Origin of the sequence: Bifidobacterium hapali (assembly GCF_002259755.1) — a bacterium.
Taxonomy (GTDB): domain Bacteria; phylum Actinomycetota; class Actinomycetes; order Actinomycetales; family Bifidobacteriaceae; genus Bifidobacterium; species Bifidobacterium hapali.
The window spans coordinates 1-57,671 of sequence record NZ_MWWY01000013.1 but is presented as its reverse complement, the minus strand read 5'-3'; the positions used below and the strand labels follow the sequence as shown (position 1 = coordinate 57,671).

General features: G+C 61.2%; 52 protein-coding genes (1 of these 52 running past the window's edge). 22 read left to right on the top strand and 30 right to left on the bottom strand.

All coding sequences use genetic code 11. From position 1 onward, the window contains the following. From BHAP_RS03040 to BHAP_RS03010, 6 genes are all read right to left on the bottom strand, one after another. Positions 1–1,480: the 5' portion of a beta-N-acetylhexosaminidase gene (locus tag BHAP_RS03040; RefSeq protein ID WP_094667169.1), read on the bottom strand. 542 nt of this gene lie to the left of the window's left edge; 1,480 of the gene's 2,022 nt are visible here — the first part of the coding sequence; the start codon lies at positions 1,478–1,480; its stop codon lies off the left edge, out of view. A gap of 132 nt (positions 1,481–1,612) precedes the next feature. Beyond that, positions 1,613–2,479, bottom strand: coding sequence for a carbohydrate ABC transporter permease (locus tag BHAP_RS03035; RefSeq protein ID WP_094667200.1), 867 nt, complete (start codon positions 2,477–2,479; stop codon positions 1,613–1,615). An 8-nt stretch (positions 2,480–2,487) separates the two neighbouring features. Then, positions 2,488–3,423, bottom strand: a complete 936-nt coding sequence (locus tag BHAP_RS03030) for a carbohydrate ABC transporter permease (RefSeq protein WP_169713154.1) — start codon at positions 3,421–3,423, stop codon at positions 2,488–2,490. Between the two features lie 10 nt (positions 3,424–3,433). Then, complete coding sequence (locus BHAP_RS03025) at positions 3,434–4,744, bottom strand: sugar ABC transporter substrate-binding protein (protein WP_206603768.1); 1,311 nt, start codon at positions 4,742–4,744, stop codon at positions 3,434–3,436. Positions 4,745–5,140: 396 nt separating this feature from the next. Beyond that, positions 5,141–6,070 carry an ROK family protein gene (locus BHAP_RS03015; protein ID WP_094667170.1) on the bottom strand — a complete coding sequence of 310 codons (930 nt, stop codon included), beginning with the start codon at positions 6,068–6,070 and terminating at the stop codon, positions 5,141–5,143. Positions 6,071–6,201: 131 nt separating this feature from the next. Next, positions 6,202–7,317 (bottom strand): ROK family protein, encoded by a 1,116-nt coding sequence (locus BHAP_RS03010; protein WP_094729296.1) that lies wholly within the window; start codon positions 7,315–7,317, stop codon positions 6,202–6,204. A gap of 233 nt (positions 7,318–7,550) precedes the next feature. Between BHAP_RS03010 and BHAP_RS03005 the strand changes: the two genes are divergently transcribed. Next, positions 7,551–8,876 (top strand): ABC transporter substrate-binding protein, encoded by a 1,326-nt coding sequence (locus tag BHAP_RS03005; protein WP_055427644.1) that lies wholly within the window; start codon positions 7,551–7,553, stop codon positions 8,874–8,876. Positions 8,877–8,969: 93 nt separating this feature from the next. Here the strand turns inward: BHAP_RS03005 and BHAP_RS03000 are convergent, their stop codons facing one another. The 10 genes from BHAP_RS03000 to BHAP_RS02960 all read right to left on the bottom strand — a co-directional run bounded on the left by BHAP_RS03000 (position 8,970) and on the right by BHAP_RS02960 (position 17,765). Then, positions 8,970–9,644, bottom strand: coding sequence for an ATP-binding cassette domain-containing protein (locus BHAP_RS03000; RefSeq protein WP_201780449.1), 675 nt, complete (start codon positions 9,642–9,644; stop codon positions 8,970–8,972). Between the two features lie 3 nt (positions 9,645–9,647). Then, on the bottom strand, positions 9,648–11,759 hold the full coding sequence (locus BHAP_RS02995; RefSeq protein ID WP_143248718.1) for a hypothetical protein: 2,112 nt from the start codon (positions 11,757–11,759) through the stop codon (positions 9,648–9,650). A gap of 15 nt (positions 11,760–11,774) precedes the next feature. Then, positions 11,775–12,092 (bottom strand): lactococcin 972 family bacteriocin, encoded by a 318-nt coding sequence (locus BHAP_RS02990; protein ID WP_082440437.1) that lies wholly within the window; start codon positions 12,090–12,092, stop codon positions 11,775–11,777. Positions 12,093–12,307: 215 nt separating this feature from the next. Beyond that, the gene (locus BHAP_RS12075; RefSeq protein ID WP_082440438.1) at positions 12,308–12,733 is read right to left on the bottom strand and encodes a lasso peptide biosynthesis B2 protein; all 426 of its coding nucleotides are present in this window, start codon (positions 12,731–12,733) and stop codon (positions 12,308–12,310) included. After that, positions 12,730–13,002: a PqqD family protein gene (locus BHAP_RS02980; RefSeq protein WP_055427646.1), complete on the bottom strand. Its 273-nt coding sequence runs from the start codon at positions 13,000–13,002 to the stop codon at positions 12,730–12,732. Before BHAP_RS02980 ends, BHAP_RS12075 begins: the two co-directional genes overlap by 4 nt. Beyond that, on the bottom strand, positions 12,989–14,038 hold the full coding sequence (locus BHAP_RS02975; RefSeq protein ID WP_244569277.1) for an asparagine synthase-related protein: 1,050 nt from the start codon (positions 14,036–14,038) through the stop codon (positions 12,989–12,991). The genes BHAP_RS02980 and BHAP_RS02975 overlap by 14 nt, the downstream gene beginning before the upstream one ends. Before the next feature lie 593 nt (positions 14,039–14,631). Continuing rightward, complete coding sequence (locus BHAP_RS11435) at positions 14,632–14,760, bottom strand: lasso RiPP family leader peptide-containing protein (RefSeq protein ID WP_014484606.1); 129 nt, start codon at positions 14,758–14,760, stop codon at positions 14,632–14,634. A gap of 172 nt (positions 14,761–14,932) precedes the next feature. After that, positions 14,933–15,616 carry an ATP-binding cassette domain-containing protein gene (locus BHAP_RS02970; RefSeq protein WP_055427647.1) on the bottom strand — a complete coding sequence of 228 codons (684 nt, stop codon included), beginning with the start codon at positions 15,614–15,616 and terminating at the stop codon, positions 14,933–14,935. Between the two features lie 243 nt (positions 15,617–15,859). Beyond that, positions 15,860–16,567 (bottom strand): response regulator transcription factor, encoded by a 708-nt coding sequence (locus BHAP_RS02965; RefSeq protein ID WP_055427648.1) that lies wholly within the window; start codon positions 16,565–16,567, stop codon positions 15,860–15,862. 16 nt (positions 16,568–16,583) lie between these two features. Beyond that, positions 16,584–17,765: a sensor histidine kinase gene (locus BHAP_RS02960; RefSeq protein ID WP_244569276.1), complete on the bottom strand. Its 1,182-nt coding sequence runs from the start codon at positions 17,763–17,765 to the stop codon at positions 16,584–16,586. 657 nt (positions 17,766–18,422) lie between these two features. Between BHAP_RS02960 and BHAP_RS02955 the strand changes: the two genes are divergently transcribed. Together BHAP_RS02955 and BHAP_RS02950 are read left to right on the top strand one after the other, a co-directional pair. Further along, a complete protein-coding gene (locus BHAP_RS02955) occupies positions 18,423–19,046 on the top strand; it encodes a DUF4192 family protein (protein ID WP_055427649.1) in 624 nt (207 codons plus the stop codon). 88 nt (positions 19,047–19,134) lie between these two features. After that, positions 19,135–20,694 carry a ParB/RepB/Spo0J family partition protein gene (locus BHAP_RS02950; protein WP_055427650.1) on the top strand — a complete coding sequence of 520 codons (1,560 nt, stop codon included), beginning with the start codon at positions 19,135–19,137 and terminating at the stop codon, positions 20,692–20,694. 116 nt (positions 20,695–20,810) lie between these two features. Here BHAP_RS02950 and BHAP_RS02945 read toward each other — a convergent pair whose 3' ends face one another. Both BHAP_RS02945 and BHAP_RS02940 read right to left on the bottom strand, forming a co-directional pair. Next, positions 20,811–21,143: a hypothetical protein gene (locus tag BHAP_RS02945; RefSeq protein ID WP_055427651.1), complete on the bottom strand. Its 333-nt coding sequence runs from the start codon at positions 21,141–21,143 to the stop codon at positions 20,811–20,813. A gap of 28 nt (positions 21,144–21,171) precedes the next feature. Continuing rightward, the gene (locus BHAP_RS02940; protein WP_055427652.1) at positions 21,172–21,678 is read right to left on the bottom strand and encodes a hypothetical protein; all 507 of its coding nucleotides are present in this window, start codon (positions 21,676–21,678) and stop codon (positions 21,172–21,174) included. Between the two features lie 288 nt (positions 21,679–21,966). On the opposite strand from BHAP_RS02940, the gene BHAP_RS02935 reads away from it, so the two are divergent. From BHAP_RS02935 to BHAP_RS02870, 14 genes are all read left to right on the top strand, one after another. Beyond that, positions 21,967–22,371 carry a MobC family plasmid mobilization relaxosome protein gene (locus tag BHAP_RS02935; protein WP_055427653.1) on the top strand — a complete coding sequence of 135 codons (405 nt, stop codon included), beginning with the start codon at positions 21,967–21,969 and terminating at the stop codon, positions 22,369–22,371. Beyond that, positions 22,362–23,813: a relaxase/mobilization nuclease domain-containing protein gene (locus BHAP_RS02930; protein WP_094667172.1), complete on the top strand. Its 1,452-nt coding sequence runs from the start codon at positions 22,362–22,364 to the stop codon at positions 23,811–23,813. The genes BHAP_RS02935 and BHAP_RS02930 overlap by 10 nt, the downstream gene beginning before the upstream one ends. A gap of 51 nt (positions 23,814–23,864) precedes the next feature. After that, positions 23,865–24,761 carry a PcfB family protein gene (locus tag BHAP_RS02925; protein WP_094667173.1) on the top strand — a complete coding sequence of 299 codons (897 nt, stop codon included), beginning with the start codon at positions 23,865–23,867 and terminating at the stop codon, positions 24,759–24,761. 39 nt (positions 24,762–24,800) lie between these two features. After that, positions 24,801–25,811, top strand: a complete 1,011-nt coding sequence (locus tag BHAP_RS11845; protein ID WP_244569275.1) for a hypothetical protein — start codon at positions 24,801–24,803, stop codon at positions 25,809–25,811. After that, a complete protein-coding gene (locus tag BHAP_RS02915; protein WP_211279674.1) occupies positions 25,811–27,268 on the top strand; it encodes an antirestriction protein ArdA in 1,458 nt (485 codons plus the stop codon). Before BHAP_RS11845 ends, BHAP_RS02915 begins: the two co-directional genes overlap by 1 nt. An 18-nt stretch (positions 27,269–27,286) precedes the next feature. Next, positions 27,287–28,000: a hypothetical protein gene (locus BHAP_RS02910; RefSeq protein WP_094729293.1), complete on the top strand. Its 714-nt coding sequence runs from the start codon at positions 27,287–27,289 to the stop codon at positions 27,998–28,000. Beyond that, positions 27,997–28,305: a hypothetical protein gene (locus tag BHAP_RS02905; protein ID WP_055427658.1), complete on the top strand. Its 309-nt coding sequence runs from the start codon at positions 27,997–27,999 to the stop codon at positions 28,303–28,305. The genes BHAP_RS02910 and BHAP_RS02905 overlap by 4 nt, the downstream gene beginning before the upstream one ends. Continuing rightward, entirely contained in the window at positions 28,302–28,736 is a 435-nt protein-coding gene (locus BHAP_RS02900; RefSeq protein ID WP_055427659.1) for a hypothetical protein, read from the top strand. Before BHAP_RS02905 ends, BHAP_RS02900 begins: the two co-directional genes overlap by 4 nt. Next, a complete protein-coding gene (locus BHAP_RS02895; protein WP_094667175.1) occupies positions 28,733–30,400 on the top strand; it encodes a VirD4-like conjugal transfer protein, CD1115 family in 1,668 nt (555 codons plus the stop codon). The genes BHAP_RS02900 and BHAP_RS02895 overlap by 4 nt, the downstream gene beginning before the upstream one ends. A 141-nt stretch (positions 30,401–30,541) precedes the next feature. Then, a complete protein-coding gene (locus BHAP_RS02890; protein ID WP_174514764.1) occupies positions 30,542–30,949 on the top strand; it encodes a hypothetical protein in 408 nt (135 codons plus the stop codon). An 86-nt stretch (positions 30,950–31,035) separates the two neighbouring features. Beyond that, on the top strand, positions 31,036–31,887 hold the full coding sequence (locus BHAP_RS02885) for a hypothetical protein (RefSeq protein ID WP_094667176.1): 852 nt from the start codon (positions 31,036–31,038) through the stop codon (positions 31,885–31,887). Beyond that, positions 31,877–32,575, top strand: a complete 699-nt coding sequence (locus tag BHAP_RS02880) for a hypothetical protein (protein ID WP_055427671.1) — start codon at positions 31,877–31,879, stop codon at positions 32,573–32,575. The genes BHAP_RS02885 and BHAP_RS02880 overlap by 11 nt, the downstream gene beginning before the upstream one ends. 19 nt (positions 32,576–32,594) lie before the next feature. Then, on the top strand, positions 32,595–33,263 hold the full coding sequence (locus tag BHAP_RS02875) for a hypothetical protein (protein ID WP_055427672.1): 669 nt from the start codon (positions 32,595–32,597) through the stop codon (positions 33,261–33,263). 65 nt (positions 33,264–33,328) lie between these two features. Next, positions 33,329–33,955, top strand: coding sequence for an ABC transporter ATP-binding protein (locus BHAP_RS02870; RefSeq protein ID WP_055427673.1), 627 nt, complete (start codon positions 33,329–33,331; stop codon positions 33,953–33,955). Positions 33,956–33,961: 6 nt separating this feature from the next. On the opposite strand, the gene BHAP_RS02865 is transcribed toward BHAP_RS02870, so the two are convergent. From BHAP_RS02865 to BHAP_RS02840, 6 genes are all read right to left on the bottom strand, one after another. After that, positions 33,962–35,206 (bottom strand): hypothetical protein, encoded by a 1,245-nt coding sequence (locus BHAP_RS02865; protein ID WP_223847559.1) that lies wholly within the window; start codon positions 35,204–35,206, stop codon positions 33,962–33,964. A gap of 21 nt (positions 35,207–35,227) precedes the next feature. After that, positions 35,228–36,292 carry a CHAP domain-containing protein gene (locus BHAP_RS02860; protein ID WP_241519550.1) on the bottom strand — a complete coding sequence of 355 codons (1,065 nt, stop codon included), beginning with the start codon at positions 36,290–36,292 and terminating at the stop codon, positions 35,228–35,230. Positions 36,293–36,816: 524 nt separating this feature from the next. After that, positions 36,817–39,213, bottom strand: a complete 2,397-nt coding sequence (locus tag BHAP_RS02855) for a VirB4-like conjugal transfer ATPase, CD1110 family (protein WP_055427676.1) — start codon at positions 39,211–39,213, stop codon at positions 36,817–36,819. Further along, complete coding sequence (locus BHAP_RS02850; RefSeq protein ID WP_055427677.1) at positions 39,206–39,586, bottom strand: PrgI family protein; 381 nt, start codon at positions 39,584–39,586, stop codon at positions 39,206–39,208. The genes BHAP_RS02855 and BHAP_RS02850 overlap by 8 nt, the downstream gene beginning before the upstream one ends. Positions 39,587–39,628: 42 nt before the next feature. Beyond that, positions 39,629–40,474 carry a VirB6/TrbL-like conjugal transfer protein, CD1112 family gene (locus BHAP_RS02845; RefSeq protein ID WP_055427678.1) on the bottom strand — a complete coding sequence of 282 codons (846 nt, stop codon included), beginning with the start codon at positions 40,472–40,474 and terminating at the stop codon, positions 39,629–39,631. 18 nt (positions 40,475–40,492) lie between these two features. Then, positions 40,493–40,699, bottom strand: a complete 207-nt coding sequence (locus BHAP_RS02840; protein ID WP_025263185.1) for a hypothetical protein — start codon at positions 40,697–40,699, stop codon at positions 40,493–40,495. A gap of 516 nt (positions 40,700–41,215) precedes the next feature. Here BHAP_RS02840 and BHAP_RS02835 point away from each other — a divergent pair. Beyond that, positions 41,216–42,217, top strand: a complete 1,002-nt coding sequence (locus BHAP_RS02835) for a LacI family DNA-binding transcriptional regulator (protein WP_055427679.1) — start codon at positions 41,216–41,218, stop codon at positions 42,215–42,217. Positions 42,218–42,268: 51 nt separating this feature from the next. On the opposite strand, the gene nagA is transcribed toward BHAP_RS02835, so the two are convergent. The 3 genes from nagA to lacZ all read right to left on the bottom strand — a co-directional run bounded on the left by nagA (position 42,269) and on the right by lacZ (position 47,713). After that, entirely contained in the window at positions 42,269–43,582 is a 1,314-nt protein-coding gene (nagA, locus tag BHAP_RS02830; RefSeq protein WP_055427680.1) for an N-acetylglucosamine-6-phosphate deacetylase, read from the bottom strand. A 71-nt stretch (positions 43,583–43,653) separates the two neighbouring features. Then, positions 43,654–44,466 (bottom strand): glucosamine-6-phosphate deaminase, encoded by an 813-nt coding sequence (gene nagB / locus BHAP_RS02825; RefSeq protein ID WP_055427681.1) that lies wholly within the window; start codon positions 44,464–44,466, stop codon positions 43,654–43,656. 85 nt (positions 44,467–44,551) lie between these two features. Then, positions 44,552–47,713, bottom strand: a complete 3,162-nt coding sequence (gene lacZ / locus BHAP_RS02820; RefSeq protein ID WP_094729291.1) for a beta-galactosidase, LacZ type — start codon at positions 47,711–47,713, stop codon at positions 44,552–44,554. Between the two features lie 362 nt (positions 47,714–48,075). Here lacZ and BHAP_RS02815 point away from each other — a divergent pair, with 362 nt between their 5' ends. Beyond that, a complete protein-coding gene (locus BHAP_RS02815) occupies positions 48,076–49,557 on the top strand; it encodes a glycoside-pentoside-hexuronide (GPH):cation symporter (RefSeq protein ID WP_043164844.1) in 1,482 nt (493 codons plus the stop codon). Positions 49,558–49,728: 171 nt separating this feature from the next. Here BHAP_RS02815 and BHAP_RS02810 read toward each other — a convergent pair whose 3' ends face one another. Beyond that, complete coding sequence (locus tag BHAP_RS02810) at positions 49,729–54,024, bottom strand: LPXTG cell wall anchor domain-containing protein (protein WP_094729290.1); 4,296 nt, start codon at positions 54,022–54,024, stop codon at positions 49,729–49,731. Positions 54,025–54,318: 294 nt separating this feature from the next. On the opposite strand from BHAP_RS02810, the gene BHAP_RS02805 reads away from it, so the two are divergent. Together BHAP_RS02805 and BHAP_RS02800 are read left to right on the top strand one after the other, a co-directional pair. Then, positions 54,319–55,089 carry a hypothetical protein gene (locus BHAP_RS02805; protein ID WP_060620641.1) on the top strand — a complete coding sequence of 257 codons (771 nt, stop codon included), beginning with the start codon at positions 54,319–54,321 and terminating at the stop codon, positions 55,087–55,089. Between the two features lie 45 nt (positions 55,090–55,134). After that, positions 55,135–56,340 carry an XRE family transcriptional regulator gene (locus BHAP_RS02800; protein ID WP_094729289.1) on the top strand — a complete coding sequence of 402 codons (1,206 nt, stop codon included), beginning with the start codon at positions 55,135–55,137 and terminating at the stop codon, positions 56,338–56,340. 333 nt (positions 56,341–56,673) lie between these two features. On the opposite strand, the gene BHAP_RS02795 is transcribed toward BHAP_RS02800, so the two are convergent. Together BHAP_RS02795 and BHAP_RS11840 are read right to left on the bottom strand one after the other, a co-directional pair. Next, positions 56,674–57,000, bottom strand: coding sequence for a hypothetical protein (locus BHAP_RS02795; protein WP_094729337.1), 327 nt, complete (start codon positions 56,998–57,000; stop codon positions 56,674–56,676). A gap of 65 nt (positions 57,001–57,065) precedes the next feature. Then, positions 57,066–57,263 carry a hypothetical protein gene (locus tag BHAP_RS11840; protein ID WP_244569274.1) on the bottom strand — a complete coding sequence of 66 codons (198 nt, stop codon included), beginning with the start codon at positions 57,261–57,263 and terminating at the stop codon, positions 57,066–57,068. Here BHAP_RS11840 and BHAP_RS02790 point away from each other — a divergent pair. Continuing rightward, a partial coding sequence (locus BHAP_RS02790; RefSeq protein WP_211279673.1) for a transposase occupies positions 57,262–57,671 on the top strand: 410 nt, incomplete at its 3' end. The genes BHAP_RS11840 and BHAP_RS02790 overlap by 2 nt on opposite strands.

The following is a 57,671-nucleotide window of genomic DNA, read 5'->3' as shown; positions in this document are numbered from 1 at the left end:
TGATCAGATGGTTCCATTCGAAGCTGGCCGCATGACTGGCATGGGTGAGGATATCAAGCAGTTCGCCGCTGGCGTCGCGGTATTCGAGTCGGGAGATGCGGCGGAGCATGTCGGCCTCGTCGGGGATGCGTCCGGGGTTCCATGCCTCCTGCGCGCCGATGATCATTCCGGGGATGGCCATGCGCGGGTCGTTGACGTGGCCGAGGTCGCCCCAGTCGGTGACGAGCATGCCCTGCGCGCCGTATTGCGTGCCGTAGCGGGCCATGCGGGTGATGTTGTTCCAGGCGTCGTCGATGCGCGGCAGGAGCGCGTTCCAGCACCATACGGCGGGGCATACGATCTGCGTGGCGCCGGATCGGGCGACGGTGCGGATCTTCTCGTCGGTGACTTGCGGGTCGTACTGCCAGTTGAGCAGGGTGACGGTTTCGGGGAGTCTTTTCAGGATTTCGGGGTGTTCGAGGGTGATGTCGCCCCACATCATCGGCTTTTTGCCCTGGGTTTCGAGGTGGCGGCACAGGCGGGTGACGTAGTCGGCGTACATGGCGGCGACGCCGACCTTCTCGGCGAGGGGTTTGGAGCGGCCTTTGCCGAGGTCGAAGGTCTCGTCGGCGCAGATGTTGAATTTGTCGGAGCGGAACAATTGCAGGTAGTCGTCGATGAGCTTCGTGGACAGGGTGAAGGCGCGGTCGTCGCTGATGTTCAACGTGTGGTGGCGCATGCGGTCGATGAACCCGAACGGCTCGTCGGCGCTCTCGGGGAATTCGCCGAGGTCGCGCAGGCTTTGCGTGCGCAGGGCCATGTAGAGGTGGCCGAACGTGGAGACGGACGGCACGAGCTCGATGCCTCGCTCGGTGCAGTAGTCGTCGAATTCGAGGATGTCGCGCGGGGTGAGCGGGCTGGAGCCGCGCCAGGTCTCGCTCATCCCGTCGAAGGCGAAGGTGTGTTCGACGTAGAGCTGGAGCTGGTTGTACTTGTAGAGGCAGAGTTTGTCGGCCCAGGTCTTGAGCCAGTCGAGGGTGGGGACGCGCCCGCGGGTGACGTCGAGGTAGTAGCCGCGCGTTTCGAAGGCGGGCTGGTCCTCGATGTGCAGGCAGGGCAGGGCGGCGCCGCATTGGCGGATGAGCTGGCGCAGGGTCTGCACGCCGTTGCGCACGCCCTCGAAGTCCGCACCCCTGACGGCCACGCCGTCCTTGGTGATGTCGAGCGTGTACGCGCCGGACGGACGCGCATGGAGATCGTCCAGTGTCGTCAATGTGATGAATCCAGGCCAACGGTCACCCGTGGCGATGTCCCATTCCAATCCCGTAACCGCACGGATGTCGTCGGCAAGTTGTGTTGCGAGTACCTGCCGTTCGTCTCCGAACGCACGTGGCTCGTTGACTCGGCCGCACATCGGCAGCAGTGAGACGCCCGCCTTGTGTTGTACGGTCTGCGGCGTGGGAATGATGGTCCATCCCTTCAGGGTTGCTTGATCGCTCATGGAAGTCCTTTCTCAGTGGTTCACCTTTGATTGCGGTATATTGCGTTTTGGGTTCCGAGATGACGCGCGGCGCCGGAACCACTCGCGGAAATGGTCCCGGCGCCGCACGCATTGTTCATCGCTCCGTTTGTGTTATTTGACGGCTCCAGTGGTGACGCCCTTCATGATGTTGCGTTGAATGATCATGAAGAAGATCACGACGGGCAGGGAGAAGATGACGGATGCGGCCATCTGTCCGCCGAAGTCGGTGCCCATGGTGGGCGTGGAGAACGAGGAGAGCCATACGGGCAGCGTGTACTTGGACTGGTCCTTCATGAACGTGTAGGCGGTCATGTAGTCGTTCCAGGCGTTGATGAACGCGAACACGGACGTGGACACGATGCCGGGCGCGGCCAGGGGGAAGGTGATCTTCCACAGGATCTGCCAGTCGTTGGCTCCCTCGACGGCCGCGGACTCGAAGATGTCCTTCGGGATGTTCAGGAAGAAGCCGCGCATGTTCCAGATCGCGAACGGCAGGACCATGGCGATGTACGCGAGGATCAGGCCGCTGTACTTGTTGAGCAGGCCGAACTGGTTGAAGATGATGAACTGCGGGATGATGCCGCCCGAGGTCATCTGGATGGCCAGCACGAACACCATGATCGCCTTGCGGCCGCGGAACCGGTAGAGGGTCAGGGCCGCGCACGCGAAGAACGCGAGGACGATCGACAGGACGATCGACACGGCGGTCACGATCACGCTGTTCTTCAGGTTCGTCAGAAACGAGGTCTGGGTGACGGCCACCATGAAGTTGTCGATCGACAGTTTCGTGGGCCAGAACACGGGCGTTGCGGTCATGATCTGGTTGCGCGGCTTGATCGACGTGACGAACATCCAGTAGACCGGGAAGATCCACACGATGCAGAACGCGACGGCCAATACGATCGTGCCGATGCGGCGCAGCTCGGCCGATGCGCTGCGCTTGGCGCGCGGCGCGATGCCGTGGTTTGCGGTTGCCATATTCATGGTCACAGGTCCTCCCCGGATTTGAGCAGGTATCGGATGTACACGCTCGTCAGGGCGAGCAGGATGAGCGTGACCAGCACGCTCGCGGCGGCGCCGGTGCCGATGTCGAAGGACACGAACGCTTTCTTGTAGGTGAAGATGCCGATCGTCGCGGTCGTCTCGCGGGGTCCTCCCTGGGAGACGAGCCAGATCTGGTTGAACACGTTGAAGTCCCAGATCACCGACAGCATCGTGATGACCATCAGGCTCGGTTTGATCAGCGGCACGGTGATCTGCCAGTAGCAGCGCAGCTTCGAGCAGCCGTCCAATTGGGCCGCCTCAAGGCAGGACTTGTCCACCTGCGTGGTCGCCGCGTACAGGTTGATCGCGATGTACGGGACGGCCTGCCAGACGACCAGCAGCCAGATCTCCAGGAACGCGAGCCACGTGTTGTCGGTCCACGACAGGTTCGTCACGTCGCCGAACAGGCGGGTCTGGGTCAGCAGCCAGTTGATCACGCCGTACCCCGGCTGGAACAGCCACTTCCACACCACCGACGAGGCGACGTTCGGCATGGCCCATGCGAAGATCAGCACGAATGTGACCAGCCAGCGCATCACCGGCCCCAGTTTGGTCATCAGCTGGGCCACGCCCATGCCGATCAGCACGCTGCCGGCCACGAGGGCGGCCGCGAACCCGAACGTGCGGGCCAGCGACTTGTAGAACTCCGGGTCGGCCAGCACGTTCTCGTACTGGTCGAACCCGACGATGTTGAACGAGCCTGTGAACAGGGTCTTCTGGTTGAAGTCCGTGAACGACGTGAAGACCAGGAAGACCAACGGCACCACGACCAGCGCGACGATGATCACGCCGGCGGGAGTCAGCAGCCACAGGGGCGTCAGATTGCGACGCCGTTTCACTACGGGGACGGCGGCAGCCGTCGATTGCGCATTGCTCATCACGCTTCCCCTACTTCTTCGCGTACAGGGAGTCCGCATGCTCGTCGAACGACTTGGCGGCGGCCTTGGCCGTGGTCGCTCCGGTGGCGATGTCGCCGAAGCAGTTCAGGGAGCTGTCGTTCTCGATGGTCAGCCATTGCGGGGACGCCGGTGTGGCTTTGGTGTCCTTCGCCGATTCGAAGAAGCCGGTCAGGTAGGACGGGAAGTCCGCGGACTTCATGACCTCGTCGAGGCCTTCGACGTAGTTGGGCATCCATCCGTCCTTGGCGAACACGTAGTCCTTCTGGATCTCGGGGCTCGCGGCGATCTTGATCCACTTGAGCGCCAGCTCCTGACGCTTGCTCTTCTGCGCAACGCCCCACACCGAACCGGCCATCATCGCCGGCTGGAGCTTGCCGCTGGCGCCGGGCATGGGGAACGATCCCAGATCGTCGGTCGTGAGGTCGGGGTTGTACTGCTGGATGGTGCGGATGCCGGCGCTGTTGTTCAGGATCGCACTGGTCTTGCCTTCGGCCAGCAGCTGGCTGAAGTCGGGGTTGCCGGTGTCCAGCGAGCGGGATGCCTCGGAGGACCACTTGTGCTGGAATTCCAGCCATTGGTCGATGCCCTTGAGTGACTTGTCGCTCGACAGGGTGCTCTTCCAGGTTCCGTCCGACTGCTGTTCGGCGAAGTCGCCGCCGGCATCCCAGATCCACCGTGCCGCCGACTTCCAGTCACGCCCCGGCATATAGAACGGGGAGAAGTCCTTGTCGGTGTTCGCGTCCCGGAGCTTCTGGAGATCGGTCTCAAGCTCCTCGTACGTGCTCGGAGGATTGTCGATTCCGGCCGCGGACCACATCTTCTTGTTGTAGATCACGGCGCCGGCGGCTCCCAGCGCGGGGATGCCGTACAGTCTGCCGTCGATGGTGGCGGGCTCCTCAAGGCCGGACAGCCAGGTGTGCCCCTGCCTCATGTCGTCGGCCTTGTCCGTCAGATCCAGAAGGCCGCCGCTCACGGCGAACCCTGCGACCTGCGTGTTGCCCAGATCGATCACGTCCGGCGGCGTGTCCGTGGACAGCGCGGTCGTCACCTTCGTGTTGATGTCGGCCCACACCTGGGTCTGCACATCGACCTTGACGCCCGTCTCCTTGGTGAACCGCTCGTTGATCGCCTTGATGGTGTCCTCGCTCTGGTCGCCCTGCATGATCCACACCGTCAGCTTGCCGCCTGCGGATGCATCCTGCTGTGAGCCGCCGGACGGGGCTCCCATCGAGCATCCCGACAGGGTGAGCGCCGACGCGGCCGCCAAGGCGATGGCCGCTGAAATCCTCTTCGTTCTCATGATGGTTTCCTTTTCCTGGAATGCCTGCCCGACGCCGTCGTTCGGAGGAATGGCGCGACGTGCCGCTGCGCACGACGGTCCCGGGTCCGTATCCGCCCGCGCTGCCGTGCGCGGGCGATGCCGCTACGGACGCCGTTGCCGACGTCCGTAGCGATACCGAGGAACATGACACCACACCACTTCTGGGCATCGCGCCGCAGCAAGACCGGATATTTTGTTAGCAAGCCTTGCGTAATTCCTGTAGTTGGTTTCAACCTCCTTGAGAGCCAAGGATATGACGCCTTAACCTTTTTTGCAAGTCAGTCGAACAAAATAATGGATGTGGTGCACCCCGTCTGTTGGAGATTGGGGAATCTGGTTTCGGCGCGCCGATGGTCCGTCGGCACCGGGGTCTGGTCAGCAGGCGATGAGGGACGCTCCGAGCGCGCCGATCGGAATCGACGCATCGGCGAGCCGCAGGCGTTCCGTCAGCCGCAGACCCGCGATGAATCCGCTGGAGGCCTCCCTGTTGCGCAGTTCCCCGCGCAGCGCATCAAGCAACGGGGACCCGGCGCGGGAAACACCGCCTCCGATGACGATGACCGAAGGATCCGCGGCCTGGGCGACGATCTGCACGACGTCGGCGAGGGCATGCAGCGCGATGCCAAGAACCCGTTCCGCTTCGCCATCGCCGCCGTCGGCCCTCGCGAGGATGTCGGGCAGCGGAGGATCCGCGACGGGCCACATGCGCCGCAGGCCCCCTCCCGAGCATGCGGTCTCCAGGCATCCGCGCTGACCGCATTTGCACGCCATGCGGTTGGGGTCCACCGGCAGGTGGCCGATCTCCCCGAGGGCGCCGGTGTCGCCGCGTTCGACGAGACCGGCGCGAACGAAGCCGGCCGCCAGCCCCGTCCCTAGGTTGACGAACGCCATCCTGCCGTGCTTGAGCCGGTCGGGTAGCGTTCCATAGGCTCCCAGCGCCGCGGCGTTCACATCGTTGTCCACCCACACGGGAAGGCCGAGCATGCCGGATGCGCGACCTCCCAGCTCCAGGTTCTCAATTCCGAGATTGACCACGTTCTCCACGCGCCCGGTGTCGCGGTGCACCAGCCCGGGGATGCCGATGCCCACCGATCTCACCTCATCGAACCGCATTCCGGCCACCTGCCGCACGATGGCTACCGCATCCTCCACGACCTCGTCACCGCCTTTCCGGGCTGCCTTGCGCGCGGATGCGAGAACCGTGCCGGCCGCATCGGTCAGCACCGCCTCGATCTTCGTTCCGCCGACATCCACGCCGACGCGCAGGTTCTCTGTTTCCGGCGTACCACTGGCATTCATCGTCATGACGATCTCCGTTCCCGAGGGCGGACTCCTGTTTCGTCCGCCCGCCATTATGTTCGGAATCCTTACATATTGGATTCGGGAAGCGATGATACACCACGCCACGCGCGCTTGGCGGCGGGACGCACGTGGCGTCAGGACGAGGCCGCCGCGGACAGCCCGCGCCTGCCCACGATCTCGCGCAGCACGGAGACCGCCTGCCCCCGCAGAGTGGCGTCGTCACCGAGCTCACACCGACGCACCCGCATACTGCTCTGGTAGTCGTTCCGCGACAAGGAGTTGACGGTCTCGTCGCATGCATTGAGCAGCGTCTCGCCGACGATGTCGGGAGGTCCGTAGACGGCGATGTCATGAAGATTCAACAGGCTCGCCGGCATGGCCAGAGCTCCGCCGAGCCTCGCACCAGCTTCGGCCAGGATGTCCGCGCGCCGATTCGGGTCCTGGCGAATGCGGTCGCGCAACGCGATGGCGGAGACGTAGGTCTCCAGGCAGCCGCGCTTGCCGCAGGTGCATGCCGGACCATTCGGGTCGATCACAACATGGCCGATCTCACCGGCCGCATGGTCGTCGCCATCCACGAACTCGTCGTTCAGCAGCACCGACGCACCGATGCCCCGGGTGATCTGCACGAGCAGGCAGTTGGGATTGCCGTGCCCGAGGAAGCGGTCGGCGAGCAGTGCGGCGTTCGCGTCGTTGTCCACTCGGACCGGCAACGAGAACTCGCCTTCGAGCATGTCGCGAAGCTCCACGTCGTCCCAGCCGAGATTGGAACTGGATATCACCCTCCCCGCACCGGAGACCACGCCGGGGACTGCGACGCCGATGCCGACAAGCCCCGAACCGGCAAGCCGGATCATCTGACCGACAAGCGAAAGCACGTCGTCGAGATCGACCCGATCGCCATCATCAAGCACACGTTCGCGACGCTCCACGATTCTGGCCCGCAGATCCATCACGGCGCCGGTCATCACATACGGGCGCGACAGATCGATGCACACCAGACGAAGCACGTCCGTATCGATGGCCAGCAAGGTGCCCGGCTTGCCGCGGCCATCCCGTTTCCCCGACCCCAGTTCACGTAGCAGGCCGTCGTCGATCATCTCGCCGGTCACATCCGTGGCGGTGGCGCGCGAGAGCCCCGTCTCCTTGCATAGGTCGGCGCGCGACAGTTGCCGGTCGGGGAACAGCAGCCGGAACAACAGTCTACGGTTGTTGGCCCTTGCGTCGCTGGGATTGGATTTAGCGTACATGGGAGCCCTCCTCGGGTGAGACGATTGCGGAAATGCGGAATCACATTATCGGGACGGACATCCCGGCGTCATCCTCGAACGGCTTTCAGAATAACACCCATCAGGGGACTGACAATATGAAAACCCCGGCACTTTGACAAGTTTCCCATCTCTGTACATAATCATGTTCGACATCCAAACAAAATAGTTGCGACATACGGCCAAAGACGGTCAAGCACGGAAAGAAGACCAACATGAACAACACCACACGCGCAGCCATAGCCACGGCCGCCATCGGAGCCCTGCTCATCCCGCTCGCGGGATGCGGCAACACGACCACAAGCTCGGGCAAGACCGAACTGACGGTATGGTCATGGGACGCCAGCATCGATCGCGCCGCCAAAAACTTCATGAAGGCCAACCCCGACATCACGGTGAAGGTGAGCAACGTCGGCAGCACCGAGGAGACCTACACCGCGCTCAACAACGCGGCCCAGGCCGGCAACGGCCTGCCCGACGTCACCCTGATCGAATACCTCGCCATCCCGCAGTTCGTGCACTCCGGCACGCTCATGGACCTGAGCAAGATCTACGACACCGTCAAGCTCAAGGACACGTTCACCCCCGGCACCTGGAGCTCCGTGAACATCAACGGCGGCCTGTACGCGATGCCCGCCGACTCGGGCCCGATGGCCTACTTCTACGACAAGGACGTGTTCGACAAGGCCGGCATCAGCGAACCGCCGACCACCTGGGACGAGTTCTACGAGGACGCGAAGAAGATCCGCGCCACCGGCTCCTACATCACCTCCGACTCCGGCGACGCGGGCCTGTTCAACGCGATGATGTGGGCCATGGGCGGCCACGCCTACAAACTCAACGACGAAAAACTGACCATCAATATCACCAAGGACAAGGGCGCCCAGCGGTTCATGGACCTCTGGCAGAAGATGCGTGACGAGGACCTGATCGACGTCCACACGAAGACCTGGACCGACGACTGGATGAAGTCACTGGGCGACAGCTCCATCGCCAGCCTCATCAGCGGCGCATGGATGGCCAACAACCTCCTGCAGGGCGTGCCCCAAGCCACCGGCAAATTCCGCGTAGCCCTCCTGCCCACCATCGACGGCACGCCCATCAACGGCGAATACGGCGGCAGCGGACTGGCCATCACCAAGAAGATCCCCGACGGCAAACTCGACGCCGCCAAAAAGTTCGTCGAATACGTCACCACCAACGACGAAGGCATCGACGCCCGCGTATCCAACGGCAGCTTCCCCGCCACCACCAAGACCCTCAACCAGAAGGACTTCCTCGCCAAGACCACGCTCAGAAACGCCGACGGCAGCGACAACGAGTTCTTCGGCGGCCAGAAATACAACGAGGTCTTCTCCCAGGCCGCCAAGGACGTCACCGGCAAATGGGAGTTCCTGCCCTTCGAACCCTATGCCCGCTCCATCTACAACGACAATATGGGATCATTCTTCTCCGGCAAGGAGACTTTCAAGGCTGCCGCTGACAAGTGGCAAAAGGCGCTGAAACTCTACGCCGAAGATCAAGGTTTCATCATCCATTGATTTGATTCCCTGATTTCAGGAGATAGCTATAGCGCTGGCTATGACTTATCTTGTTCGTTTAGTATTCCTCCCGTTATTATAACGGGAGGAATACTAAAGTTGGATGCTCCAGTCGCATGATTCGACTACGTGGTCGGAGTGGGTGGCGATGATGACGATGCCGCCGTTGCCGGCCATGTCGCGCAGGGTGTGGATGACCATGTCGGCGTTGTCGTGGTCGAGAGCACCGGTAGGTTCGTCGGCGAGAATGACTTCAGGTTGTTTGACGATGAGGCGCGCCAGTGCGACGCGTTGTTGTTCACCGCCGGAGAGCTGGTAGACCAGCTCCCTTTGGCGGTCGGCCAGACCGACCCGTTGCAGGGCGTGGGAGATGGTGGTCTTCCTTACCCGTGACGGGAGGTGTGGCAGGGCGACGTTCAGGTTTTCCTCGATGGTGGCGTTGTCGATGAGCGCGTAGTCCTGGAACAGATAGCCCAGGGTGTGTTTGCGGAACATTCGCGCGCCGTGCGCGTGGTATCGGGTGATGTCTCTCCCGTTCACTTCTATCGCGCCGCCGTCCGGCTTCTCCAAGAGGCCGATGCAGTTCAGCAGTGTGCTCTTGCCGGATCCGGATGGTCCGGTGAGAGCGATCATCTGTCCCGAATGGGCCGAGAATCCGAGGTCCTTCCACAGCAGGTGATCGCCGAAGGATTTGGACAGGCCCCGGACGTCAAGCCGTGTGCTCACCGGCGTGCGATCGGGCATGTGGCCGGATAATGCGGTGGTCATCGTTTACTCCTCCCTAGCATGGTTTCGGACGTTGCCGCGCACGTATGCGGCGGTGGACAGCAGGCAGACCGCGAGACTTGTCATGGCGATCAGGACGGCGATGAGCGGCTGATACCCGTCGAGCAGCAGCGGATTGTTCTGAGCGTACGAGACGGTGGACCGGCGCGCGGCCAGAACGGCCTGCGACACGAACCATATGGACGGAATGATCGCCAGTATCGATTCGACGATGACTAGGCTCAGATGGGTTCTCGCGAAGGACCATCCGTGGATGTACCGGGCGAAGATGGTCTGGGCTCGCTCGCGGACCCTGATTCGGGCGATGGCCACGGCCGAGGCGATGAGGACGACGGCCGACATCATGACGTTGTACCCGTGGACGACCAGATCCGATCTGAGCTGCGCGTAATGCGTCGCGGCATTCTGCCCGGCATCGCTTACGGCAAGGATGAAGTCCTCCAGACCCGCCTGCCTTGAGGACGTGATCGCGTACTGCGCGTCATCCAGCAGTGCATCGCCCTGGCTGGCATACGCCGCGTAATCGTCGAAGGACAACAGTCCGCTGCCGTTGTCGACCACAACAATCAGCGCGTCATCGAACAAGGTGGGCGTGTCGGGCAGGGCTGACCCGTAGCCGAATAGCCGCTGGCCCCGCTCGCCGCGCACATAGTCGATCTCGGGAACCGGAACGCCGTAGGCCGACGCATGGGATCGCGCCCAGCTGTCGATCGCTTTCTCGTACGCTTTCACGGCCGCCGCGTCCGCATCATACGGGATCACCACCTTCACCGCCTTGGAGCCGGATGTCAGGCGACGCCCCTTGTCATCCCTGACCGTCTGGTGTCGCAGATAGTTGCCATTGACCAGCAGCACCGTGCTGGACGCTGTCTCCCCGTCGCCCTCAGTGGGCGCCATGAACCGCAGGTCGTCCTCATGGGCCAGAATCATCCGCCCCTCGTCTTCGGCGTGTTCCAGCCATTCGCCGGTCCTGCGACTGTACGCGTCCTGCTCGTCCGTCGACATGTTCGGATTGAGATGCACCTGCGCCACATCGCCGGCGCCCCGCCACGCCTCCTGGGCCTGCCACTGGTTGCGCATATTCCCCACGGCGGTGAACAACAACGTCACCGACCATATGGTGATGAATATCGCCGGAATGCGCACGCAGTACACCGCGATGGAAGGCAGTCTGCGGGGTAGCCGCCCCTTGACCGCGGACAACAGGGGCTGCGCGGCCGCGATTATGAATCCCACTCCATAGGCGATTGCCAGACCCACGCATATGGTTAGGAAGATCGCGGCCGAGAGCATGCCGAACAGGCCCCACTGGGCCCCATGGTTGTGCGCTGCCACCAGAGAGCAAGCCACAATGCTGATAACGCATGCCCCCAACATGCAGGAAACCGCATTGGCCTTGACATCCCGGGCCACCATCATCAACGGGCCTGAACCTTGAAGCCGCTGCACCGCGTATCCCTTCGCGTTCATCAGGGAGAAACCGCCCGCCAACGTCGCACACAACAGCAGCACGACGACCAGTCCCACCCCGACGGGCCTCGACATGACCCATTGCGCATACGAACCGACGAAACTCGTCTTGACAAGGACCCGGTACCCCTGGGACTGCAGTTTCTGCTGCAGGTCGACGGCCGAAGCGGCGGGCCCGTCGAACACGTAATACGTTCCCCGCGGATCGGAAGTGGCCAACTCATCCATCCGGCCGACTACAGTCCGCATCGAGACGTTGAACGACGGATACCCGTGCCCGATCCACGAAGCGGCGTCACCGGCAGGATTGCCGACCGCGACATACAAGTGTCTAGCACCACCGGGATCCCGCACATCGGCGACGCTTTTGACGATATTGACCCTGTCCGCCAGCGCCACCTCGGATATCACACCGACCGTCGCCTCGCTCCTGACCTGCGGTGACGGCCCCGATACCTGCACAGTGGCCCGTACCATAAGAGGCCCCGACAGATCCAGCGCGTTCAACAGCAGAAACGAACCCAACATTGCGGCAAACGCCGCAATCCACACCGCCAGACGAATGGACCCGCTGCGCATGGCACCCTCCTCAAACTCATTAAAGGTGATGCCGTTTTGCGGCATCACCTAATCAATTCTCGATTAGCAATATCTCCAATATGCCTGATCGATTCGAAGGGGATTGCTGTCATAAGCAGTCGCGGTAGACCACTGCTTCTTCACTGCGCATTCTGACCGGACAAGTCCGACATCACCGGTTACACTGGAACCGTGAAGAGCAGATGGATGACGATAGTTTGACCAGTTATAGCCTTCACCGAAATCCATGATTCCGTAGTTCCAAGTTCCACCACCGGCAGGTACGACAGCCGCCATTGCTGTCCCGGTGGCTCCCAGAGATAGTCCTGCCGCTAGAACGATAGCAGCCATTGCTTTGACACGTCGATGTTTATCGGTCATCTTTGACCCTTTCTATAGTAGGCCGAATTCTTTTCGACTCCGTAAGAACTATTGTCCTAAGCGAGAATGCGACGGGCAATGACGAGCAAGCTCGTTGACATCTGGAGATGACATGAAGCCCCCAATCTCGCTATCTTGAGATGACAAATGGCAGCCACAACTTCATCTTGTGCATGGAAATTCTTTATGCGAGGGTCGGTGTCCTAGTTGTTGCGTCATTGATTCTTTCGTGCAGAGCTAGATCTGGTGATGATGTATTGTCCGATGGCATCAGGTTCGCCGATGGGTGTGCCGTTGACTTCGACCCAGGCGTGTGCGCGAAAGGGACGATCGGTGAATCCGGTGCACCATGTGACGGATCGGTGAGATATGCGGCATGCCGCCGCTGTGGAGAGAGACCGAAGCAGACAACCCTGCTGGCTGCGGCATCTGCGGCTTACCGCACATACGGCGTTGCGGTAACGCTTCGCCATGTCGGCATCGGCTGGCGGATACCGTTCGGACCACGTTTCAAGCTGACGGCAAAACTCTCCGATTCGTTGTCGTTCCATCTGTCTTCCGATAATGATGGCAATCAGCGCCACCAGGCGGTCGTGAAAGTTGACTCGTGTGATTGCTTCCGGCTGTAGAGGGATGCTCATAAACGCACGTGCTTCCCCATATCGGCGAGAAATCGTTCCGTATCCCGGACGATGATTTGTCTGTCAGCCCGATATTCTTCGGCGATTTCATTCGTGCAATCCTCGACGGTTTTGCCGTGCATCAGACCGTCGAGGATGATTCGGCCTATTTCGTTGATCTGCAGGTATTCGCCGGTGTCGTTGACGAATACGATTGCCCCTCCCTCTTTGGGATACAGAGATATCTGGTCCTTCAGGCTGGTGTTCGCCATCGTGTCATCGGTTTGCATGTCTTAGCCACCTTTCCACTGCCGCGACTCGTTGCATTTCGAACAGAAACGTGATGTCAGGCATCGGCATGGAAGCTCGACGCCGTATGGCTGGCATATCGATCAATCCTTCTTCGTCCAGCTCTCCACCGGTGATTGAGTTGAGCAGCGAGTCCTTCGAGCGTTGCCAGGCCAGATACAGTGAATATGAGTGATCGCCTTTGACGGGACGCCGGAATATCGTTTCGGGGACTATGCCTTTGAGTGCCCGGTACAATACGGCTTTGTGTAGATTTCCTTCGGTGCGTGCACTGATTGGGGCGCATAGCGCATAGTCCGCGATCCCATGGTCCAGGTAGGGGGAGCGGAACGTTATGTCGTCAGAGGCGAACGTCCGATTAACCTGATTGAGCATTCGTGCCTGCATTGACAGAGAATAGAGCGCCTGATGACGGCTTCGGTCGGGGCTCAATGGCCGAATGTCGGCGTGTTTGAATTGTGATTCAATAGCGCTATATAGGATATCCCTGGCTTTTGTGGTCAGGAATTCGGGAATGAGTATGACATCGTGCCATCCACAAGGCGAGGAGCGATGGTTATGACCTTGTTCCGCGTCCAGGAACGATGACCGTAATTCCTCATACAGATCGGTGTTATCGGTCAGATCGAGAATTGCCTGATGGGGTGGGATTCGGTAATCGGCGCTGTATTGTCTTCGGATGTCTCGTAGTCGCAGTGGGTGTTCCCGCAGGCAGCTCCAAGATGAGGATGGCATAGATGCGAACAGCTCGTCTCCTCCGAAACCTGTGACATGGATACGGCTTGTGCCTGCCTCCATTTCGGAGATTCGGCTGAGATAGCCTTCGATATCGCTCCAGTAGATCGGTTCTTCAGGTATCTCGTTGTTGGGGTATTCGGCTGCGGGTTCGAATGATCTGTTTCCATCCACGACTCGGCCGACTTTGATGAGTGGCATCCGAACGTCCTCGGAGATTCGCTCGGCCCATTGGGAATCCTGATTCATTGGATCGTCGGGTGTTTCATGATACAGGGGCATACGAACCCCTCGCTGGCGAAGATGTATGTGATGGCGGCGGAATCCACTCCTCCGGACACATCGGCGGATAGTAGTGCCTCATTGCGCCACTCATCCGCGATCGTCAGGAAACTGCTCCTTAGCGATGCCAGAATTGCGCCGTTTGAAACATGTTTTATGGGTGAAGGTTCCGCTCTCGTATATCGCGGCCTATTGGATTTGTCGAGGTGCAGTATGGTTGCGACAGGTATGGAATGTACGTTCCTCCATGGGGATTTGTCCCCTCGTAGGCTGTCAGGGAGCGAAGGCAGCAGATCCATGACAATGCGTTCTAGGTCAAGATCGGCGTTCGTGATGCTTGCAAGTCGGGAGGCGCTGTCCGACAGGAGCACTTCATCTTCGGAGACGATCCAGAACATGCGATCGCCACTCAGCAGAGGAACTTGGACGCATGTTCCCTCGTCATTGATGCTGATGGAGGCGGGAAGCTTCGAACAGTCCGTTGGCTTCCCGCCGCGGACAATCACGGTACGGTTTGGGTTCTTATACGTAAACGGCATCACGTTTCCCTATCCTGATACAGCTAGGGATCATCAATATATGCAGGGTTTCGGTCAGTTCGATCCCCAAGGGAACGGGGCCTTGGCGCCGCCAACATCGACATAGTTGCCGAACCATACGCCATTGGTTGCTTCCTTGAATGATGCGATGACCTCAACGGCAGGAGGCACATAATCCTTCATCTTCGTTCTCCTCGTGTTCTGGATATGGAACCGGATTGCATGTCGGTGCATGCCATTCCAGTTAACATGATTTGGATAGTACATCCAAGAATGTGTTTGGTGTTTGTCATCTTCGGATGACAAACACCAAACACATGGATCTATGGGGAATCGGACGATCTGCTGGCGTTTTTCAGTCTTCCTTCCAGAGTTGGCCGCGGGAACCCTCTTTTACCACGGTGCCTTTATCCAGTACCACAACATCATCGGTAATCGGCTTCAGCTTGCCGTCCGGTTCGGATGCGATGAGCACCGCAACGCCACGATTTGTCTGCTTCCGTATCTGCTCGCAGATCCAATTCGTGCCCGATTGATCGAGTGCCTGGAGCGGTTCATCTACGATCAGGGCTTTGGGATTGGGAAGCAGAGCTATGGCGAATCGCATTTTGAGGACATCGATTGGAGCGAGATCGTGGAGCTTGACGGTGAGAAGATTCTGCAGTTCGGTCATGTGAATAATCCCGTCAAGAAGCGAATCAGACGTTCCGGCCCAGAACGCCTTCCAACGAAGATAGGTTCCGACCGAGTAATACGGGGATAGTGAAATGGCTTCGGGCATTGCATTCACAACGTTTTTGGGTATACGGGATGTGCCACAGGGTTTGCCACAGGTGTATATGCATCCGGAATCCGGGATATCCAGTCCCAACAGCATCCGGAGAACAGTTGTTTTGCCGGCGTCATGTGGCCCCATCAGAACGGTGACTCGACCTGCATAGGCGGCAAATGTGATCCCATGCAATTCGCGACCGGCATGATTGAATGAGACGTTCTCAAACGCAATGATGGGTGAAGCCGAATCGGGCAGCTGGCACATCGTTTTCCTTTCTTCGATTGACCCGAGCCGCAATAATCGAAGTCCCCCCCCTAACGGTTTTTGGATACTGCCCTATCTTAGGGGATGGCAAAAGTGACGTGATATATGCTAGGTTTGTTCCGTTCGCTTGAGCGACGGACATAGACAGTTAACCAGTTTGCTCTATTCTCCAATAAAAGGATTGTGGTGTTTGTCATCTGAAGATGACAAACACCACAATCGTTGAGATGAATATCGTGATTTTTATGCTGGTTTGCTGCCTGTTATTTGGTCCAGCCCCGATTGATACCAAGCTATGGCGATTTGGACTCGGTCCCGCATGTGCATTCTGGCCAATATGCGGCTTACCGTGCGTCGTACCGATGTCGTTTCGATGAATAGGCGCTCCGCGATTTCCTGATTGGACAAGCCTGCCGCCACGAGTTCCGCGACTTCATGTTCCCGCTTGGAAAGTCCGTCGAATAGGCTTCGTAGCAGCTTGATGCGGGTGTTGTCCGATATGGGCCGAACCCCGCGATTGAGTACTTCACCGGTGATTCTCGGTGTCAATACCGCATCTCCGTTATGCACGGCGTGTACGGCGTCACGTAGCTGTTTGGGGGTCGCATCCTTGAGCAGGAATCCGGATGCCCCTCGCGCCAATCCGTCGAAGGCGTAATCGTCCTCATCGTATGTGGTCAGGATCAGTATCTGGATTTGGGGGAATTGCTCCTTGATGATGCCCGTCGCCTCTATGCCGTCCATGACGGGCATGCGCACGTCCATCAGAATCACGTCAGGCAGTTGCTGCGGTGATTGCCGTAGGAACTCGATTGCTTGGGCGCCGTCCACGGCCTGGGAGCTGACGATGATGTTCGGATCGTTGTTCAGCATCATCATGAAGCCGGTGCGCGCCCCTCGCATGTCATCGACCAGCATGACCTTGATGATGTCGTCTCTTGCATCCTTCATGGTTCTTCCGTTTCTTTCAGGGGATTAGTGCCTTGACCGCCCAGCCATTGCCGTATGGCCCATAGGACAGGGTGCCGCCCATTTTCGCAAGGCGTTGGGAGAGCCGTTGCAGTCCGGTTCCACCTGTCGGCTTCCTGCTTTGACCGGATGCCTCGCCGGTGGTGTCGTGTCCGGAGACGTGTCCATCGTTGCGGATCGTGATTGCTGTTCCGCCATCACGGTAATGATTCCAGGAGACGGCAATGCGGGTCAGTCCCGCGCCGTGCCGAAGGGCATTGGTCAGTGCCTCGCGAGTGACGGCGAAGCATAAATCCGAACGGCGGGGGTCCTCGACGCGTCTTCCCGTTTCGGTGAACACGACGATGATTCCGGTTGAGCGTATGTGTTCCAGTACGGGTCTGATATCGTCCCAATCCCGTAAACGCAGGATGTCATCCTGATTCACTGGGTCAAGACCGACCTGTTCCAAAGACGGCTGCGATTCCTCTTCATTGAAGACCTTTAGTATACGGCGCGTATCGGTCAGACTGTCCTTCGCAATCGATGTGATCTCTGCTAAGACATCAGCCAGTTGCGAAGCGGAATAGCCGCCATTCCTTATGCAGTCCTCACCTCCCTGCGATAACGCGATAATCGAGGTCAATCCATGACCGACACTGTCATGCAGCTCGTTGGCCATGCGAAGGCGCCGTTCCGTACGATTCTTTTCCTCCGCCAGCATTGCGGTCTTTCGCCGTGCCTCGGACAGCAGCCTATTCGACGTTCGCCGTTCCCACGCTATGGACAACAGTGAGGATGCGATGCCGACCAAAGCGACGGAGTACAGTAACGCCAAATATTGAGGCTGCAGATAGGAGGGATAGATGTATTGCATTGCGATCATGCAGATCATGGCCAGATCGCACATGGCCTGAACATACAAAGGAAGCCGAATGCACAGATAAAGCACCAAGATAAGCGCGACCTGCGTGTATGAGTGCAGACCAACGCCGAACAGGACGCCCAGAGAGAGCTCAATGAATTCCAAGGCCAGCAACGCCACGGGGCTTCTGGACCTTAACGTCACGTTTATGGCTCCCAAAACTAGCAGTATAAGGAAGTACCATATTCCCGCTCCCTCGTTGAGGAACCGGATAAACGAATATCCTGTGCCGATTGCCATCCGCTCTTTCACATAATCGCGGATCAGCACGCCCATCGTGCCAACGATGCAGATCAGAGTCGTCGTGAAACGAAGCAGGCGTTCCCCTTTGAGCTGACGAAGCCATAGGATCAATCGATCCCGCGGGGTGACGGCTAACGTTTGTCTCCCATCTGATGACTTACCCCGGCGTGAGCCCATAATGAGATGGTTCCTCGCAACCTGCACCTTACGCCTTCTTCGTTGTCCGAGAATACAGCTTTCCCATTATCTACGATTTGAGGCTCGCATGTCCATGACTGGGCTCCTGTTTGACATCTACGGATGACAGTAACTTATCGCGGACTTCCCTCTCCGCTTGCGGAGAGAATGCTCCAGGCGGGGCTGTTCGACATACTCTCCGCAATCGGCGCGGGAACGCGGCCCCGGTCCATGCGCTGCGCGCATGACCGTGCTGTCTGGCCGCTCGCATGCTCGCGGCGGTGGGCCGCGCGGAATCTGACGAGGGGTTTGCGGCCACCACCAGCATGCCATGCGCTCCGTCTGCGTTCCCTGCGCCGTGTCCCGCGCCGCTCCCGTGCCTGCGCTGCGACGGCGGACCAGCATGCCGTCTTCGCTACTGCCCGGATCGTCGCGGTCCACGCCTCCGGTCTCTCCGCCTGCGCGCATGGCAGGCGGGTGGTGTCCGAAATGGAAACCACACGGAAAGGACCGATGGACATGAACGACATGGTGGACACCCGCACGACGGGAACCGGACTGGCGAAGCGCGTACGCGACGGGTTCCTTCAGGACCGGCGTGAACTTGGGCCGGCGGAAGCGGCCGACAAGTGGTTCGCACCCCTGATGGACAGGTGGAACGGCCTGCTGTCGCGCGACGAGGGAGGCTTCTCCCATGAGGAGCGCGTCACGCTGGCGGTGCTGATGACCGAGTGCCTGAGCATGCGGGACGCGCTGATACTCGCATCTTTGCGCGAGATGGGCGGCGGCGAACTGCACATGCTGTACGCCCAGCCGCATTCGATGGAGTCGGCGGCCGTGGTCATGCGCGAACTGTCACGGGCGTTCAAGGACGCCGCCTACCAGCCGGACACGAGACGCGGGGAACGCGCGACGGCGTTGCTGGAATCGGTGACGGCCGACGCCCCGGACGGATACAAGGCACAGCCGATGGCGTCGTGCGCGTACCTGCTGTGGATGGCCGACCGTTCGACCGCCGCCGCGGTGCGCGCGCTCAAGGCCTTGGCCTTGGACGACGACTGCTCGTTGGCATCCCTCGTGCTCGCGGCCAGCGAACACGGCATCCGCCCCGCGTGGACGGAACGCCGCCGCCACTGAGCGTCGGCCGTGGATTCATCTGGCTGGGGCTTCCGATTCCGGAAGCCCCAGCCAATCCCCAATCATCTGTTTTTTCAAGGAGACAATCATGGAAACCGCAATCATCGAACGTCCCGTATCGGCCGACGAAGGCATGGAGGAATCGAACATCGTCATGCTGGACGTGGGACTTATCGATCCGAACCCCGCGAACCCGCGCCGCGACGTGGGCGATGTGTCGGAACTCGCGGATTCGATACGCGCGCAGGGCATCCGGCAAAACCTGCTCGTCACTCCCACGCCGCAGGGACGCTACCTGCTCGTCATCGGGCATCGCCGCCTCGCCGCCGCCAAACTCGCCGGATTGAGCCGGGTACCCGCCGTGGTGGCCGATTTGTCGGAACGGGAGCAACGCGAGCTCATGCTCGTGGAGAACAGCCAGCGCGCCGACCTGACCGTCATCGAGGAGGCCGACGGCTATCAGGGGCTTCTCGATTTGGGCGTGGGCGTGGACGAGGCAGCGCAACGCACCGGCCGTTCCACGTCATTGGTGCGCCGACGCCTGAAGATAGCCGCCATCGGCGAGAACGCGCGAAGCAAGGCCGGAACGGCCCAGCTGAGCATCGACGACTGGGAGACCATCGCCGACTTCGACCGGCATCCAGACCTTCAGGAACGGCTCGCCGAGGCGGCAGGCGGCAAGAACTGGAACATGGCCGTCAAGCACGCCCGGCAGGAGCGAACATGGCGCGAATGGCTCGACACGGCGCGAGCCGAATTGGAACGCATGGGCATCGACGCGGCCGACGAACAGCCGAACACGGACAACTGGTATGACTCGCCAAAGGGATTGCGTCGCACCACGATGCTGACCACGGGCGACATCGCCAAGGCCATCGACGCATGGCGCGACTCCCATGACGGAGCCACGCCCGTCGTTGGAGTGCGGGCCGAAGGCGCGTCATGGGCGCGCGGCATCGCCCTGTACGAAACCGTGGACGAGGAGGCCGAGACCGCGGCCCGCGAGGCGCGTGAGGCGCGTTGGCGCGAGGAACGGGAACGCGAGGAACGCGAGACGGCACCGGCCAAGGAGTTCGCGCGGGCAAGCCGTGATTTGCGCATCGCGTTCGTGACGCATCTCATGGAACTGAAATCCCAGCCGAAGGGCATCGGCAAAGCCGTCGCCCTGCTGTCCGCGAGATTCGCGCTCGATACGCTCACCGAGGGATTCGACCAATGGAACAGTCATGCCGAGGACGTCTGGGAGCAAATCACCGGCATCGGCACGGCGGGCGACGACGCCGATGATGCAAAGCCGGAGGACGAGGCCGAAGACCCGTTACGCGAGTCCGTCACCGCGATGATTGCCGGCGACCCGCAACGGGCCGCGTTCGGACTGCTCTACGCCTTGGCCGAAGAGCGCGTCAGCTGGGAAACGTGGCGTGACGCGGCGACCATCGCGGAACACGCCGCACCGTTGTACGAGGCGTTGGAAACACTCGGCTACCGCACCTCGGACACGGAAGCCGAAGCCCTCAACGGCTCCCTCGTACCAATCGATGACGACGACAATGGCGAGGATACCGGCATAGGGCAGGACAGCGAACCGGACGACGATGGGGCGTCGCAAGCCGACGACGCATCCGGCGAGCCGGACGACGCCGAATAAGCGACGGACGGGGCGGAACCGGAATACGGGTTCCGCCCCCGTCCGGGCGCGAATGGCGAAACGTGACGGCGCATGCGCGCCCGCGCCTTCCGGAGCCAAGCGGCGGCGGGTGACGTTCAGCCGTGGCGGGAGGAGCGTCGTCGGAGCCGCGCGTCGCACCAATCCATGAGCATGCTCGCAAGCACGGCCGTGAGAAACGTGGCGACGATCAACGCGAACGAGCCGTCCAATGCCGGAGCGTCCGAGCCGGCGAGGAAATGCATGAGCAGGAACGCCAGCATGAGCAATCCCGACAGCATGGCGAACGCCGTGAACACGGAGTTCACGAGGAACACCACGAGCCGCAACGGGTGCGCGAACAGGGCAAGGCACGAGGCCACGCCACGCATCAGCATGCGTATCACGCCCGTCGCCAGCGACAGGCCAAGCATCACCAGCAGCATCGGCATCGCCGCCACCTCCCGTATGTAGCCAATGTCATCCAGCGTAGCCGCCAGGACGCGGGAAACCGAATCGCAATCCCTCCGGGTCCAATCCAATCGAACCGGATTCTCCGGCATCACCGGCATCGGCCGCATTCGCCGTTGCGGCGTTGTCTTCCGTCAGGGCAATCTCCGGCGTATCGACGGCGGATGCCGGTCGGCCGTCGGATTCGAGGGACAAATCCTCGCCATCATGGATTTCGCCGTGACTATCGGCGGGATTGGCCTGCCCGTAGTCGGGCGTGACGGCATGGAACGCCATGCCCGTCTCCCTTGGCTCCATCCTGAGCGTGCGCACGAGCTGGGCACGAGGCATGTGATGGTCGTCGCAGAACGATTGGGCGGCGTCACGGAATCGTTCCGCGGCCCAGCGCATATCGTCCAGCAGGATACCCAAACGCGACAGTTCGCCGCGTTTGCGCCGAAGCGCCTCCAACTCGGCATCCAATGCGTTGTCGGCGATGGCGCGCATCGCCCGGTTGCGTTCCCTCGGCTTCGCCATGACGGTCTCCTCACGGTGATTGTTCTTCACTGCCCCGCATCGTAGAACGACGCCGGCAATGATGCCGGCGGACACGAAACGGAACCGGCGTCGGCATGCGAAACGTGACCTGAAGTCCGCCGCGCATGGCGTGGCGCCAAGGCGAAACTGACCGGTGCGCAACCATCCCCTCCCCGGAGGGGCGGTTGGTGCGTAGCAAGCATCGCCGGTGTACGTACACCGGCGCGGCCCCGCGAGGCTCGGGGCCGATCGCGGGACACCCGTGGAACCCGATATGAGGAGGCGCCGATGGGTTGGAAAGGCAACCGTTCCAGGACGATCCGCAAGGCGGTCACGTTCAGCGAGGAGGAATGGCGGTGGGTGGCGGACTCGCTCAAAGTGGAGAACCGTCAGCGCATCCAGGCCGGGCTCAGGCCCGTGGGATGGATGGCGTTCGCCCGCAACAGGATCAGATGCGCCCACCGCGTCAACATCACCGTGCCCGCGAACCTGCATGACGTGAGCGCCCAACTGGCGAGGATCGGCAACAACGTCAACCAGATCGCCCGTCACGCGAACACCACGCGGGAGACGGACCTGGCCATGCTCTCGCGCGTGTTCGACGAGCTGCGCCAGGCGGAACGGCTGGTCGCGGGCCTGCGCATCCGGGTGGAGACCGACGTTGACCCCAAAGGGGTGCCCGAATGGCTGTAGTCAAGATCGGCAAGATCAAAAGCACGCTTGCCCGCAGCATCACCTACGTGACGAACCCGGCCAAGACCGACGGCTACCGGTGGGCCTCGACCACCGTCGGCGATGACATCACGGACGCCGAGTCCATCGCCCGAGGCTTCGAATGTGCGTTGGACGCCACGAAAGGCGGCTCACGCCGGCAGGGGGCCGTGTTGGCGCTGCACGTGATCCAATCGTTCGATCCCACCGACCAGGTCACGCCCCGATTGGCGCATCTGATCGGGGAACGGTTCGTCCGGGAGATCACCGGAGGCACGCACGACTACGTGATTGCCACCCACACCGACAGATCCCACATGCACAACCACATCCTCATCTGCCCGGCAGACCGGATCACAGGCAAGGCCCTGCGTCTGAGGAAAGGAACCCTGGGCGAATGGCGGAAGATCAGCGACCGGCTATGCCGCGAATACGGCCTGCACACCCTCATGCCGGAACAGTCCGGGCGCGTGGCCCCGTCGATCGGGGAACTCCATCTGAGCGCCAGAGGCGGCAACCTCAAGGACCGGTTGCGCACCAGCATCGACACGGCCTGCATGAACGCCCATGACTTCGCGGGCTTCCGCCGCGAACTCGCGACGCTCGGCGTCAACGCGACCGTGCGCGGCGGACGCATCACCTACACGCCACGCGGGCAGACACGCGGAATCCGAGACCGGCGACTGGGCGTGGCATACAACATGCTCGCCATCATGGGCAAGATCCACCGGCGCACACTCAGCGAGATCACCTTCCACGAGGCCATGATCGCCCGTCGGACGGATACGGCGGTGACCGTTCGAGTGCCCGGCACGCACGGACGCCTGCGCCTGTCCATACCGTGCGACCGGCTCGTGCGTGACGGAAGGATCTGGCACGCCTACCTGTCCGACGACGTCAGACAAGTGCTCACCGACGGGAACGGCGGCTATGTGCGATCGACGGACTGCGAGGGCCTGTACGCATGGTTCGCACGGCCCACGCTGCGACTGGAGGACTACTGCCGTCAACGGTTCGACGGCCGGGACCTGACCGGCGTGAACGGACGCGCGCTGCGTCAGGCAATCGCCTGCGACCGACTCGCCGACAGCCTGCGCGAACTCAAGGTACTCGCCCAGGTCATCGACGAAGGCGACGGCCGACTGGCGACGCTCGGCCGACTCACCGACTCCGTCGAACTCAACGCGAAGCACATGCGCGCCCTGATCGCGCTCATCGCCGACAACCACGATCGGGGAGCCGACGTCGCGGGATTGGAGGCGCAGCTCGCCATCGAGGAACGGGAGACCCGCGATCTGGCATCCGACGCCCTCGCCCTGCGACGACTCATCGCACGCACCACGCCGACAAGCGAACGCTCCGACAACACACGGCGCACACAGCGCCGCGATGACGGGCATCGTGTCCGCCGCAGGAACCGGTGAGCCGGCGGAAGCTGGAACGCAACGAACCACGACGGATGACGGGAGAACCCCATGGCGGCCGAGGACCAGGCACAGGAACTCATGATGCGCGTCAGCGAGCAAGGCACGCGCGTCATCATCGACGTGACCAAATACGGGCTCGACAAGGCGCTGCACCTGCTCGGCATCGGCGTGCACGCCACCGGCGAGACGCTGCGGCGTATCAGGACCACCGGCAAGGTGGACAGCAAAACCCTGCACCGCACCGGCGAGCCGATCAACGTGCAGGAAGTCACCGGACGATACGCCCGACAGCTCGAACACGACCTGAAAAAGGCCGGCATCACCTTCCATATCGAACACGACCGCGACACCGGCCGCACCTTCCTCCACTTCCAAGGCAGGGACGCCGACGAGGTCAACCACGTCGTCTCACGCATCGTCGAACGTCTCAACCGAGAGCTCGCCCGGCAGGAGACCGCCACGATCCACGAACCCGGCGACACCGACCCAGTGCGGCCGCCCACGGAGACGACGCCGGACCGGGAGGAGTCGAACCCGTTCCTCGAACCATCCGACGACGCGCTGCGCCTCGCCTTCGACGCCGAATCACCATCGAACGGCCGTTTCGACTTCCGCACGGTGCCCTGGGACCGCGACGCCGCGATCATCACCGACCAGCTCGACCGGCTCCACATACCCCACCACACGCAACGGGTCGCCGACGACACGGTGCGCTTCACCTATCCGGCCGGCCAGGCCAGACGGATCGCCGACACTATCGAAACCCTGACCGCACGCTCACGGGGCCTGGACTGGAACCGCATGGACATCCCCGCCCCGGACGGCGGCGTGCGCCGCCCCAAAACCAAACAGCAGACCCTGAACGACATCCATCTGCGGGCCGGCAAACGCATCGAAGGCCAACGCCGCGCCACACCCTCGAAGCAACGCGTCCGTACCCGGTGAACGGATGCGCGACGACCATGACCGGAAAGGAACATCGCCATGCCCGAGCTTTCAGCCAACGCGCGTTGGCTCATGGACAACCTCATCGACAACGACCGGCAAGCCTTGGTGGACATCGCACGGCGCGGCGAGCAATACGCGGCCGCCGGCATGCCGCAGGACAATCGGCTGGGTCAAGTCTCCCGCATTGTCATCGACGACGCAATCCGACGCCACAACCAGGCATGGCCCGACGCCGCAATCAGCTTCCCCGGAACGGATCTCGCCCAGGCCTCCGACGAGATCGGCCAACGCATCCGAACACAGGCCGCACGATCATGGAACACTCCCGACGTCATGCAGACGCCGGCGCAATGGCAGCCCGATCACTCCATGAACGCGCAGGCGCCGGCCCCGGAGCCGCGGCGGAACGCAACATCTGTCGGCCGGCCCGGCGGAGATACGCCGGCGAAACCCGCAGTCGGGGAAAACGCAAGGGAGATATGGCCGCGCGTGAACTTCCCCAACAGCTACGTGCACCTGTACCGGATGACCTCCAAGGACGGGCGCATGTTCGACAAGATGCGCGTGGCGATACCGCAGGGCACCAGCATCCGCGGCGTGGACCTGACCGGATGGCAGCTCGACCGCTTCCTGACCGACCATGCACGGGACGCCAAACTGAACGGACGCGACGTGACCGTCAGCTTCAAACCCGGAGAACCAGTGGAACTTTGGCGGGGCAAAGGCGAACAGCGCGAGACCATGCGCATCGACGACGCATGGCAGCTATGCCGGGCGGTCAAAGCGCAACGCTTGGCCTACGCGAGGCAACGCGCCGAAAACAAACCGGTCACCGCCACCCCCGGCACCCGGACCGGCGAGGAAACACCCGTGGAAGCCTCCGGGCCGGAGACCCCCGAACAGACGGCCTCGCAATCCCGGACCATCGGCAAGAGCCGGACACTCGACGCCATCAAGGACAGGGCCGAACGCCGCACGCAAACACCATCCACCACGCCGGCAAGAACGCGGACGCAATCACAGCAATCACAGACAAGGAGCCGATGATGGCGGAAGACGACCTGACGATCAACGTATGGGTAGGCAACCTCGGACGATACAACGAGGGCACGCTCATCGGCGGATGGCTGCGCCTGCCCACGGACGAGCAGCGGATCAACCGGTTCCTCACCGAACAGGTCGGACTGACGCTCGACGCGCAGCAAGCCTATGAGATCGGACGCCAAGGAGGCGTCACCTATGAGGAATACGGCATCTTCGACCACGAATACACGGGCCTGCTCGCCGCACTCGACTACCGGCCCGGCGAATACGAAGACCTCCACTCCCTGAACACGCTCGCGCAAGCCGCCCGGATCTTCACGCAAGACCAGCCCGAAGCATTGGAGGCGGTACGGCTGGCGGCCGATATGAACGGCGTGCACGACCCGATCGGACTGGCGAACCTGCTCGTCCAATCCGAGGACATCGAATACATGACCTACGACCCGCCGCAAGGCATCACGCAGGAGAACACGCCCGACCTGGACGAGATGTACGGCTGGCATTGCGTCAACCAAAGCACGGAACTCGCGAAACTCCTTGACGGACCATACGGCATGTACTTCGACGTGGCGAAATACGGGCGCGACGCCGCCATCAACGACAACGTCACCCTCGCCGACCACGGGTTCCTGATCGACGCCACCATCCCCGACACCAAACGGTATTCCGGCACGGAACTCAAGCAGATCATCGACGCCTACACCGACGACGAGCCCGGCCTCGACGCCACGACGCAGTCGACCCCCGACGCAATGCGGATGATCGAGCGCTGGGGAGACACGCACGACAACGTGATGCGATCGGACGGCACGGAGCGCATCACCGAACGCATCATGCAGGCCAACGACACCGATGGCGACACCCTGCGCCGACAGGTCCAAGGCCTCGTCAAACCGGTGGCCGACCAGCTGGACGGCGACATGCCCTCAGGCTCGGCCACGTTCGCCCGACTCGTCGCCGAACACGCAGCAGAACACGCCAATCCCGACCAGATGCCGGCACGGGAACCGTTCCGGCTCGAATCACTGCTCGAACCCAGCGAACGCATCATGGAATACACGCTCGCCGGCACGGCGACGAACTGGGGAGCACCCGTCTACCAGTGCATCATGCCCGCCGATTCCACCGACATCAGCGCCGGATTGGAGGACACCCTCCAACGCATCATCGCCGACCGGACCGGGCGCGGCGACGCCGCCTCGATACTCGCCGAAACCATGGGCGCCAGACCCGCCGGCGAACTCGACCCCGCCGACGGCATCACCCCGATCGACCAGGGATACGCGCTGCCCGCACCCATCACCTCCTTCAACCCCAAATCGGCGAAAGAGGAAGAGCCGAACACGTCGAAAGGCAGGGACACGGTGCTCGACGGCATACGCCAACGGGCCAGCCAGCGCGCCGACGACCCCACAGCCCATCCGTCCACACCGGACCGGACGAAGACCCGCAACCGATAAGCCGCCGAGGAGACCAGCATGACCACCATGGACACCGCCTACCGGCAACTGCAGGACGAACTCAAACGCCTCGGCTACGAGCTGCGCATGGAAGGCTTCGGCATCCTCCAGCCCCAAGGCTCCTACGGGGACATCGAACCACCGTACCGGCTCGTCACCCTGCGCGAGATCCCCATCGAACCGTTGCCCGAATGGTCGGCCGACGTGCACCCGCACGACATCACCTACCGGTTCGACGCCACGCGATACCAGCACGACAGCGAACAACGGGACACCGTTGACGTGCGCGACTACGAAACATGGACGCGCACCGTATGCGACGAACAACACGTGCAAGGCCGCGTGCTCATCGACATGGACAAAACGGCGGAGGAACGCATCGCCGACCTCGCCACCGCAATCCACTACATCCAATCCGCGAACCCCGCATGCCGCTCCTACCCGGTGGACCGCAAGACCCGACGCAACGAACTGCCCGACCGCACCCGCATCAGCCAGCCGATCGACGACTACCGGGACCCGTGGAGCATCCGGGTCATGGCCGCACGGGAACAGGCCCTCGACACGCTCGCCTCCAAACACGTTCGGGTGTCCAAGGCCCGCGCCGAATCCGACGCGCTCACCGGAGGCGGCCGCGACGCCCGCGCCATCGGTCGAGACGCCATCAACGCCGTCCAAGGCAAAGCCCCGAACATCGACAAACCCATCAGAAAACGCAGGCCGAGCCGATGATCGACGCCCGACATCCGCAGGCCTATGCGCGCGGCATCCTCACCGATGACGCCAGATTCCACACCGACGGCGACGGCAGGACGACGGCAACCCTGACCGTGAACGCCGGCACCATGGACACGCCGCTCATCATCCGCGTGCACGCGGCCGGAGACCATGCGACATACCTGCGCGAACAGAGCGCACTGCAGGGACGACGACTCATCGTCCACGGCATCATCCACGAAGAGGAAAACGCCGACGAAGTGTACATCCTGGCCGACGAGATGGCCCTGCACACCAGCGTCAAGGACACACTCCCGTGAACACGGCGCGAACAATCACGATCATCGATGCAGGCGAGGAAACCGTTGGCACTCCAATCACACGCGGGAACTCGGCCATCTACGATGCGGAAACACCCGTGGGACGCATCCTTGCCGCGATGTGCGACGGAGGCGACACCATCGAGAACCGCCAAGGTCTCACGCGCATCACCAGCGCCGCCGACGCGGGAAACAGACAGCCGGCACTCGGACGCGATAAGCCTTTGCAAGCGGACACCGCCGTCATGCAGCCCGCGGCCGACGATCCGCCATGGACTAGGGAACAGACGCTCACGAACATCCGCGTCCGCGCCGAACACCGCATCAACAGTCGGATTTCGCAAGCGGCCGAAGCATTCGTTGGAGATGACATACGAAGAACCATGACGCAGCACCGCGTCAGCGTGGGAGGAGACAAGGGAAACCAATGAAACGCCTACAGGCCATACTGCCCGCGGCCATGGGACTGCTCACACTGTTCTGGCTGGGCGACAAGATCGGCTACCAGATACGCACCGACCTGGATGAAGGCACGAGCGTGATCGACCTGATGAACAGATTCTGGCTCGACCTGTACCATCCATTCCACCTATCCACGAACCATACCGATTTGCTGTGCGGACTCGCCGCAATGGGAGTCGGCCTGCTGATTTGGGCATACAAGTACACGGCGCGCCTGAACCTGCGCAGCGGCGAGGAACACGGTTCCGCCCACTGGGGCACTCCGAAGGACATCAAACCGTTCATCGACCCCGTGGAATCCCGCAACATTCGATTCACCGCGACCGAACGGCTCTCCATAGACACGCGACGCACCCTGCGCAACCTCAACGCGCTCCTGCTCGGCTCATCAGGCTCCGGCAAAACCCGCTACTACGTCAAACCCAACCTATTGTCCGTGGACATGAACTGGGCCGTCACCGACCCCAAAGGCGAACTCAAACGTGACACGGAACACGCCATGCGCGATCGCGGATACCAAGTCAACACGCTCGACCTCATCCACCTCGACCGGTCCGACCGGTTCAACCCCATGCGCTACATCGACCCCGAAGAACCCCAATCCGCGATCCTGCGTCTGACCGACAACCTCGTCACCAACGCCAACGGAGACCGCAAAACCGGAGACAGCTTCTGGCAGGACGCCGAAAAAGCACTCCTATGCGCCCTCATCGCATGGACCTACTACACCGAAAACAACCCCACCCTCAACCAAGTCACCGACACACTCGACCGAATGGGAGCCAGCGAACAGGACGAAGACAAGGAATACATCATCGATGCGCTCTTTGCCGAAGCCCAAACCGAAATCCACCGCATGCGCGAACACCCCGACGACTACGATGAGGAGACCCGGAGCATGCTCGACGGGCTCGCGTTCGCATGCGCCCAATACAACACGTTCCTCAAAGGCGCCGGCGAAACCAAGAAAAGCATCATCATCACCACCGGCGTCCACCTTTCACCTCTCCAAGTGCGCGAGGTACGCCGGATCCTCGACGGCGACGACATCCGGCTCGAAACCCTCGACCAAGGCAAACGCATCATCTACCTCGAACTGCCCGACACCAACGCCACGTTCTCCTTCATCGCCAGCGTCTTCTACCAATGCCTCTTCGAAACACTCGTGCGCAAAGCCGACGCCAAACCCGACGGCGTGCTCGACCGCGACGTGCACTGCATGCTCGACGAATTCGCCAACATCGGCAAAATCCCCAACTTCGTAAGGCTCATCGCCACCATACGAAGCCGACGCATCAGCTGCAGCATCATCCTCCAGACCGTCAGCCAAGGCAAGAGCCTCTATCGGGATGACTGGGAAACCATTGCCGGCAACTGCGACAGCCAGCTCTTCCTCGGCGGCAACGAACCCAGCACCACCAAATACATCAGCGACCGACTCGGAGACCAGACCATCGACGTCATCGAAACCAGCGAAACCAAAGGCCTCAACGGCAGCTGGACGCGCAGCACCCGTAAGAACGCCCGAAAACTCCTCACCCCGGACGAACTCGGACGCATACCTGCCAACCAGTGCATCTACCTACTCAGAGGCATACCGCCGTTCCTTAGCAATAAGGTTTGTCATCTATAGATGACAAACCCCTCTTTTCACAGGCAGCGTTTTGAATAAAGTGCCAGTATAAATGTGAGGTTCATCACAAAGACGTTGATGAATCCTCAGCGTCTGGTGAAGCCTCGTCAGACGTACACCCTTAAAAGAGAGAGAGTCATCATGAACACCGTCAAGCGCAAGCTTCTTGGCGTTTTCATACCGATGCTGGCTATGGCCTGCTTCGCAACACCGGCAATCGCCGGCAACGTGAGCAGCAGCAGCTGGAGCGGATATGCCAAGAACTGGTCTACCTTCGATACCCCTAACCGGCAGAAGCAGAATAGCTCAGCTTCCTTCGTGCGAGCTGATAATGTATCTGGGAATCGTACCATTAGGGTATGGGCCCTTGGATACAGCAATGATGACGTGTCATCCAGCGTTGAATTCCTGCGCAGCAATAAGAGTGCTCTTGTATCAAATAACGCTTTCAAGAACGGCCCCAAGCAAATTCATTTGCGTATGCAGAATGTAGAGAACTACATCTCTGCAACGTCTGCGTATGGTGTCTGGAGTCCGGACTCTAACTGATAACGACTAATAACGATGTGGGTGGTGCCACATATTCGGCGTCACCCACATCGTCATTAGAACGATATGGGAGTAGGGAGTAAAGCATGAATAGATTTGTATTCCGTCGGCAGTTGGCGCGAAACGTGTGCAGTGTTCGTTTGCTGGTTGTCGTGGCTATGTCTGTAATGCTGATGGCGGTGCAGTATTGGACCACGTACCACGCGGGGTATCGAATCAGGGAAAGTGCGCCATCGCTCCTGAAGGATGTGATGCTATTCAACCAGTATGGTTCGGCATCCACATTGTATCTGTATTTGCTGCCGTTCTTCGCGGCCCTGATGGGTGGGAGCGTGTGGGCGGTGGAGGAGCGTAGCGGTCGCCTGCTGAACATGCTTCCGCGCGAGGGACGTTCCGCGCTTTTGCATACAAGCATGCTGTCCGGTTTTGTGCTGGGTGGCTTGGGTGGGGTGTTGCCGTTGATCGTCAACCTGTTGGTTTCGGCTGTTCGGACACCACAGTTGTCGTTCATCGAAGGTACATCGGCGGATGAGAATGGCATGATGCTGCCTAAATATGTACTGATTGATTCGTCGTCGTGGGCGTATCCGTTGTACAGGATGAGTCAGCCGTTGCTGATTGCGGTGATCCTGTTGTTGGTGTTTGTCTTGTCGGGTGCGTTCGCCCTGTTGGCGTTGGGCTCGTCCCTGTTCATCCGTCGCAGGCATGTGGAGCTGCTGGTCCCGTTCGTGGCGAGTCTGGTGTGGTGGATGCTGCCCGCGCTGACCGGTGGCCTGGTTCCCGACGAGTGGAGCCAGATCATCTTCCTGAATTTCTCGCATTGGGATGCGCCTGGCACCGCGTGGCGCAATTACTTGGGGATGCTCCTGATGACGGTCGGGATGACGGTCTGCTCGCTGGTGCTCGCGCGGGTGAAGGAGGCCCGCGATGTGCTCTGATCTGTTCCATCCGTTCCGGACCGCGCCACGGGTGATGCGTATCGCAGTGGGGCTGGTGTCCCTGATCGGCGCCGTATGCGCCGTGAGTCTGCTATACGGGGGCTTGGCCCCATCCCTGCACGACGATTACATCGGGTTCATGCGTGTGGGCGCCACTTTGTGCTCGTTGCCGCCGTGTCTGATCGCGGTGGGCGCGGGCAGTGCGAGGTATGGCGCGTTCGAACGGGTGCGCCGCGATCCGAGGAACGAGTTGCGGCACAACCTCGCGTGGCTGACTCTGATGGGCCTGTTGACAGGGGCGTGCTCGGGTGTGGTGTTCGCACTGACCGAGTTCGTCCTGCTCGGCCGGCCGTTCGAGCCGGGCTCGCTGTCGCTGACGGCGATGCTGACGGTGCAGACGGTGATGATGTGCGTGGCCGTGTCGCTGCTGGTGCTGCTGCTGGCGAACTGCGGGCTGCCGTTCTCGCGGACGCTGCCGGTGCTGATTGCCATCCTGCTGTTGGCGAATTGGATGCTGCTGCCGTTGACGGGCGAGGTGACCCGGTACGTGTACTACTTCTGGTATCCGATCAGTCCTTATTGGTCGGATGTGCTCGTCGGGCAGGTGGCGCCGTTCGTCGGCTGGTGTCTGCTGCTCGTCGTCGCGAACGTCGTCGCCTTTGGACACATGGACAGGTTGGAGGCGTGACATGAACGATAGTGGTCGGATGAAGTGGCAGATGGCCCGGTTCCTGCAGTCGCTACATCGGCGCAACGGGTTGCGCGCGATGCTGCTCGTCATCTACGCGGTGGTCGTGTACCGGTTCCTGATCAGCGGTATGGATCCGGGCGTGTTCATCGGCATGTTCCGCTCGTCGGATTCGCCGTTCACTCCGGGGCTGGCGTACAACATGTATGCACTGGTGTACGCTTTGTTCGGTATGGCGATCCCGTTGGAGCAGTTCTCGGAATGGCTCGCCGTGCCCGAGTGCATGGTGTACGTCAGACGCGGCCGGGGACCGGGACGGTTCCTCGCCTACCTGCTCATGATCACCGTGTACTGCGTCGTCTACACCCTGATCCAAGCCGTGGCCCAGCGGATCATGTTCCCGGACGAAGACCCGGTCGCGTTCGCAGGTTCGGCCGTGTGCGCGGCGTGCGTGCTGCTGGCTGCGATGCTGACCGCGAACCTTGGCTACTTGTCGGGGTCGCGCATCGCTGGCTACTTCGTCGTGGTCGTACTGCTGGGACTGCTCATGTCGTTCTCGGAACCGCAGCAGTGGCTGCTCGCCGTCGGTCCGCTTCACGTACCGAACTGGATGCCCGCGGCCATCCTGACGATCCTCATATGCGCCGCGGCGAACCTGATCGCGTTCAATCGGATGCAGATTCTCTGAAGAGGTCGGGATGACGTCGCCAATCGGAAAACCAACCACTTTGTTACCAGCGAAAGGGGAACATCATGTACGTGCAGGTCAGGAACCTCACCAAGACGCTCAAGGGCAGGACCGTCCTCAAAGACGTGAACGCCGACTTCGAACGGGGACGGATATACGGCGTGGTCGGCGCCAACGGCTCCGGCAAGACCATGCTGTTGCGGGCCGTATGCGGATTCATCCGTCCCGACCGCGGGACCGTGACCATCAACGGCAAAACGGTCGAATTCAACCGCAAGCTCCCCGACATGGTCGGTGTGATTATCGAGAACCCCGGATTCATGCCCTCCGAAACCGCAGACGCCAACCTGCGCTATCTCGCCGGCATCAACCATACCTACGACGAGCGGGAGACCACACGGCTGCTGACGTTGTTCGGACTGAACGACCACAGGCACGAGAAGGTCAAGTCGTTCTCCCTGGGCATGCGCCAGAAGCTCGCCATCGTCCAGGCCCTCATGGAGCATCAGCATCTCATCCTGCTCGACGAGCCCACCAACGGCCTTGACGAACACTCCGTGGATATCTTCCTCAATGAGATGAAACGTCAGCGCGACATGGGACGGACCGCCATCATCGCCTCCCACCACAGCGATGAACTCAACCAAATCGCCGACCACCTCTACACCATGACCGACGGCAAACTCGGATGAGCAGTACTATCCCAGCCGGTCGGGGAATGAGGGGGTTGCCGATTGCCCAGGTACGTCCCAAGTGGGATTGCCTCGCGTGACTGGCTGGGATAAACCTTCCGCTGATGGTGCGGGTTGTCGGTTCGATGATTGGGAATCCGATCCTGGATGCGTGGAACCATCCGAACGGCCCGCCTCGGATATTTCCTCGTTCTCTACTACAGCCGTCATGGAATCCCGGACGATTTGCATGACTTCGTTGAGGTCCTGGATGGTTCTGTTATAGACATCAAGATCCTGATGGTCGCGCATCATGAGTCGTGCATGGGTGATCTGCTCATTGAGTCGTGCGCGGGTGTTGTCGTCTCTGACCTTGTTCGCGGATTCTTTGTAGAACCTATCGGCGTCTTCAATGGTTTGGCTCAGTGCGTTCTGTGCGTTGTCGATCTGTTGTTGTTCCTGTGATGCCTTGACCGTGTCAACTGTGTCATGCAGGTTCCTGATCTGGGTTCTGAGCTGGTTATTCGCTCTCCCTATTTCTGCACGAGTGCGATCGAGACGGTCGGCCGTCAGACTCGGATTGCAATTTTCTGTTGAGATCGATGGTTGATATTGCATGATTTTGCCAAGCAGTTCCAAAGACTTGGGATCCCGCACGTCTTTATCCTGGAACTTCGCATATGGTTCCGCCTGTTTCAATGCCTTGTTCCATTCAATCCGCACTATGTCAGATTGCTTGATTGCGTGATTGCATGACGTGAGCGCCGCCTGATGGTCGTAGTTCTTCTTCGCCATGACAAGGCCTGCGGCTGATCCTGCTGCGATGACCAGAACGAGCATGATGCCGGCGATGTGGGTAAAAGGGATATGCCGATGGACGGCCACCTCATCCGTGCTGTCAGCCGATGAATCTTCTGCCAAGGACACATCATCCTTGGCATGTTCCCCTACCCCCATTGGTGTGTCTATCGTCGTTCCCTTCTGTTTGTCAAGCTTGGATACGGGAGTGCTGTTGTTCCGTGCATCGCGAGGCAGCTCATCATCGATGATGGGTGTGATGGGAAGCAGCCGGTGCTTGGGTTTTCCGTCTGTCAACGGTTCCGGTGGAGCCCCAGCGGTTTCAGGGTCTGCAATGGCATGCGCAGCCCACTGGTCGAGTTCCGGCCATGTACTGGGATGATTGCGGATTTGCATGAGGAGATCCCAGTTGGCGGAATCGCTCATAAGATCGGAAAGCTCGCAAGGGTCAAGCTTGGGATTGATGCGGCGCATGCTTCCTTCCTTCCCTCGGGATTAGTGGATGTAAGTGATGCTGGGATTGTTGGCCTGCTCCTTGGTAAGGGTCCTGAGCCATGCGTATGGAAGGCCGCCGCCGGATTCGCTGACGACGATGCTGCCGTCGTCCTTGATTTCCTCGACGATGGCGACGTGTCCGTAATCGGCGCTTGCGCCGAGATAGCCTTTGGCGAAGCTCGCCACGTCGCCGAGCTGTATGCCGCCGCCCGTCGGGTATCCGAATTTTCTGGCGCTTGACGCCCACATCCAGCCGTCGCCCATGTAACCGTCCACAGGTTTGCCGATCTGCAATCGGCGGGCGGCCGCCCACCATGTGCATTGGCCGGTTTCATAGGTGGTGATCTTGCCCACGGGCGTGCCGGTCGCCGCCACATCCACGTTCAGAGTGCCAGACTGCATGACCAACGGTGGCGTGAGCTTGCCGATGGTTCGTCCTGCCGTGGCCGAACAGCCGCCTCCCGCATCAATCGCCGGCTTCACGTTGTCGAGATACCGTTTGGTGATGTTGGGAATATCCGGGTACCTCATGAGGTTGCCTTCGCCCGCGTTATGGGCGATGACCAAAGCCGTCAGGTCGTCAAGCTCGGCGAACGGCATGCCCGGGTGCTTGGCCTTGAGTTGTTTGACGCCTTCCAAGCGGTTTTTCAGATACATGCCGCCGTAATGGGCGTGGACCATGGGCTCGGTGATGCCTTCAGGTGGTGTCTGGTCGGCGCCTTCGGGGTGCACGCCGCGCCATACGCTCCTGTTCATCTGCAGCAATCCCCAGGTTCCTCCGTTGCTGTCGTCGGCATATGCATCCGGTCGGAAACCGGATTCCTGCTTCATGATCGCCGCGATGAAATCCGCGCTCAATCCGCTCGATCGAGCCGCCTCGCTCACCCATGGTTTCGCCTCGTCCGGGACCTCGATCACACTGGCTTCACAACCGCCGTCATCTCCAACGGCAACGGTGGGGATGAACCACAACAGCAGACTGAAGACCATCAGCACCGCCACCGCGCCCAGCAGAAACGGGACACCGACCGCAGCTGATGCCGATGCTGCGATCCCGGCTTTCACCGCCGTTACGGCCCGAGAAACCGTCTGCGTGACTTGTCTCGCAATCTGCGTCGAGGCTCTGGCAGCGGATTTGGCCCCTTGGACGCCCGATCGTACGGTCTTGCCGGAGCGCCTCGCACGTCTGACACGAGCCGAAGCCGTTCTTCCTGCCGCGGCACGTGCCGTCGAACCTCTTGCCGCATGTCTTGTGCGAATAATACCGGTCACGCCGTCGCATATCCGGCTTACGGGGGCCATTGGTGATAATGGGTTGTCGTCCTCGCTGGTCTCCGTCTGTGTCGATTGCGATTCAAGCACGGATCGTGTCGCTTTCACACCACGGTTCAAAGCGCTGACGGTTGTTGTGCCGATCGGGTGCGATGCTTCGGATTCACTGTTCCTGATGATAGTTTGTGGCTGTTTTAGCCCGGCCAGCACGGGCCCATGGGAGAGTCCGCTGACATGACGGACTTTCAAGCCATGAATCGTGCCGTTCGGTCGAACGAGATTGCGTGTGGCGTGGAATGAGTCGGAGGTGACGGGTCTCATTCGGGTTTCCGATCCTCGAATTTCGTGGTATACAACCGATAAAGCAGACTATCGGCATCGATACGCCCATCGAACGGTATGAACGCAGTGCCGCTCTTAGCCATGCCCTGACCGGGCTGCACCCCGGTGAAGAACGCCCGCTGTTCATCGGACAGCTTCAGCAGCTCGCACAAGGCGTCGGCATCCGTGGCGGTCTGGTTCAGCAGCAACAGGAAGTCGCTGTTCGCGAGCATCAGACGCGCATCCTGGTTGGCCAGCAGCTCCTCGATGTTCTGCGTGATGCCGGTGGGGCACAAACCCCATTTACGGGCGCGCTTGTACAGGCGCAGGAAGTATTCGGCCGCATACCGGTTCGAGAACAGCAGATGGAACTCGTCCACCCACAGCCAGGTGCGCCGGCCGAGACGGCGATTCCTGACGACCCGGTTCCATATCTGATCCAGGACGACGAGCATACCGAATGTGCGCAACTCCGCTCCCAGACCGGAAACGTCATAGACCAGGAACCGGCTGGACGTATTCACATCAGTGGCATGGGCGAAGGCGTTCAGACTGCCGGTCGCGTAGATCTCCAATGCTCGCGCGGCATCATGGGCACCTGGCTCATTCAAAGCCGTGAGACGGTCATGCAGGGTGACGAGCGTTGGCATGCCCAGTTCTGGATGCTCCCGCACCTCGCGATACATGCCGATGACCGTACGGTCGATCAGACTGCGCTGCATGCGGTCGATGCCGTCCTGTCCGCCGATCAGCACGCCGAGCATGTTCAGCACGCTCGCACATTTCGACCGTATCGGATCACCCTCGGAATCATCCTCATACTCGATATCCAAAGCGTTGATATGCGCGCGCGACGATTCCCCGATCTCGACTCGCTCGCCGCCAAGACCGGTGCACAACGGCGTGAACTCACGTTCCGGGTCGATGACGATCAGATCATCGTCCGGACGGGTCAGATAGATCTGGGTGATCTCGTTCTTCGCCGCCTGGCTCTTGCCCGACCCAGTCGTACCCAGAACGAATCCGTTGCCGTTCATGCCTTTCGTACGGTCGATGACCACGGGATTGCCGGTGCGGGCGTTCGCCCCATGGAACACCCCGCCCGGCTCGAACAGCTCCTGCGACGTGAACGGCACCAGAATCGCCGCGCTCGACGTGGTCAGCGTGCGACGCATCGGCGGCAGGGGATTCCCCAACGGCAGTACGGCGTTCAGCCCCTCCACCTGCATGTAGGCCAAGGTCTCGGCCACACACGACTGCCCATCGATTGCGGCCGTCACGTCACGAACCGTCTGGTCCAGTTGCTCGCGACTGCCCGCCGACACGTCCACGATCATGAGGGAATCCACCAGACGGTCGCCGTTATGCTCCAGATCATCACGCAGCTCACCCGCCTGAGTCATGGATTCCTGAAGATCATGAGGCAGCATGTCCTCGGGCAGATGCTGTTTGCGGTTCTTGCGCCGCTCGTCGATGGCCTGCATATCCATTTCGGCGATCGTCCGGTTCACGAGCTTCAACCCCTCGGCCTTGCCCCGCGGGGACAGATGGATGCCGACCGTGATATCCGCCTTGATGTCCGTGATGGACGACACTAGTTGATCGCTCAGATAATCCGGGAAGTCACGCACCAACAGACACTGATGCCACACCTCCGCAGTGCCCGAGCTCAACCGGAGCCGACGGCGATCCGACACATCCACGGCGAACGGGGCCACATAATCCTTCGTGGACATGCCATGCGATTTCAGGAAGCCATCCTCGGTGAACGAGAACCGGACACCGTGCCGCAGCATCCCGTGCAATACCGCCAGACGCGACTGCCGGTTCAAGCGGACGCCGACGCAGCCGCCCACCGACCGCAGTTGCGCCGTGGCACGCAACGCGGCACGGTTCAGCAGCGTGACCGCCCGTTCCCCGTCCCGCTCACGCAACGTCAACGTCAGATACTTGTCCGTCACCGCGCCCTGCGAACGCCCGGCGAGACGCCGACGCACATTGCGGTTGAAGTCCCCGCGCAATCCATCCAACGCATCGCTCCGAAGCGACATGGCGATACTGCGCGTCACCTCCTCGGGATCCAGCATGCGCGTGGCGACCGTGATCTGGACTCCCATGTTCTCGCCGATCGAATTCAGGAAACGACCCCACCGGTCCACGACATCCAGCTGCTGATCCTGGGTCGCGACCTGATAATTGATGTCGCTGATCCGCAGCGACACGCTCCACCGGTCGCCGCCAAGGAACACGATGCCATTGGACAGCATCGAATCATAGCCAAGCAACTCCTTCGACGAACGAGGCATGCGACGATTCCCGGACCGCCTGTTCCCGACCTTTCCATGTCGCTTACCGTTGCCTTTGACCGCCTTGCTGCCACTGATGTCAGACATGACGACGTACCTGCCTTCCCCTGATTCGTCTACGGGCCTTCTCTTTCAACGACGGTTTGCCGGGAAACCTCGCGGGAACATAGGGTTCGAGCAGGTAGACCTTCGGACCGAAACGCTGGCGCAGCATGTATCCCAGATACCGTTCAGGCTTCAGCCCTTTCGGACGCCACCAACCCCACAGCGCGAACGGCAGGCAAACCGCAAACAGCAGATACGACCCCAGATCGGACAAGCCCAACGACCAGAACAACGCCGCCTCACCTCCGCCCAGGACGAGCATGCATGCGGCGGCCGCCAGTTGGCGCCAGCTCAGCCCCCACATCACCTTCGCCTCGACATTGGCGATCTCCTTATATACGCGCATCTGCAACATGAAAGAATCCTTTCCCTGATTGGCCCCGGTTGTGGTAGGCGGCTACTCGCCGCCGGCTATGGCCCGGCTGACACGCTGACTCACCGCGATCACGAAGAACAGCAGGATGCCCGCCATCATGAGATTGCCGAAGTTGCCCGTCACCCACGCCACCATGCCCTTGTCCGCGGAATCCGGGATCTTCACGGCATCGACCACGACCCGCTGATAGAACACCAGACAGATGAACACGCACACCGCATTCACCGACGTGCGCGCATACGACTTGAAGAAACCCACGCCGATCGGCTTGGTGTCCTCATGCACCAGAAACGCGAATGGCAACGACTGGAACGCCGTCAACGCATACAATTCGATGAACCGCACATACAGCACCACCGTGAACACCACCGACGCCAACTGGGACAACAGCCACGGGATCACCAGCAGAAAGAACAACGCCGCCTGCCCCATCACCCCGGCATCGCGAATCTGGTCACGCATCAGATCGCCCAGCTGACCGCCGTCGCCCGTCGCCTCATACGACATCTGAGAAGACACTCCCTGCATGAGGAACTGCGTGACCTGATTGAACATCCGAATGAATAGACTGGCGTTCTGCACGGCGATGAACACCAACGCGATCTTGAACATGGTGCCGGCAACGATCTTCACACCTAGATCACGGTCCGACTCGATGCGCGTCGAGTTACGCGCCAGCTCCAACGTGAACATGACCGCGAGCACCACCGATGTCAGAGGCTTGACGGCGACTCCATGCACGTTCACCGCCAACTGGTAAAGAGCGGGATTCCACGTCTCCGGCGCCTGAGATAACAGCCCGGCTGTGATCGAACCGGCGCCTCCGCCGCCGATCATGTTGAGCATGGCTACGATGAAGTCCTCCACGGCAGGCCCCGAATCAGCTCAGCCCAGAGCCACCGCGTTGAAAATCTGCGCAGCCGCGATGATCATGCCTCCACCCACGATCTGCCACAGTCCCGATTGCGTCTGCGGCCCGTTATGATCCTTCAGACCGCCACCGAAGGTAACGGCGCCCCACACCAGCCACAAGCCACCACCGATAGTGGCGAACCTGACGAACAACTGAAGCACCTGATTCAACAAATCCACGACGGCCTCCTCTGACGACGATCAAGGAGCCCGATAGGCAACGGCCTCCGTTGACCTCATCGTCAGGGAAAACCAGCAGGATAGCGGCGGACAGAGGAACCTCGTTGCCCCGCATAGGTATAGGAAGACTGTTTCCCAGTCTGGGCAGTGAAAAGGGAAGGAACAAGCAAAAACTCGCCTCTTCGATTCATAGCGCCACACTCAGCGGAATCAGACCGGAGTGCGAAGTTGGTCGAGCCGTCATCGGCATATGTGCAGCAGCACTGAAGCATCTGTACTTGCCGTTACATATTTGCAGATCTGAAAAAGTCAGAAAAGGAATCCGCAGCGGAAGAATCTTCAGAATGGCGGGCATGTCAGCTGAGATATACCCGCCATCCTATGCATTGCCCCTTTGTCGGGACATGTGCAGTCTACCAGTCATGGGTAAACTTCCACGCCGCCAATGCCGCTAACCATGCCTTCCCGGGTTATGCTGTAGTAAAACTCTTTACTAAAGTTTGCGGGGAGGATGTCATGGCCACGCTCAAGGAGGTCGCGGAACGGGCCGGAGTGTCGCAGAGCACGGTGTCGCGCTTGCTGAACGACCCATCGTTCTCCATCAAGGAGGAGACGCGACGGCGCGTGCTGCGCGTATGCGAGGAGCTGGGATACCGCAACGTGTTCCGTCCCGCGATCGCTGTGCTGGACGCCCCTCCGTCCGGGGAGGAGCTGCAGGACGCATACTTCTCCGATCTGCGGAAGGTCCTTGCGGAGTGTGCGGGGTCGATGGAATTGGACCAGCCCACGTTCATCCGGTCCATACACGAGCTGACGGAACGCGCAGCGGAGTTCGATGGGTTCATCACCGTGGGCGCCACGGTGTTTCCCGAAACAGACCTGCGCGCCCTGCATGCGGCACTCCCACATGGCGTGTGCATCGACACGAATCCGGCACCGCACCTGTTCGACTCCGTACGGCCCGATCTGTCGCAGACGATGCTGGATGCCTTGGACGCGATGATCGCGGCGGGCCGCAGACGCATCGCGTTTCTCGGTGGCGTGGGCAGCATCATGGGCACGCATGACTATCCCGAGGATATCCGCGAACTGTCGTTCCGCCAGTGGGCTGCGCACTTGGGATTGGAAACGGACGGATTAGTGTATTCGTCCGGCACGTTCACCGTGGAGAACGGTTATCGTCTCGCGGAGCAACTGGTGGCCGATCATCGTGAGGCCGGCAGCATGCCCGATGGTCTGATCGTGGCTGCCGACGTGCTCGCGGTGGGGGCGTTGCAGGCGTTGAACGCACTGCGCGTGGCAGTTCCCGACGAGTTGGCCGTGGTGAGTGTGAACAACCAGTCAATCGCCCGGTACACGTCGCCGTCGCTGAGTTCGTATGCGATCGATCAAAGGGAGTTGGCCCGTATGGCGTTCTCCACCTTGATTGATGGGTTGAAGCATGAGCGGCGGGTGCGTCGTCACATCCTGCTGACGACCGAGCTGGTGCCGCGCGCAAGCTTCGTTCCTCAGGCGTAAGACGTCGTCTCGAAGACGGGCGGCACCGGCGTCGATTTTGCTGGAAGGAATTTACTTCACCTGGCGGCCGGCGCACCAGACGTGCCGGGCGGTCCAGTCGGCGGGGTCGAGGAGGTTGAGGTCGGCGGCGTATCCGGGGGCGATGAGGCCGAGCGGGGCTCCGGTAACTGGGTTGGCCTTGTCGAATCCGAAGGCGCGGGCCGGGGTGAGGGTGGCGGCCTCGACGGCGGCGACGGGACTGAAGCCGAGTTCGTTGACCGCGCGCTGGACCGCGACCTCCAGGGTGAGCGTGGAGCCGGCGATGGCGCCGTTGGACACGAGGCGCGCATGCCCGTCGACAACGTTCACGTCCAGCTCGCCGAGCTTGTACGCGCCGTCGGGGCAGTCGGTGGCGGCCATCGCGTCGGTGACGAACGCGATGCGGTGGGGCGCCAGTCCGAAGCCGAGCTTGACCATCGGGTTCTGGACGTGGAAGCCGTCGTTGATGAGCTCGATGGTGACGCGCGGGTCCTCGACCGCGGCCGGGATGGGGCCGGGTTCGCGGTGGTGCAGGCCGTTCATCGCGTTGAACATGTGGGTCATGATGCCGGCGCCCGCGTCGAAGCCGGCCTGGGCGGTGGCGTAGTCGGCGTCGCAGTGTCCGACCGCGGGCACCACGCCGGCGGCAGCGAACTGGCGGATGGCGCCGATGCCGTGCTCCAGTTCGGGGGCGATGGTGATCTGACGGATGCAGCCGAGCTTGCCGGCCGCGGGGTCGGCGCCCGAGGCGTCGAGCATGCGGTCCACGAGTTCGGGCACCGGGTCCTTGAGGCAGTTCGGGTCGTGCGCGCCCTTGCGCTTCAGGGCGAGGAACGGGCCTTCGAGGTGGCAGCCGAGGATGTCGGGGCGGGTGGCCATCTTCTCGCGCACGGTGCGGATGTTGCGGCAGATCACGTCCATCGGGTTGGTGATGAGCGAGAGGACCTGGCGGGTGGTGCCGTGCACCGCGTGGCCAGCGCGGGCCACGTCGATGCCGTTCGGGCCGTCGTCGAAGCTCTTCTCCCAGGCGCCATGGGCGTGGATGTCCACGTAGCCGGGCGTGAGGATGCGGCCGTCCGCATCAATAACCGCACCGTCCGAACCCGATGGAGCGGCCGGGTCGATGCCGACCGTGCGGCAGGCGTGCTCGAACGCCTCCTCGCCGCTGCCGTCCGCCGCCGCGAAACCGGTGGCCACGATCACGCCGCGCGCGTCCGAGACCACCCAATATCCGCTTTGCTCGCCGCGGGCGTCCACCTTGCGAGCCCCGCGGATCGCGACCGGACGGGCCTCGCCCTCCAACGCCGCCGTCACGTGCGCGACGATCTCACTTCTGTCCTGTGTCATGATTTCCTTCCTATATGCGTTCGGGCTCCTTCTTTGCGGAGAAAGAAGGAGCCCGAACCGTTCGATTGCCGTCAGATGCCCTGCCAGGCCGGCTTGTGGGCGAAGGCGTAGCGGTAGTAGTCCTTGTGACGCAGGCGGCTGGCGGCCTCCTCATCCACGATGATCGTGGCGTGCGGGTGCAGCTGCAGCGCGGAGGCCGGGCAGAACGCGCTCACGCCACCCTCGACGGTCTCCTCGATGGCCTCGGCCTTGCCCGAGCCGAACGCAAGCAGCACGAGGTGACGGGCCTTCAGGACCGTGCCGATGCCCTGCGTGATGCAGTGGGTCGGTACCTGGTTGATGTCGTCGTCGAAGAAGCGGGCGTTGTCGATGCGCGTCTGCTCGGCCAGGGTCTTCACGCGCGTGCCGGAGGCGAGCGAGGAGCCGGGCTCGTTGAAACCGATGTGGCCGTCGGTGCCGATGCCGAGGATCTGCACGTCGATGCCGCCCGCGGCCTCGATGGCCGCGTCGTAGGCCGGGCCGGCGGCGGCGATCTTGTCGCCGTCTTCGAGCGGGGCGCCGTTCAGCACGTCGCCGGGCACGTGGACCTTGGCCGGGTCGAGGCCCAGGGGCTCGACGACCGTGCGGTGGATGGTGGAGTGGTAGGACTGCGGGTGGTCGAGCGGCAAGCCCAGGTACTCGTCGAGCGCGAAGCCGCGCACCTTGGAGACGTCGATGTGCTCCTCATGCACGATCTTGGCGAGGGCCTGGTAGGCGGCCAGCGGGCTGGAGCCCGTGGCGAGTCCCAGCACCGCGTCCGGCTTGGCCTTGATGAGGTCCGCCACGCAACGGCCGTAGATCTCGCCGGCCTCCTCCTCGTTCTTGACGATGATCACTTCAGCCATGATTGATTGTCTCTTTTCTGTGGGTGTGTTTTGGGGAATATGCACGGGCGGCGGCATGGTGGTGCATGCCGCCGCCCGTTGCCGGTCAGATGAGTTCGAGGTTCACGTCGAGGGTGAGCGGCCTGCCTGCGGGCAGCTGGTAGGCCGTGTGGACGGGGGCTCCCCAGGAGTCGTCTCCGCCGACGCCCATCTGCGCCGCGAGCAGACGCAGGTAGTTGTGGCGCGGGGCGGGCAGGTCCTCATGGCGGCGCGCGGCTTCGATCATGTAGGTGTTCCATGGCAGCAGGCTGGCCGTGAAGTGACGGTCGCCGCGCTGGCTGACGCGCAATCCGTGGCCTTGGATGTCGGTGGCTTCGAGCCAGCGGACGTCCTCGTGGCTTCCGGTTTCCTGCACCATGAGATACGGCGCCATGCTCGCCTCTGAGGTGGTGTCCCAGATGCCGAGCTTGCCGCCCTGCTTGCGGTCGCGGTAGGTTTCCTCGGGGCCGGGTCCGTAGTAGCGCAGCTGCGTGTATTCGCCGGGCAGTTCCCATTCGACACCGAACGCGGGCAGGCTGGCGGCGTTGGTGACACCGCCGGGGTATTCGACGGTCAATCGCATGCGCATGTCGGACGTGATGCGGTAGGCGACCGTCACGGGCGTGTGGCCCGGGTCGGCGAGCTCGTACCGGTATTCGGCCGTGAGTCCTCCGTCGTCGGATTGCGTGATGCTCGTATCGGTCACGATGGCGTAGCGGCCGGCCGCGAACCATGCTGCACGGTCGAATCCGGAACGGTTACCGCGGTCGTTGTCGGTCAGAGGGCGGAAGGTGACGAGTTCAGGGCGACGGATGACCATTTCCCGTCCGTCCCGCGTCCAGGAGACGATGCCTCCCTGGGTGCGCGACAGGAGGATTTCCTCGTCGTCGCGGCGGATGCCCGCGTTCCACCGGCCGAGCGTGACCGTCGCGCGGCCGTCGTCGTCATAATCGGTCTCGGTGATGTCCCGTTCGGGGTTGAGAGTGCCGGTAAGCTGGCCGAACGCGAGCTCGTAGCCGGCCGGCGCCCATGCAGTGGCTTCGGCGAGCAGGAGATCGACCTCGTAGGTGACCTCGCGCGTATTCCCGTCCGTGTCGATGTCGGGGAAGGCGATGTCATGGCGTTGGGTGTCTCCGGCGGCCACGTCGAACCGGTAGTCGGCGTGCCAGATCTCGCGCCCGTCTTCGAGGAGCCGTGCGGCGAACACGTAATCGTCGGTGCCGATGAACAGGTTGCGGTTCTCGATGGTCACGCCGTGTCCGTCGGGGGTGAGCTTGATCGGCGAATACAGCTGCTTGACCTCCTGCGCCTTGGGGCTGGGCGTGCGGTCGGCGAACACGATGCCGTTGCCCACGAATTCGTAGTCGGTCGGCCGGTCGCCCCATTCTCCGCCGACGCTGAGTCGTTCGCTCCCGTCGGGCAGGCGCTGGACGAGCCCCTGGTCGATGTAGTCCCAGATGAACCCGCCGGAGTAGCGCTCGTACTGTTCGAGGTCGATGAACTCGCTCAGGCCGCCGCACGAGTTGCCCATGGCGTGCATGTACTCGCAGCTGACGAACGGCTTGTTCGCCGCGCCACGCTCGTCGCCGTGTTCGAGCCAGTCGCGGATCTCGTCCGGCTTGGCGTACATACGGCTTTCGAAATCGCTGATCCCATCGTAGGCGTGGTTCCAGTTGACGCCTTCGTAGTGGACGGGACGGCCCGGGTCGAGCCGATGCGCGTGCATGCTCATGGCCTTGAGGACTTCGCCCGCGTAGGATTCGTTGCCCAGCGACCAGACGAGTACGCTGGGATGGTTGCGGTCACGCATGATCATGCTGTCCAGCCGGTCGATGCATGCGCCCAGCCAGGCCTCGTCGTCACCGGGGACGGAGGTGCCCACGGGGATGTCGCCGGGGCTGTTCCAGCTGCCGTGGGTCTCCAGGTTGGTCTCGTCGATCAGATAGATGCCGTATTCGTCGCACAGCTCGTACCAGCGTGACTGGTTCGGGTAGTGCGAGGTGCGCACCGCGTTGATGTTGTGGCGCTTCATGAAGCGGATGTCCCACAGCATGTCCTCTTCGGTGACGGCGCGGCCGCGCCGGCAGTCGAACTCGTGGCGGTCCACGCCGCGGAACACGAGGCGCTTGCCGTTGAGCTTGAGGACGCCGTCCTCGATGGCCACATGCCGGAAGCCGATGCGGGTGCGCGCGGTCTCCAGAACCGTGCCGTCCGCGTCGAGCAGGGTGACGGACAATTCGTACAGGTCCGGGCGTTCGGCGCTCCAGGGGGCGGCGTCGTCGATCTCGGCTTCGGCGTGCAGCGTTCCGGCCGCTTCCGTGGCGGTGCGCCAGACGATGGTGCCGTTCTTGTCTCGCAACGCGAGGTCGGCCGTCGCGGCGTTCGTGGCGCCGTCGATCAGCACGTCCAGCGAGAGCGATCCGATCGACGTGGCAGGCTCCCAATCGGCTTCGGCGTGGATGTCGGAGACGTGGGCGGCGGGTCTCGCGTTGAGCTCGACGGAGCGGAACAGGCCGTGCAACCGCCAGAAGTCCTGGTCCTCCAGCCAGCTCGCGCTCGAATACTCGTAGCAGGCGACCGCCAGCACGTTGCCGTCCTTCCTGACGACGTCCGTCACGTCGAACTCGCTGGGCGTGAAGGAGTCCTCGGCGTAGCCGACGAACGCGCCGTTGAGCCACACGTAGATGGCGGTGGCCGCGCCCTGGAAGGTGAGCGTCACCGTGCGGCCCTCGCGGATGGCCTGGGCGACCGCGCCCTCCGCGGCGAACTTGCGTCGGTAGACCGCCACATGACCATGCTCGGGGATGGCCGGGGCCTTCGGGTCCTCGTGGCCGTCCCACGGGTACTGCACGTTCACATACTGCGGGTCAAGAAGCCCCGCGGTCTCCAGATGCGAGGGCACCCGCACGCGGGGGAACGACGAGTCGTCGAAGCCCGGCGCGGCGAACAGCGGCGACACGTCGCTGATCCAATCCGGCCCGTCGCTCGTCCCGTCGGGGAAGCTGTTCGCCGGCGCCGTCTCGACGCGGACCCGCCATTCGCCGTCAAGGCTCTGCGTGAGATCCGTGCCCTCGCCGCCGGAGGGGGCGTACGACCAGCACGCATGGTCGGAATGGGCGTCGAGCCGGTGGACCGCGTACACGCGCGGGTCGGCGAGCCATGCCGTCGTCGGCATGGACGGGGAGACGATCGGATCGCCGTTCTTCCGCTGATCGTCGGTTGCGTTCATGATGTCCTCGCTTTCGCATCGGATTGCGTCGCGTCGTTGCCGCCGCAGTGCGGGAGCCCTCGAATGTGACTCCTTGCACAACGATGATAAAGATATTTACTAATTTACGCAACTTCTTGCGCATGCCTCGATGGTGACTGCGAGAACCTGTGCAAATCCATTGATTGCAATGATAATTCGGCTGCTACGGTGTCTTTTCGCCCGTGCGTCGCGTCGAATCGTCGAATGCGATTCGTTGGCGTTGCTTGCGACACGCGGTAAAGTTTTTTACTTTTTTGAGAAAGTTCTATACTCGCGTCTTGCGGGATCGGAGCTGTTCCCGCGCACGGATTCTTTACAGGTCGCAAGGAGGCCACCACACCATGAGCGGATCCACCACACAGCGCACGGCGACGCCCGGACAACCGCAGGCAGCGCCCGCGAGGAACATGGGCCAGAAGATCGCATACGCGTTCGGCAATCTGGGACAGGCCGCGTTCTACAACACGATGAGCACGTTCTTCATCACGTTCGTGACCACCGCGCTGTTCATCGACGTGGACAAGACGCTGGCCGCGCGCCTCATTGCGGTGATCACCGGACTCGTGGTGGTCATCCGCATCGCGGAGATCTTCCTCGACCCGCTGCTCGGCAACCTCGTGGACAACACGAACACCCGCTGGGGCCGGTTCCGCCCCTGGCAGTTCATCGGCGGCCTCGTGCCCGGCATCCTGCTGATCATGGTGTTCACCGGCCTGTTCGGCCTCGTGGACGTGAACACCGGCGTGTTCATGGTCCTGTTCGTCATCGTGTTCATCCTGCTGGACGTGATCTACTCGCTGCGCGACATCTCCTACTGGGGCATGATCCCCGCGATCTCCTCCGACTCGCACGAACGCAGCACGTACACCGCGCTCGGCGCGTTCACCGGATCCATCGGCTACAACGGCGTCACCGTCATCGTCGTGCCCGTCGTCAGCTGGTTCACCTGGAAGTTCACCGGCCAATGGGAGCAGGGCCGCACCGGCTGGGCCGCGTTCGCCATCATCATCGCCGTGCTCGGCCTGTTGACCGCGTGGAGCGTCGCGTTCGGCACCCGCGAGAACCAGGGCGAGCTGCGCGCCAAGGCCGAGGCCAACGGCAACCCCATCGAGGCGTTCAAGGCCATCGCCCAGAACGACCAGCTCCTGTGGGTCGCCCTGAGCTACCTGCTGTACTCCGTGGCCAACGTCGCCACCACCGGCGTGCTCTTCTACCAGTTCAAATACGTGCTCGGCGCGCCGGACAGCTTCTCCATCGCCGGCGTCATCCCGGTCATCACCGGACTGGTCACCACGCCCCTCTACCCGGTGCTCAACCGCCGCATCCCGCGCCGCTGGCTGTACACCGCCGGCATGGCGTTCATGATCGCCGGCTACACGCTGTTCATCATCGCGCCCATGAACCTGCCCGTCGTCATCGTCGCGCTCGTCCTCTTCTACCTGCCCGCGCAGACCATCCAGATGACCGCCATCCTGAGCATGACCGACTCCATCGAATACGGACAGCTCAAGACCGGCAAGCGCAACGAGGCCGTCACCCTCTCCGTGCGCCCGATGCTCGACAAGATCGCCGGCGCGCTGTCCAACGGCATCGTGGGCTTCGTGGCCGTCGCCGCCGGCATGGTCGGCAACGCCACCGCCGCCGACATGACCGCCGCGAACATCCGCACGTTCAAGACCTGCGCCTACTACCTGCCGCTCGCCGGCATCGTCGCCAGCCTCGTCGTCTTCCTCCTGACCGTCAAGATCGACGAGAACATGCACGACCACATCGTCGAACAGCTCGAAGAACGACTCGCCTCCGAGGAAACCGACAAGCAGTAAGCAATCAGGGCAGCAAGGGAACGGCCCGGCGCTAACGGTTTGAACCGTTGGCGCCGGGCCGTTGCCATGCCCGCCGGGGAGAGAAGAAGGAAGAGAACCGGCGGGGTTCCGGCCGGATTGTCGTCCGGCCGGAAGAATCATCGCGGCAGAAAGCGGTCCCTGCCGCTTCGGTCAGACCACGGATTGCCCGCCGGGAACCGAATCCACGGTTTCGACGGCATCCGCGTCGGCGTCCTCGGCATCGACGGGTTGCATCGTGCCGGAGTGACGGCCGGCGGCGTTGTTCCCGCGCCTGAACCTGCGGGCGGCGACCAGTCCCACGCCGACGGCGAGCAGGGTGATCGCCGCGGCGATCACGCCCTGGATGGCGGCGCCGGTGTGGGCGAGCCCGGTCCGGTAGCCGTTCCAGTCGTCGGTGTTGCTGACCACTTCGGTGTCGGGGCAGACGAGCCTGCCGTCGATCGTGACCGCGTCATCGGGTGCGGACGTCTCGTCCTTGCCGTCGAACGGATCCGGGTCGGAGACGACGCATTCGATCAGAGGCGTGCCGGTGACCGTGGCGCGGTCGGTGTGATGGTCGGTCACGCCCTTGAGGACGCCCTTGACCTCGACGCTTTCGCCGGGCTTGAGGATGCGGCTGTCCCAATCGGCGGGGTATTCGAGGTCGGTCACCCGGCCGTCGCCGGCGACCAGTTGGTCCTTGAGGTTCAGGTCCTTGGTTCGGTACCATGCGCCCTGCTTGGTGTCGGGGTCGGCGGTGCTGGTGTTGGTGATGGTGAACACGATGCGCGTGTCGCCCTGCATGGCCAGCGCGTCCTTGACCTGGTCGCGGTCGCCGGCCGGCCAGCCGGAGGCCTCGTCCCATTTCTCGATCTTCAGGCTCGGGGTCATGTCGGGCGTGTGCGTCTCGACCTGGTTGGAAGGCCGTTTGGTGCCGTTGAGGGTTTCGTCGAACCGGTTGGCGATGTGTTCGCCGGTCTTGACGCGCTTGCACTGGATGAACGCGGTCCATGCCTGCTCGCTTTCGTCGTTGCCGCTGATGAGGTCGAGCATGCGCTGGGTCGCAGTAACGGTGACCACGCCCTTGTCGTCCTGCGCGAGGGTGAACAGTTCGCCGCCGTATGCGCCGGCGTCGAAGCTGCTGCCGGCGATCTTCATGCCTTTATGGGCGATCACCTTGCCCTGTTCGGTCAGGTCGCGCATGGCGTACACGGCCCATTGGCCGGTGTACTGGTCGTGCTCGGTGTCGAGCGGGTCGGTGATGCTCCAGTCGGTGACCTTCTGGTAGGCGCGGTGCGCGGGCAGCACGGAGCTGTCGAGGCGGTAGAGGAACAGGCCGTTGAGGTATACGCTCTGCTTGTCGATGGATTCGCCGTCCACCTTCACGACCACGTCCTTGGACGGGTTGACGGGTTTGAGGGGGTTGGCGACCTCGTTGGTGTCCTTGCGGGTGTCGTTGACGACCTGCGTGGCCTTGTTCTTCACGATATGTCCGTCGGTGACCTTGATGACGGTCATCGGCAGGATCACCTCGTAGCTCGTGCCCAGCATCGACTGGTCGATGGCTGGCTCCTTCAACGGGTCGTGGTCCTTCTTTTCGGCGTATTCCTTGAGGTTCTTGGGCTGGGGGTCGCCCTTGATGGTCTCGCCGGTGGCCGGCACCTTCGTGTCCGCGGTCTTGGCGTACACGTAGGCGACGCCGTCGATCGCCGCGATGTTGAACTTCGCGGTCACGTCCTTGCCGGTCGCGGTGTCGGTGACCTCGATGCGCTTGGCGTCAAGGGAGAGGTATTCGTCGTCCCAGTCGTCGGTCATGCCGAGTCTCCAGACCTTGTAGGCCTGGTTGGTTTGCTTGGCGTCGATAATCACGCGGTAGTAGATCCGGTCGCCCAGCAGGGCGGTCTTGCCGTCGATGCTGATGGACGGGTCGGCCTGGGTGTCCTTCTTCACCGGCGTGAAGTCGGGAGGCTCGTTCCACACCCTGTTGCTCGGGGTGACCATGTTGTTCAGTGTCAATGCCCACTGGTTGCCGATTTTGGTGTCCGTGGGCGCGTCCTTGGCGACCGTGCCCTCGAAGCGGACGATGATGCGCGGGTTCGCGCCGTTGCGCCAGTTGGTCTTCACATACCCGTCGGAGAACACGAGGCGCACCGCGTGCTGCGAGTCGTTCCACTGGGTCTCGTACTCGGTTTTCGGGATGAACCTGCCGGTGGACAGGTCGGTGACCTCCAGGGTCTGCTTGTCCACTTCAAGATGCTCGTCGTAGGTGTCGGTGACCGCCACCTCGCTGACGGAGTACGCGAGATTGCCGGGCAGGTGGGGCTGGGTCTCCAGACGGTATTCCACGCGCTGGCCCGGGTAGACGACCCTGCCGTCCACGGACGCCTGGTCGCCTCCCTGCGAGGATTCGCCGACCACGTCCTTGACGACGGGCGGTATGTAGCCGCAGATCTTCGGTTCGTTCGTGGGGATGGTGTGCGTGTTGACGGTCTGGGATCCCTTGTTCGTCAGCGCCTTGCCATCCGGCGTGGTGCAGAACGACAGTTCGTCGCTCGACTGCTTGCCGAAGTCGTCGCGCACCTGGCCCGCGCCCTTGCCGTTGGCATAGGACGCCTTGCCGGGAATGAGCAGCGTGACCTGCTTCGCGGTCTTCAGCCCCTTCAATCCCTCGCGGTAGGCCTGGCCTGCGGTGGCGGTCACCGTGGTGCCTTCCATCGTGATCGCCCACTGGTCGGTGACGTCCCTGCCGTGGTTGGCGATGTCGGTGACGCTGGACTCGCGATCGGTGCCGGCATCGGCCTCGTACACCTTGATCTTCGACTTGTCGTCGGCGTCGAACAGGTAGTCGGCGGCCGACCAGTCGTCCGTGAGCGTCAGAGCCTCCGGGGCTTGGATGAGGTTCTTGGCGATGGTGCCGTTGACCACCGAGGCGACCCGGTCCCCGTCCAGAAGCGTCATATCGTCGGCGCCGGTCTGGTTGGTCTCCTTCGGGTCGATGACCGCCTCCCACTGGCCCTTCGCGTTCAGGCGGATCCAGCTCTTGTCGGGATTCGGCCGCCACGTATCGAACTGTTTCGTTCCGGCGTCGGCCTCGGGCTCGTGGTTCCACTGGCCCCACGCATGGTCCCTGACCTGCTGGAAGTCGGAGGGCTTCGACACGGTCACGTCGAAGCTGAATTCGTAGACATGGTCCATGGGCATCTCGCCGTTGTCCGCCGAACGAGCGGCCGACACCGTGTTCGACGCCTTGTCCCAGTTGATCTCGAACTCGCCGGAAACGTCGCGGTTGCCGTCGGTCCTGTCGATGAGCCTGTAGTTGTCTACGGAGTATTCGACGCCGTTGGGTTCGATCACGTCGCGGAAACGCATCTCGTAGCCGCCGCGGCCGGTGCCGTACGTGATGGTGGTGCGGTTCGTCATCCGGTCGGCGCTCACGCCGTCCTCGATCTTCTTGACCGGGGGCTCGGGCGGCATCGGGCTCACCTTCCAGGATTCGGCCGGATCGCGGTCCGCGGTGTCCACGGCCGTCTGCATGCGCCCCTGCTTGGGCACTTGGATGTCGATCCAGTACGAGCCTTCGGCCCAGTATTTCATGCCGAAGTCCTTCGGCGAGGCGAGATTGTCAAGCTGGGTGTCTCCATTGCTGGAGAAGCTGATCGGCTTGCTCACGCTCTTCGCGGGCAGATAGGGGCCGTTCTCGTAATGGATGATCGCGGTGCCGTTCAGCGTCTCTTTGATTGCGGAACCGCCGTTGTCGGCGTGGATGACGTCGCCGATCGGGTCGGTGGAACCGACCTGCATGTCGGTCTTCTGCTTGTGGCTGGTGGTCACGTTCAGCTTGTAATCGACCGGCGGCTGGTTCTGTGCCAGCACGATCACACGGAACGAGGCGTTCGGGTTGGAGTCGATCGACTCCTGCGCCAGCGAATCGACGCTGCGTGTGCCGAGCTTGTCCTTCCATGTGGTCGAGGTCGAGTACTTCTGGCCCTGATACGTGTAGTCGCCCTTCGCCTCGGCCTTCCATTGCGCTTCCCAACGGTTCTTCGCGTTCGAACTCACGTAGCTGCCATTGAACGAACCATCCGCCAATCGCACGTAGCCCACCGCCACCAGACGGCAATCCGCGTTCCCGTCACCCGTATAGGAACGCCGGCACTCGTCGATCGCGTCGCTCAAAGTCTTGTTCATGTTCACGAACTGGTTCTGCCCGTTCGCCAGATCGGACGACAGACGCACCTTCGCGTCACTCAACGCCATCTTCATGCCATCCAGCGTGGCCGGCCACGAATCCTTGTAGATCCAATGCGCATCGGCCGTCTGCGTCGGACCGCCGCCGGAGCCGCCGCCGTCCTCGCCGGAACCGCCGCCACCGTTGTCGGCCAGCGCGACCGGAACCAGACAGGCCAGCAACGCCGCGGCGGCGGTGATCGACGCCACTACGCCGACGCCCTTCTTCCCGAGCCTCATACGAAATCCTTTCCCATGTGCGACAGAATCGCCCTTCTCCGGAAAGGGAGGAGACGGGGACTCCAGAACCCGCCTCCTCCCGGGTCCCTGGAAGAAAAGCACGCCCGTGAACCCGACGGCCGGCCGTAGGGCTCCGAACGCACCATCAGCATCACCCCGCGCCAGGTGGTTCTGCGGCGGACAACACAACGTACATGGCGTTTTTGTGGCCAACGGACATTTGCGACCATTCCGCTCATGAGTTAAAATAGGTCGTGAAATATTCCATTAGTACTTGATAGCAGGGAAGCGGCATTGAAATATTCATCTGAAGATTTTGTCAATCTGGACGAGGTCCACGCACTTGCGGACGTTCTGACCCCAATCGGACCGGCACTGTACACCGTTCTTGCCGAGGCGCGTTCGGATCTGGAAACCAGATATCCCGATGATCTGTTCTGGCCCCATCAGAACCGACAGAATCTTTCCCGTCTTGTCAACCAACGCACGGCTCGAATTTGGGAACAATATGGTTCTGACGATTGGACGCTTTTTGACCGGAGTGGTTTCCTTCATCTGAGGGAAAACGAGACCGGCGTGAAGCTGATTCTCCGAAAGGTGGATCCTCTGACTCATGGAGTTCCTAAGTCAAATGCGACCCGTGCCAGCCGTGCATACTTTTCACAGAGCCAGTGCATCCCGAAGGGACAGTTGCAAGCAGTGGATCCAGGCCTGTTCGACGAAGGAAAGCTGATTCCCGATCTTCACGATATTGGCTTGGTGTGCACTTGGGATGAGATGACGGATGGAGGTGTATCCATCGTCGTTTATAAGACAGAAGGTCCGGGGCGATACGGCGAAAAGAACCACTATCTATTTAAATTCCCGCTATTTGATAGCGTTCGTGGCGATGAGCAATATGAGTTCATTCCACTACAAGAGGATCAGGAAAATCTTCTGCCGAATTTGCTGGCCGATCAGACCGATGTCGAAGATGTGGATAATACAGACTCTTCGTCGTCGGAGAAAAATGAGAATGAGGACGCAGGCATGAATTCCGACAATAAAGGAAATGAAGCTAACTAGGAATAGCTAGTCGTATATAGCATAAATAGATAGAGAGATACTGCAATGTCCACTTTCAATCCAGAAGGGATTGCACTGAAGCAGCGTCTTGCTTTCAATCCAGAAAGGATTGCACTGGCACGACGCTTGGAGGGCGTCACTCAGAAGGAGTTGTCCACTCGTTCTGGACTATCCCAGGCAAAGCTCAGCAAGCTTCAGAATGGCATTATTTCCTTTAATGAATCAGATGCGGTGAAATTATCCGGCGCTCTAGACTATCCCATTTCTTATTTCGAGGAATCTGGAACGGTTATCCCATTATCCGAACTTACATATCGAAAAACATCCAGATCATCTATGGGTGAATTGAATTCGGTTTCTACGGAGTACTCATTACTCATGGATGTAATTCAAAAATTACGTCATGTGCTGAAGATGAAAAAAAATCCAGCCGCATGGATTGATGAAATAGCTCCACACGAACAATCGCTCTCCGAAGAGAAAATAGAGAGATTGGCTATCCGAACACGTGAATGCCTCGGATTAAAGCCTGATGGTGCCGTTCCGAACGTAACCCGCGCAATCGAGCGGGCCGGAATCATTGTTTCTCCGATGAGATCATTGAATATGCGCGGCGGGGCAAATTTGACTAGCGAGGGAGTGACTGCGCCTTCGTCACAGTGGCATGCCATGTGTGTTGGATATTTAGGTAATGGTGCATTAGGAGGCGATCGTTTACGCTTTACTAAAGCCCATGAACTTGGTCATCTGATCTTGCATCGTTATCGTAAACCTGATTCACCGCAATTAGTGGAGCGTGAAGCCCATATATTTGCTGGAGCTTTTCTGATTTCGCAATTAGATGCTCGCTTGGTTCTTAAACCCAATTTATCGTTGCGCGATTTTCTTCCAATTAAGGCAGGATGGGGCATTTCCATTGCTGCGCTTATCTCACGTTCTCACAATTTAGGAATCATCGATCGGCAGAGGTACACCTCCCTCAACATACAGCTATCAGGCAAAGGATGGAAGAAGCAAGAACCTGTACCCGTCGGAATCGAGAATCCGCTATTGCTGAAACAAATGATTACATCGGCATACGGATTTAAGACAGATCAAGGACTGAAAATAGATTCTATTGGCTTGGCCAGTGAGTTGGGAGCTCCATTTAGATATCTAGATTACTGGTCCGATGGATTAGATGATGAAGGTATGCACTGGGGTATTGCCGCCAATCGCTTTGAGCAAAGACCCAATCGTATGATTGCTTAATCCTTGGTTCTGTCAAATCAACTTTGACATCGGCAACACGTCTGGTTGTTGGCGTTCTCAGGAACGCCAACAACCTTGGGAAACGAATTGATCATTCACGTCGATTCTAATTTAACAGAACCTAATTTCTACATAGGGTTCTTCCGTTTCCTTCTTGAGTAAGAGTGGAAGAACCCTATTCCGATATGGTTGAATTGATCTATACTCAAATGGTAATTTAATTTGATATATACCTACTCAACAAAGAAATGAATTCAATTATCGGAAGCAATGATTTGTAGATTAGATTTTTAAGGTGTAGGGCCATACTCGTTTCTCTTTACTTTAATCATTCTAATGATTTTCAGCAATGTGAGTAATGATATAAACGATGACGGCGCCGAAGATGCCAATGGCGGCGAGGATTGCCAGTCTGGTTTCACGGCGTTCCTTGGCCGCCATATCGGCCTGCCGGTTGGCCAGGGCTTCGGCTTCGGCGGCGACGCCGCTGGCGGCGATGGCCGCGATGTGCGCACTCATCTGGTCTTCGAGCGTGGAATCCTCGCTCGTGCCGTCGAAGGGTTCCTCGTTTTCGTTGTGGTTGTCGTTCATGGTTCTGCTCCGTTCCTGATTGTTGGATTGTTTGCTTTCCTGATTGTTGGCTTGCTTGATTGCTTGCATGTCAGCTTGCCTGCGTGCAAGCAAGTTTGATTGTTTGATTGTCTGCATGCGGGCTTGTTTGCTTGTCAGCTTTCGTTTTGCCCGGTGAGGATGGACATGCGGGCGGCGATGAGCGCGTGGCGCGCGATCGCCAGGTAGATAAGGCCCGAAATTTTGCGCACTTTGGCTTGGGCTTGAGATGAAAGGGCATGGCTCGTGTCCTGTGTACGATTTTCTGTCGCCAAACAAAACAAATCGCGATTGGAAAGAGGGCACGAAGCCATGTCACAGCAGATTCTACAGGTCGACCAGGCCATGTTGGAGACCACCCTGGACCGGATGGTCCGTAGAAGCGTCGAGGAGACGTTGAACGCAATGCTCGACGCCGAGGCCGACGAGATCACGGGCGCCGCCCGTTACGAGCGCAGCGGGGATCGCAAGGCGTACCGGGCCGGCCATTACAAGCGTGATCTGACCGTCAAGGCCGGGAAAATGAGCCTGAAGGTACCGAAACTGAAGGGCGCGGTGTTCGAGTCGGCCGTGATCGAGCGTTACCGGCGGCGCGAGGAGAGCGTCGAGGAGGCGCTGATTGACATGTATCTGGCGGGCGTGTCCACGCGTCAGGTTGATGATGTCAGCCAATTGTTGTGGGGTGATCGCATGCCCTCGCAGACTCTGAGCGACAAGCTCAA

Excerpts from the sequence above, each read along its gene's own strand:
- BHAP_RS03035 (WP_094667200.1), bottom strand. The coding sequence starts at position 2,479 with ATGGCAACCGCAAACCACGGCATCGCGCCGCGCGCCAAGCGCAGCGCA.
- BHAP_RS03030 (WP_169713154.1), bottom strand. The coding sequence starts at position 3,423 with ATGAGCAATGCGCAATCGACGGCTGCCGCCGTCCCCGTAGTGAAACGG.
- BHAP_RS03025 (WP_206603768.1), bottom strand. The coding sequence starts at position 4,744 with ATGAGAACGAAGAGGATTTCAGCGGCCATCGCCTTGGCGGCCGCGTCG.
- BHAP_RS03015 (WP_094667170.1), bottom strand. The coding sequence starts at position 6,070 with ATGACGATGAATGCCAGTGGTACGCCGGAAACAGAGAACCTGCGCGTC.
- BHAP_RS03010 (WP_094729296.1), bottom strand. The coding sequence starts at position 7,317 with ATGTACGCTAAATCCAATCCCAGCGACGCAAGGGCCAACAACCGTAGA.
- BHAP_RS03005 (WP_055427644.1), top strand. The coding sequence starts at position 7,551 with ATGAACAACACCACACGCGCAGCCATAGCCACGGCCGCCATCGGAGCC.
- BHAP_RS03000 (WP_201780449.1), bottom strand. The coding sequence starts at position 9,644 with ATGACCACCGCATTATCCGGCCACATGCCCGATCGCACGCCGGTGAGC.
- BHAP_RS02990 (WP_082440437.1), bottom strand. The coding sequence starts at position 12,092 with ATGACCGATAAACATCGACGTGTCAAAGCAATGGCTGCTATCGTTCTA.
- BHAP_RS12075 (WP_082440438.1), bottom strand. The coding sequence starts at position 12,733 with ATGAGCATCCCTCTACAGCCGGAAGCAATCACACGAGTCAACTTTCAC.
- BHAP_RS02980 (WP_055427646.1), bottom strand. The coding sequence starts at position 13,002 with ATGCAAACCGATGACACGATGGCGAACACCAGCCTGAAGGACCAGATA.
- BHAP_RS02975 (WP_244569277.1), bottom strand. The coding sequence starts at position 14,038 with ATGCCCCTGTATCATGAAACACCCGACGATCCAATGAATCAGGATTCC.
- BHAP_RS11435 (WP_014484606.1), bottom strand. The coding sequence starts at position 14,760 with ATGAAGGATTATGTGCCTCCTGCCGTTGAGGTCATCGCATCATTCAAG.
- BHAP_RS02970 (WP_055427647.1), bottom strand. The coding sequence starts at position 15,616 with ATGTGCCAGCTGCCCGATTCGGCTTCACCCATCATTGCGTTTGAGAAC.
- BHAP_RS02965 (WP_055427648.1), bottom strand. The coding sequence starts at position 16,567 with ATGAAGGATGCAAGAGACGACATCATCAAGGTCATGCTGGTCGATGAC.
- BHAP_RS02960 (WP_244569276.1), bottom strand. The coding sequence starts at position 17,765 with ATGGGCGTGCTGATCCGCGATTATGTGAAAGAGCGGATGGCAATCGGC.
- BHAP_RS02955 (WP_055427649.1), top strand. The coding sequence starts at position 18,423 with ATGGACATGAACGACATGGTGGACACCCGCACGACGGGAACCGGACTG.
- BHAP_RS02950 (WP_055427650.1), top strand. The coding sequence starts at position 19,135 with ATGGAAACCGCAATCATCGAACGTCCCGTATCGGCCGACGAAGGCATG.
- BHAP_RS02945 (WP_055427651.1), bottom strand. The coding sequence starts at position 21,143 with ATGCCGATGCTGCTGGTGATGCTTGGCCTGTCGCTGGCGACGGGCGTG.
- BHAP_RS02940 (WP_055427652.1), bottom strand. The coding sequence starts at position 21,678 with ATGGCGAAGCCGAGGGAACGCAACCGGGCGATGCGCGCCATCGCCGAC.
- BHAP_RS02935 (WP_055427653.1), top strand. The coding sequence starts at position 21,967 with ATGGGTTGGAAAGGCAACCGTTCCAGGACGATCCGCAAGGCGGTCACG.
- BHAP_RS02930 (WP_094667172.1), top strand. The coding sequence starts at position 22,362 with ATGGCTGTAGTCAAGATCGGCAAGATCAAAAGCACGCTTGCCCGCAGC.
- BHAP_RS02925 (WP_094667173.1), top strand. The coding sequence starts at position 23,865 with ATGGCGGCCGAGGACCAGGCACAGGAACTCATGATGCGCGTCAGCGAG.
- BHAP_RS11845 (WP_244569275.1), top strand. The coding sequence starts at position 24,801 with ATGCCCGAGCTTTCAGCCAACGCGCGTTGGCTCATGGACAACCTCATC.
- BHAP_RS02915 (WP_211279674.1), top strand. The coding sequence starts at position 25,811 with ATGGCGGAAGACGACCTGACGATCAACGTATGGGTAGGCAACCTCGGA.
- BHAP_RS02910 (WP_094729293.1), top strand. The coding sequence starts at position 27,287 with ATGACCACCATGGACACCGCCTACCGGCAACTGCAGGACGAACTCAAA.
- BHAP_RS02905 (WP_055427658.1), top strand. The coding sequence starts at position 27,997 with ATGATCGACGCCCGACATCCGCAGGCCTATGCGCGCGGCATCCTCACC.
- BHAP_RS02895 (WP_094667175.1), top strand. The coding sequence starts at position 28,733 with ATGAAACGCCTACAGGCCATACTGCCCGCGGCCATGGGACTGCTCACA.
- BHAP_RS02890 (WP_174514764.1), top strand. The coding sequence starts at position 30,542 with ATGAACACCGTCAAGCGCAAGCTTCTTGGCGTTTTCATACCGATGCTG.
- BHAP_RS02885 (WP_094667176.1), top strand. The coding sequence starts at position 31,036 with ATGAATAGATTTGTATTCCGTCGGCAGTTGGCGCGAAACGTGTGCAGT.
- BHAP_RS02880 (WP_055427671.1), top strand. The coding sequence starts at position 31,877 with ATGTGCTCTGATCTGTTCCATCCGTTCCGGACCGCGCCACGGGTGATG.
- BHAP_RS02875 (WP_055427672.1), top strand. The coding sequence starts at position 32,595 with ATGAAGTGGCAGATGGCCCGGTTCCTGCAGTCGCTACATCGGCGCAAC.
- BHAP_RS02870 (WP_055427673.1), top strand. The coding sequence starts at position 33,329 with ATGTACGTGCAGGTCAGGAACCTCACCAAGACGCTCAAGGGCAGGACC.
- BHAP_RS02865 (WP_223847559.1), bottom strand. The coding sequence starts at position 35,206 with ATGCGCCGCATCAATCCCAAGCTTGACCCTTGCGAGCTTTCCGATCTT.
- BHAP_RS02855 (WP_055427676.1), bottom strand. The coding sequence starts at position 39,213 with ATGTCTGACATCAGTGGCAGCAAGGCGGTCAAAGGCAACGGTAAGCGA.
- BHAP_RS02850 (WP_055427677.1), bottom strand. The coding sequence starts at position 39,586 with ATGTTGCAGATGCGCGTATATAAGGAGATCGCCAATGTCGAGGCGAAG.
- BHAP_RS02835 (WP_055427679.1), top strand. The coding sequence starts at position 41,216 with ATGGCCACGCTCAAGGAGGTCGCGGAACGGGCCGGAGTGTCGCAGAGC.
- nagA (WP_055427680.1), bottom strand. The coding sequence starts at position 43,582 with ATGACACAGGACAGAAGTGAGATCGTCGCGCACGTGACGGCGGCGTTG.
- nagB (WP_055427681.1), bottom strand. The coding sequence starts at position 44,466 with ATGGCTGAAGTGATCATCGTCAAGAACGAGGAGGAGGCCGGCGAGATC.
- lacZ (WP_094729291.1), bottom strand. The coding sequence starts at position 47,713 with ATGAACGCAACCGACGATCAGCGGAAGAACGGCGATCCGATCGTCTCC.
- BHAP_RS02815 (WP_043164844.1), top strand. The coding sequence starts at position 48,076 with ATGAGCGGATCCACCACACAGCGCACGGCGACGCCCGGACAACCGCAG.
- BHAP_RS02810 (WP_094729290.1), bottom strand. The coding sequence starts at position 54,024 with ATGAGGCTCGGGAAGAAGGGCGTCGGCGTAGTGGCGTCGATCACCGCC.
- BHAP_RS02800 (WP_094729289.1), top strand. The coding sequence starts at position 55,135 with ATGTCCACTTTCAATCCAGAAGGGATTGCACTGAAGCAGCGTCTTGCT.
- BHAP_RS02795 (WP_094729337.1), bottom strand. The coding sequence starts at position 57,000 with ATGCAAGCAATCAAGCAAGCCAACAATCAGGAAAGCAAACAATCCAAC.
- BHAP_RS11840 (WP_244569274.1), bottom strand. The coding sequence starts at position 57,263 with ATGGCTTCGTGCCCTCTTTCCAATCGCGATTTGTTTTGTTTGGCGACA.